This window comes from Roseospira navarrensis (assembly GCF_009601025.1).
GTDB classification, from domain to species: Bacteria; Pseudomonadota; Alphaproteobacteria; order Rhodospirillales; family Rhodospirillaceae; genus Rhodospira; species Rhodospira navarrensis.
Genome location: NZ_WIVE01000023.1, coordinates 1 through 57,671, shown reverse-complemented (window position 1 = coordinate 57,671; position 57,671 = coordinate 1). Strand labels below are relative to the sequence as shown.

The window sequence follows — 57,671 nt, the reverse complement described above, 5'->3', positions numbered from 1 at the left end:
GGTCGGCCGGCTGGTGGACGACGCCCTGTCCGGCTGCGATGACGGGGCGCTGTTCCTGGAATACCGCCAGTCGGAGAGCTACGCCCTCGACGACGGCCGCATCCGCAGCGCCACCTTCGACACCGCTCAGGGCTTCGGCCTGCACGCCGAACAGGGCGAGACGGTCGGCTTCGCCCATGCCACGCTGCTGGACGATGAGGCGATCGCGCGCGCGGCGGAGACCGTGAAGGCGGTCCGCACGGGCGCGGGCGGCACGCTGGCGCTGCCGCCGCAGCGGACGAACCGCCACCTGTACACCGATGACAACCCCATCGACGGCCTGGGCATGGACCGCAAGGTGGCGATCCTGTCGGCCATCGATGCCTATGCCCGCGCCAAGGATCCCCGCATCGCCCAGGTGATGGCGAGCCTGACGGCCTCGTGGCAGGCGGTCTACATCCTGCGCCCCGGCGGCGAGGCGGTGGCGGACATCCGCCCCCTGGTGCGCATGAATGTGGCCGTGGTCACCAAGCAGGGCGAGCGCATGGAAAGCGGCAGCTACGGGTGCGGCGGGCGCATGGGCTACGACTCCTTCGTCACCGAGGAGCGCTGGCAGGCGGCCGTGGACGAGGCCCTGCGGCAGGCCCTGGTCAACCTGGAGAGCATCGACGCCCCCGCCGGCACCATGCCCGTTGTGCTGGGGGCGGGCTGGCCCGGCGTCATGCTGCACGAGGCCGTCGGCCACGGTCTGGAAGGCGACTTCAACCGCAAGAAGACCTCGGCCTTCTGCGGCCGGTTGGGCGAGCGGGTGGCGGCCCCCGGCGTGACCGTGGTGGACGACGGCACCTTGCCGGATCGGCGCGGCTCGCTGTCGGTGGATGACGAGGGCACGCCCAGCGGGCGCACGGTGCTGATCGAGGACGGCATCCTCAAGGGCTACATGCAGGACCGCATGAACGCGCGCCTGATGGGGGTCGCGCCCACCGGCAACGGGCGGCGGGAATCCCATGCCCACCCGGTGCTGCCGCGCATGACCAACACGACCATGGAGGCCGGCGACAAGGACCCGGAGGAGATCATCCGCTCCGTCAAGAAGGGCCTGTATGCCGTCAACTTCGGCGGCGGGCAGGTGGACATCACCTCGGGCAAGTTCGTGTTCTCCGCCTCCGAGGCGTATCTGATCGAGGACGGCAAGGTGGGTCCTGCCGTCAAGGGCGCGACCCTGATCGGCCACGGACCGGAAGCGCTGACCCGGGTCTCCATGATCGGCAACGATCTGGCGCTGGATCCCGGCATCGGCACCTGCGGCAAGGACGGCCAGGGCGTGCCGGTCGGCGTGGGCCAGCCCACATTGCTGCTGGACCAGCTCACCGTCGGCGGCACCAACGCGGCCTAGGCTCGGGGGAGGGCTTCGCGATGCCTGACCGGCCGACCCTGACGGACGCCCGGCTGGAGGTGGCCGGCCGGGTGGCCAGCCTGACCCTGGACCGGGACGACGTGCGCAACGCACTGACCGGCACGGCGCTGATCGACGACATCTGCGCCGTGGCGGACTGGGCCAACCGCGCCGAGGACGTGTCCGTCCTGGTCCTGACTGGGGCGGGCAAGGCGTTCTCCGCCGGCGGCAACATCAAGGACATGGCGGACCGCGCCGGCGACTTCGGCGGCGACGTGGCCACCGTGGCCGACAAGTACCGGCGCGGCATTCAGCGCATTCCGTTGGCGCTGGAGCGGCTTGAGGTGCCGCTGATCGCGGCCATCGACGGGCCGGCCATCGGCGCCGGGTTCGACCTGGCGTGCATGGCGGATATCCGCATCGCATCCACCCGCGCCCGCTTCGGCGAAACCTTCCTGACCCTGGGGATCATCCCCGGGGACGGCGGCGCGTGGCTGCTGCAGCGGCTGGTGGGCTACCAGCGGGCGGCCGAACTGACCCTGACCGGGCGTGTCATCGACGCCGACGAGGCGCTGTCCCTGGGTCTCGTGCTGGAGGTAACCACGCCGGAGGAACTGCCTGACCGGGTGTCCGCGCTGGCCGACCGGATCGCGGCCCAGCCGCCCAAGGCCCTGCGGCTGACCAAGCGACTGCTCAAAACCGCGCGGCGGATGGAGCTGCCGGACTTCCTGGACCTGTGCGCCTGCTTCCAGGGCCAATGCCACAACGAGCCGGAGCACACGGCCGCCGTCGAGGCCATGCTGGCCCGCATGGGGCGCTGACCCATCCCGGTCGCCGCCCTGCTCGCACACGATGAAAGAGAGGGCGTCGGATCACGCCCGCAGCATTGCGGCTTCCCGCTCCGCCTGTTCGCGGCGGGTTTCCAGGCCGGCGTGCCCGAACAACTGGGCGGCGTGCTGCAGCAGCTTGAGCGCCCGCTTGGGCGCGGCCCGCGCCTCCAGCCGGCCGGCCTCCAGCAGGGCTTCGGCCTCGCCGGCGAGATGGCCGCATTCCCCGCTCAGGCGCGCGGACAGGGTGAACGCCTGCCGCGCGTCCTCCAGCGCCCCCATGGCGGCCAGCACGCGGCCGATGGTCATGCGCGTCGTGGCTTCGTCCAGATGGTCGCCGTTCATGGCGTACAGGTCCGCCGCCCGTTCCAGGGCATCGTGCGCCGCATCCAGGCGTCCCGTCTCGCGCAGCACCTCGGCCATCGCGGACAGCGCCGTGGCTTCGTGAAGACCCCGACCGGCCTCGGCGTAGAGGCGGCGGGCGTGGCCCAGGCTTTCCAGCGCGCGGTCGCTGCGGCGCTCATCCAGGTCCAGGCGCCCGATCTGCATGTAGGCGCGGCCCTCCGCGCACAGGTTGCCGGCGCCCTGCGCCCGCTCCAGCGCGGCGTCCGCATGCTTGCGGGCCCGGCGGGTGTTGCCCTCCAGGTGGAAGGCCTCGGACGCCATGACCTCGGCGGCGGCCCGATCGCTGTCGTCGGCGTCGTCCGTGAACAGGGCCAGCGCCTCCAGCAGGGCATCGCGGGCGCGGGCGGTGTGGCCCTGCGCCAGTTCCAGTTCGCCGAGGCGGACCATCGCCGTGGCCTCGCCATCGCGGTCGCCCGCCTTGTGAAAGAAGACCCTGGCCCGACCGAACCCCTCCAAAGCCTGTTGGAATTCCGCCCGCATCACATGCCGTTCGGCTTCAAGCATGATCTGTTCGGCTTGGGGGATCGCAGTCATGGGGGCCCTCCCGCGTGTCCTCGGGGCACACCGTGTCCCGTCTGGTCCGAGTCCGTGCTCGGGGCTGGCGTCGTCGCATCGAACCGCTTTGATGATGACGACTTTCTGACATCACTGTAGAACGGAGGGCACGGCGGAACAACGAAAACCGGGCTGCCGCCCCGGGGCCCGGCGGGGCGCGGGCGGGGTCGGTCCGGCCGGATCGAGGGGCATGGATTGATGGCGTCTCCGCAACCCCTGAGCCTGCATGCCGAGGCGGTGCGGCCCGAGTGGCTGGACTACAACGGGCACATGAACCTCGCCTACTACAGCCTGGTCTGTGACCACGCCACCGATGCGGTCATGGACTGGCTGGACCTGGGGCGGGCCTACCGGGAGCGGACGGGTGGGTCCATCTTCGCCGTCGAGGCCCATTTGAGCTACGACCGCGAACTGATCGCCGGCGACGCCATGCGCGTGGAGAGCCTGCTGCTGGAGGGCGGCGCGCGCAAGCTGCGCCTGTTCCACCGTCTGCTGCACGATCCGAGCGGCGAGCAGGCGGCCACCAACGAGGTCCTGCTGTTGCACGTGGACCTGTCGAGCCGGCGGGTGGTGCCCTGGCCGGACGACGGCCTGGCGCGGATCAAGGCGCTGGAGGCGGCGCATGCGGCCCTGCCGCGTCCGCCCGAGGTCGGCCGCCGTGTGGGGGCGCCGCGATCCCGGTGAACCGCCCGGGCGGGCGGCGCGTACAGCCCCTTCCGTCGTGGCTCGTTTGGTTCTACGGTATCCGCATCATGTGCATCAGAGATTTCAGGGACATGCTGTCACTCAGTGTCCGGAGTTCGGGGCTGCCGCTGCTCGTGCTGGCGGCCCTGGCCGTGTTCGCCGGTCCCGCCGGGGCCGCCTGTACCGATGTGGCGCAGCCCGGCGTGGAATGGCGCCGCTGCTATCACGATGGGCGCAACCTGACCGGGGCCGACCTGTCGGGGGCCACGCTCCGGGACACCTCGTTCCAGCGGGCCAGGCTTGCCGGGGCCAACCTCACCAACGCCAACGGGTTCCGCACCCGCTTCGTCAGCGCCGACATGCAGGGCGCCGACCTGACCGGGGCCGAGATGAGCGAGGCCGATTTCACCAAGGCCGACCTCTCCGGGGCCATCCTGCGCGACGCCGATTTCCGGCGCGCGCGGTTCTTCCGCGCCATCCTGCGCGGGGCCGACCTGACCGGGGCCGACCTTGAGATGGCCGACCTGCTGCACGCCGATCTGTCCGGGGCCACCTGGATCGATGGCGAGCGCGTCTGCGGGGACGGATCCATCGGCCTGTGTGAGTAGAGGGCCCTCCTCGACCGGACAGGGCTGACCAGGGCTCGTCCGTGGAGATGTGGATACCCATTCTGAAAACATCCGCATGACTTCTCACATAAGAGACGGGTTCCTTTGGGTGTGATACATATGGTTGATTGAAATCGACCGAACCCAATCGATCCATGCTTTTCCCCACCTGACGAAATGGTGTAATTGTAGAGCGCACCGGAAACCATGCGGCTTTGATGCGTCCTCGTCTGTTCTCGGGCGCAACGGGGTGGGATCAGGGCAGAGGGGCGCCCTTGGTTGACCTGCGGTGGGCAGGCCGGCAGCGGGTGGTTCGGGCGGATATGCCGCGCCAGGGCCGCCGGGTTCGGGTTCGGGCCTGCCCCGCGACATGGATTAATGACGCGATATGATTGAATATTCTGAGACCATGAGCGAAGCGCAGGAAACTGCGCGCAAGGCCATGGACTCCATGCGGCAATACGGTGTCGTTCCCTCGCCGCAGAACTTCTTGGTGTGGTATTTGCACCATTCCCAGCGCATGCCGGATCTGAGCCGGGAGATTGACCGGCTGATCGCGCTCGGCTCGGATTTCAATCAGGTTCTGGTCCAGACCCTGCACGACCGCTTCATCTCGCAGACCGAGGAGCGCAAGGCGCTCGCCGCGGCGGGCACCCATATCGAGAACACGCTTGAACAGTTGATCGCCATGTTCAACCGGGCCAACAAGGGCACGGAGCATTACGGCCAGACGCTGAAGGGCCTGTCCGACAAGGTGGAAGGCGCGACCGGCGAGACCCTGCATGGCATCGTCGCGACCGTGGTGGCCGAGACGCAGAAGATGATCCGGCTCAACCAAAAGATGGGCACGGAATTGAGCCAGTCGTCGGAGGAAATCAGCAAGCTGCGCCAGGACCTGGACCGGGTCCGCTCGGAAGCGCGGACCGACGGCCTGACCGGCATTTCCAACCGCAAGGTGTTTGATACGGTGCTGCGCGAGGCGACCGAGGCGGCTGTCCGCAACTCCCAGCATCTGTGCCTGATGATGCTCGACATCGATCTGTTCAAGCGCTTCAACGACACCCACGGCCACCAGATGGGCGATCAGATCCTGAAGCTGGTGGCGCGCACCCTGCAGAACTGCGTCCGTTCGGAAGACACCGTGTCGCGCTACGGCGGCGAGGAGTTCGCGGCCATCCTGCCGGCGACGCCCCTGCAGGAAGCCGTTGCGGTGGCCGAGCGGATCCGCATGACCGTCGCCAACAAGCGCATCACCAACCGGCGCTCCGGCAAGGAGCTGGGGCGCATCACGCTGTCGATCGGCGTGGCCGAGTACGCCATCGGGGAATCGGTCAACGATCTGGTCCAGCGCGCCGACCGCGCCCTGTACATGGGCAAGCGCCTGGGGCGCAATCAGGTGGTCTCTCAGGCCGAACTCGACCACGCGCATCGTTGACGCCCGCCGTGGCCGGGTGACAGGCTGACTCGCCCCATCCGCCACCCGGACGCCCCCCTTTCATGCCCAGATCCCGCCCTCCGTCCGCGCCCCGCGTGCACCGTCTCGTCGGGCGGATCACGCGGCTGGTCGTGGCCCGCCTGCTGCGCATGGGGCCACGTGTGCTGGCCAACAACGCCGTGGTCATCACGTCGCTGCTGGCCCTGTGCGTGGGGGTCATGACCGGCGGCGGGATCATCCTGTTCCGCGAGGGCATCGCGGCCATGCATCAGGTCACTTACGGCAGCGATGTGCACTGGCTGGCCAGCACGGCCGAGGCGCTGCCCTGGTGGGCGCTGTTATGGCCGCCGGTCGTTGGCGGTCTGGTGGTCGGGGTGTGGCATCACTGGACCATGCCGACCGGCCGGACGGAGACGGTCTCTCACGTCATCGAGGCGTCGGTGCTGCGCGGCGGGCGCATGCCGCTGGGGCGCGGGCTCGCCTGCATCGTCGGGGCGATGCTCTCGCTCGGCTGCGGCGCCTCCGTCGGGCGTGAGGGCCCGGCGGTGCATCTGGGCGCCACGCTGGGGGCTTGGCTGGCCCAGATCTCGCGGTTCGGTCGGGGGGCGTCGCGCACCCTGCTGGGCTGCGGGGCGGCGGCGGCGGTGGCGGCTTCGTTCAATGCGCCCATCGCCGGCGCGCTGTTCGCGCACGAGGTGGTCGTGGGGCACTACGCGGCCCAGGCGTTCGTGCCCGTGGTGATCGCCAGCTTGACCGGCACGGTGGTGTCGCGGCTGTGGTTCGGGACCGCCCCGGCGTTCTCGCTGCCGGACGACCTGACGCTGGTCAGTTTTCTGGAGTTCCCGGCGTTCGCCCTGCTTGGGGTGATCTGCGGCCTGCTGGCGGCGGCGTTCATGGTCTCGCTGATCGTCACCGACCTGACGGCGCGGCGCTCGGGCGTTCCGGGGTGGCTGCGTCCGGCCCTGGCGGGCCTGGTCCTGGGGGTGATCGCGCTGGAGTTCCCGGAGGTGCTCGGTGTCGGCTACGAGATCACCAACCGCGCGCTGTCGGGCGATCTGGTGCTGGACGCGGCGGTGGCCATCGCGGCCGCGAAGATCGTGGCGACGGTGATCTGTCTGGGCTGGGGTTTCGGCGGCGGCGTGTTCTCGCCCTCGCTGGCCATTGGCGGCATCGTCGGATGCGCCTTCGGCATCGCGGCGACGGCGCTCGGGCCGGTCGGCCTGTCCTCGGGGCACGGCGCCTATGCGGTGGTGGGGATGGGCGCGGTGGCGGCGGCCGTCCTGGGCGCGCCCATCTCCACCTGCCTCATCATCTTCGAGTTGACGGCGAACTACGCGCTGACCGTGGCCGTGATGATGGCCGTGGTGGTGGCCACCACGCTGTCGCGCGGGCTGACCGGGCATACCTCTCTGTTCCATTGGCAACTCGCGCGCCGGGGCCTCGACCTGGACACCGACCGCCGCAGCCAGCTTTTGCGGGAAAAGCGGGTGCGGGACCTGGCCCGCGCCGATCCGCCCACCGTCGCGCCCGACGCGCCGCCGTGGGCGGTGGCGGCCGCGTTCCGGGACCACGGCGGGGAAAAGCTGTTCGTGGTGGACGGCGCGGGCGTGCTGCTGGGGACCATCGCGCTGACCGAGGCGATGGCCGTTCTGATGGATGACGAGGCGCGGACCCGACGCACCGCGCTGGACGTCGCCCTGTCGCGGCCGCCGGTGCTGGCCCAGGCGGAAACCCTTGAAGAGGCCCTGGCCCTGATGGACTCCGTCCAGGAAGCCCAGGTGGCGGTGGTGCGGGATCGGTCCTCCATGGTGCTGGTGGGCGTGGTTCATGAGCGCGACCTGCTGCGGGCCTACGCTGAGGCGCTCGGCCGCCTGCGCGCCGAGGAGCGCGGCGACCCTGACCGGGTGTGACGGCGGGTGCGGATCGGCTCCCATTTTTTGATTGCTTGTTCAAACAAAAAATGGGAGGGTCCCGCCCATGGGACGCCCCAGCCTGAAAGACCAGCGGCGGCTTGATCTGATCCGCGCCTGTATCCAGTCGATCCACGAGGATGGGCCGGAAGCGGCCAGCCTTGCCCGCATCGCGCGCCGTGCCGGCCTGACCGCCGGCATCGTCGGGCACTACTTCGGCGACAAGGCGGAGCTGATCGAGGCCACCATGCGCCACATCGGGCGCGGCCTGGGGGCGGAGACCGCGCGCCGTCTGGCCGAGGCCGCCACCCCGCTGGATCGGTTGCACGCGGTCATCGACGCCAACCTGGGGCCGGAGCAGTTCCGGACCGACACCAGCGCCGTCTGGCTGGCGTTCTGGAGCTGGCTGAATCACAGCCCGCGTCTGGCGCGGCTACAGCGCATCAACAGCGCGCGGCTGCACAGCAATCTAAGGTATCCGCTGCGGGCGCTGCTGCCCGACGATCCCGAGGCCGTGACGCGCATCGCTCTGGGCCTGTCCACGATCATCGACGGCCTGTGGCTCCGCGCCGCGCTCGATCACGGCGGCATCGACCCCGCCGAAACCCGGGCGCTGGCCGTCCATTATCTCCATGCCGCTCTCAAGGAGGCCGAGGCTTCGCCATGACCGACCCGCTTCCCGATCCCCGCCCGCTGGTCATCGGCGGCGCGCTGCGCGACGCCACCTCGGGCGAGACCTTCGAGACCCTTGAACCGTTCTCCGGCGCGGTCATCGCCCGCGTCCAGGTGGCCAGCGCCGCCGATGTGGACGCGGCGGTCGCCGCCGCCGCCGAAGGACAACGCGCCTGGGCCGCCCTGTCCGGGGCGGCGCGGGGGGCCGTTCTGGCCCGCGCGGCCGATCTGATCCGCGCCCGCCGGGACGAGATCGCCCGCCTGGAAAGCCTGGACGGCGGCAAGCCCATTCAGGAGACCCCGGACGCCGACGTGGACTCCGGCGCCGACTGCCTGGCCTATTTCGCCGCGCTGGCGCCCACCATTGGCGGAGAGTCCCAGGATCTCGGGGGGCTTGGGGGCGGCCCCTGGTTCTACACCCGGCGCGAGCCGCTGGGCGTGGTGGGCGGCATCGGGGCCTGGAACTACCCGTTCCAGATCGCCTGCTGGAAGACCGCGCCCGCTCTCGCCGCCGGCAATGCGATGATCTTCAAGCCGGCCGAACAGACGCCCCTGTCGGCCTATATCCTGGCCGAGGTGCTGGCCGAGGCCGGCGTGCCGCCGGGCGTGTTCAACATCGTCCAGGGCGATGCCCGCGTGGGGCGGATGCTGACCGCGCACCCCGGCATCGCCAAGATCTCGTTCACCGGCGAGGTGAACACCGGCAAGGCCGTGATGGCCGACAGCGCCGCCACCCTGAAGACGCTGACCCTGGAACTGGGCGGCAAGTCCCCGCTGCTGGTGTTCGAGGACGCGGACCTGGACGATGCGGTTTCGGCGGCGATCCTGGCCAACTTCTATACCCAGGGGCAGATCTGCACCAACGGCACCCGCGTGTTCGTGCACCGGGACGTGCTGGATGCCTTCCTGTCCCGCCTGCTGCCGCGCGCCGAGGCGATCCGGCTGGGCAATCCCCTGGACCCCGAGACCCAGATGGGGCCGCTGATCTCGCCGGACCATCATGCCTCCGTGCTGGCCCACATCGACCGGGCCGTGGCGGACGGGGCGACCCTGCTGACCGGCGGCGGCCCGCCCACCGATCCGGCGCTGGCCGGCAAGCCGTTCGTCCGCCCGACCGTGTTCCTGGCCCATGACGACGCGCTGCCGCTCTGCCGCGAGGAGATCTTCGGCCCGGTCATGACCGTGCTGCCCTTCGCCGCGGAGGACGAGGCCCTGGCCCGCGCCAACGCCCTGCCGGTCGGACTGGCCGGCGGCGTCATGACCCGCGACCTGACCCGCGCCCACCGCGTGGCGGCCCGCCTGGAGGCCGGGGTCGTATGGATCAACACCTACAACGTCACCCCGATCGAGATGCCCTTCGGCGGCGTCAAGCAGTCCGGCCTGGGGCGCGAGAACGGCCGCGCCGCGCTGGAGCACGTCACCCGGATCAAGAGCGTCTATGTGGAACCCGGACCCGTGGAGGCCCCCTACTGATGGCAACGCCCGACCTGAAACCCAGCTATGACTACATCATCGTGGGGGCCGGCTCGGCGGGGTGCGTGCTGGCCCGCCGCCTGACCGAGGATCCGGATGTCTCCGTGCTGCTGATCGAGGCCGGCAAGCGCGACTGGAGCCTGTACATCCACATGCCCGCGACGTTCGCCTGGCCGCTGAAGACCGACACCTACAACTGGGCGTACAAGACCGAGCCCGAACCCCATGTGAACAACCGCCGCATGTACCAGCCGCGCGGCAAGGTGTGGGGCGGGTCCAGCTCGGTGAACGGCATGGTCTACATCCGGGGCCACGCCCTGGATTATGACCGCTGGGCGGAGGAGACCGGCGATCCGACCTGGGACTATGCCCACTGCCTGCCGTACTTCAAGGCGTGCGAGGACTTCCCGCAGGTCGGCCCGAACCCCTATCACGGGGTGGGCGGCCCGCTGAAAGTGACGCGCGGTACGCGCTGGACGCCGCTCTACGACGCCTTCATCGAGGCCGGCGTGCAGGCGGGCTACCGCCGCACCGACGACCTGAACGGCGAGAGCCAGGAGGGCTTCGGTCCCATGGACATGACGGTCGGCAAGGGCCGCCGGTCCTCGACCGCCGTGGGCTACCTGCGGCCGGCGCTGAAGCGGCCCAATCTGACGTTCGTGGACCGCACCCTTGTGGGGCGCGTCACGATGGAGAACGGCCGCGCCACCGGCGTGGTGCTCAAGGGACCGTCGGGCGAGCACGCGCCGCGCGCCGAACGCGAGGTGATCCTGTCCGGCGGGGCCTTCAACTCGCCGCATCTGCTGATGCTGTCGGGCATCGGCGATCCCGACGACCTGCGCGGCCACGGCATCGACGCGGTGGCGCCGCTGAAGGGTGTGGGGGCCAACCTGCAGGACCACCCCGAGGTCTATGTTCAGTACAAGTGCAAGACCAAACAGACGCTCTACGGCGTGCTCAAGCCCTGGAACCAAGCGTCCATCGGCCTGGAGTGGCTGACCAAGGGCACCGGCCCGGGGGCGACCAACCACTTCGAGGCCGGCGGCTTCATCCGCTCCGAACCCGGCGTGAAACACCCGAACCTGCAATACCACTTCCTGCCGGTGGCGGCCGCCTATGACGGCAGCGGCATGCAGTCCGTCCACGGCTATCAGGCCCACATCGGCCCGATGCGGCCGGAAAGCCGGGGCTGGGTCAAGCTGCGCTCCGCCGATCCCCGCGACAAGGCCCGGGTGCTGTTCAACTACTTCTCGACCGAGCGCGACCGCCGCGAGATGCGCGAATCCATCAAGCTGACGCGCGAGATCATGAACCAGTCCGCGTTCGCGCCCTTCAACGACGGCGAACTGGCGCCGGGGCCGGATGTGCGGACGGACGCCGAGATCGATGCGTGGGTGCGCGATCTTGTGGAAAGCGCGTATCATCCCTCCTGCACCTGCGCCATGGGGCCGGAGAGCGACCCGATGGCGGTCGTCTCCCCAGAGGGACGGGTGCACGGCGTGGACGGCTTGCGGGTCGTCGATGCCTCCATCATGCCCAGCGTCGTCTCGGGCAACCTGAACGCACCGACGATCATGCTGGCGGAGAAGCTGGCCGACGTGATCCGGGGCCGGGATCCGCTGCCGCCGCAGGCCGCGCCGGTCTCGCTGGTCGAGGGCTGGGAGACCCGGCAACGGTAACCGGCCGGGAGAACCGGCCGGCATCGCGACGCCGGCCCATCACGAAACATCGACGAACCAAGAGGGAGACAGCCATGACCCCCATCAGGACCACTCTTGCCGGCGCGGCCGCGCTGGGCGCGATGGCCGCCACCCCGGCGCTGGCCGAGGTGTCCGAGTCCTGCCGGTCCGTGAGTCTGGCCGAAGTGGGTTGGACCGACATCCAGGCCACCACGGGCGTGGCGACGACGGTGCTCGATGCGCTCGGCTACAGCACGGACGTGAACGTGACGAGCGTGCCGATCACCTTCGTCGGCCTGGAACAGGGCGACATCGACGTGTTCCTGGGCCTTTGGATGCCCTCCATGGCCGGCATGGTGACCGAGCGCCTGGAGAACGGCAGCGTCGAGCAGATCCGCGCCAACCTGCAAGGCGCGAAGTACACCCTGGTGGTGCCCCAGTACGCGGCCGATGCGGGGGTCACCGATATGGCCGACCTGGACGCCCACAAGGACAAGTTCGGCGGCAAGATCTACGGCATCGAGTCCGGCAACGACGGCAACCTGCTGATCCAGGACATGATCGACGCCGATGCCTTCGGCCTGGGCGACTGGGATCTGGTGGAAAGCTCCGAGGCCGGCATGCTGCTGCAGGCGGCCGGGGCGTTCGAGTCCGGCGAGTGGATCGCCTTCCTGGGCTGGGCGCCGCACCCGATGAACACCAAGATGGATCTGGTCTACCTGACCGGCGGCGACGATTACTTCGGGCCCAACCAGGGCGGCGCGACCGTGTACACGCTGACCCGCGCCGGGCTGTCGGAGGACTGCCCCAATCTGGGGTCCTTCCTGAACAACCTGGAATTCTCCGTCGAGATGGAGAACATCCTCATGGCCGCCATTCTGGACCACGGGGAATCCGCCGGGTCCGCCGCCACCAAGTTCCTGAAGGCCAACCCGGGCCTGCTGGATGCGTGGCTGGACGGCGTGACAACCGTCGAGGGCGAACCCGGCCTGCCGGCGGTCAAGGCCGAACTCGGGGTGGAGTGATCCCGACCCATCCGACCGGCCATGCAAGCGAGGGGCGTCCCGACGGGGCGCCCCTTCGCCGTTGTGAGGCGGGTCTGTCTTCGAGCCACAAGGCCGGGCGGGCGTTGGACTCCCGCCAGGACCCCGTTCATCCCTTTCGCATGGAGAAACGGTCCGGACGGGGCTGCAACCCCGTCCGTGCGGCGTGAGGATCACACCCCGCCGCCGCTCGCGCCGTCGCCGCCCTCGGAGACGGGCGCGCCGGCCGCCGCGTACAGGTCGGCGATGGCCCGGGCCACGTCGGTTTCGGCATCCAATAGCGCCTGACGGGTGTCGAGCAGGGTCCGTTCGGCATCCAGCACGTCCAGGAACCCCACCAGCCCCTGCGCATACAGGTCGCGGGCCTGCGCCACGGCGGCTTCGCTGGCGGCGGCGGCGGCCCGCAGATCGGCCGCGCGCTCGCGGGCGGCTTCGAGCGCGGCCAGGGCGGTTTCCACCTCCGCCACCGCATCCAGCAGGGTGGCCCGGTAGACGATCAGCGCCTCCTGGGCGCGGGCCTCGGCGGCGGCGATCTCCGCCCGCCGGGCACCGCCGTCGAACAGCGGAATGTCCAGGCTCGCGGCCAGGGTGCCGATCACCGAGCGCACCACGTCGCCGGTCCCGAGCCCGGCCGTGGACAGGCTGAGCGTGCCCGGCAGGGACAGGCGGGGATAGAGCGCGGCCTCCGCCACCCCGATCGCGGCGGTCGCGCGCGCAAGGTCCGCCTCGGCCGCCCGCACGTCCGGCCGGGCCCGCAGCAGGTCGCGCGGCAGCCCGATGTCCGGCCCACCCGCGAAGGCGGGCAGGGCGGCGGGTGCCGTTTCCGCCGCGTTGACCGTCTGCATGCCGCCCGTCAGCACGCCCAGCGCCGCCGTGGCCTCCGCCATGCCGGCCCGCAGCGGGCCGCGCCGCGCCCGGGTCGAGGCCACCTGTGCTTCGGCGCGGCTGACATCCAGGGCGGCGGCGAGCCCGGCGGCGTAGCGCCGCCGCACCAGCCCCAGCGTTTGGGCCTGCAGGTCCATCGAGGCCGTGACAAGGTCCAGGCTGGCCCGGTCGCGGGCGAGATCCAGATAGCGGCGCACCACGTCGGCGGCGACCTGTCGGCGCAGGTCGTCGCGCAGCAGGGCGCGGCGGCGGGCTTCGGCCTCGGCCGCCTCGACGGCGCGGCGCTGGCCGCCGAACAGGTCCGGCGTCCAGCCGAAGGACAGCCCGGCGTCGGCCGACCCGGAGAGGGTGTCTTCGTCCCGTGACGGATCGCGGGCCAGCGCGGCGTCGGCCCCGGCGCCGGCGTTGGCATCCAGCGAGGGAGACAGGGCGGCGTCTTCGGCCCCGACCTGGGCGCGGGCCTCCTTCAGGCGGGCGCGGGCGGCGGCGATATCCAGGTTGCCGGCGAGCGCCCGAGCCACGAGCGCGTTCAGGGCCGGATCGCCGAAGCCGCGCCACCAGCGGGCATGGTCCGCCGCCCCCGCCGGCAGGGCGAGCGGGGTCCGGTAGGCCGCCGGGGTCTCCAGCGCGGGGGCCTCGTAGTCCGGCCCGACGGTGGCGAGGCAGCCGGTCAGCAGCAGGGCGGCGGGCAGGGTGAGCCAGGGGGTGGGTCTCATTCGGGCCGGACCTCCTCGCCGCGATCGGGGATGGTGGCGGCGTGGGCCAGCTCGGTCTCCAGGCGCGCGCCCTCGGCCGCGCGGGGCTTCACCAGCCGGGCGAGGCCCAGATAGGCGAGCGGCGTCAGGTACAACGTGATGACCGCCGCCAGTCCCAGGCCGCCGAACACCACCCAGCCGATGGCGCTACGGGCCTCGGCCCCCGGGCCGGTGCTCAGGATCAAGGGCAGCCCGCCCAGCACGGTGGACACCATGGTCATGACGATGGGCCGCAGCCGCACCGACGCCGCCGTGGTTACCGCGTCGCGCACCGACAGGCCCCGGTCGCGCAACTGGTCGGCGAACTCCACCAGCAGGATGCCGTTCTTGGCCATCAGGCCGATGAGCATGACGAACCCGATCTGGGAATAGATGTTGAGCGAGGTGCCGGTCAGGGACAGGGCCATGACGGCGGCGGCGAGCCCGAACGGCACCGTGGTCATGACCACCAGGGCGGAGACGACGCTCTCGAACTGGGCCGACAGCACCAGGAACACGACCAGCAGGGCCAGGGCATAGGTCAGGGCGACATCGCGGCCGGTCTCCTCCAGCGCCTCCGCCTCGCCCACGGGAATCAGTTCCACGTCGGCGGGCAGCACGTCGTCCGCCAGGGCGCGGATCTCGGCCAGCGCATCGGCGAGGGGAACGCCCGGCGCAATCGCGGCATCCATGTCGATGGAGCGGCGCTGTCCGCGTCGGTCCAGCTCGGCCGGCACGCCCTCTTCCCGCAGGTCGATCAGGCCGGACAGGGGGATCAGGGCGCCGCTCTCGGCGCGCACATGCAGGTTGGCGAGATCGCCCGGGTCGTTAATGGCCCCCGTGCGGGACTCCAGCACGATGGGGATCGACTCGTCGTTCAGGCTCAGATCGGCGATGGTGGTGCCGTCGATCATGGCGCGCAGGGTGTCGGCCAGCGCATCGAGGGGGATGCCCAGGTCGGAGGCGGCCCGTCGGTCGAGCCGGATCGACAGTTCGGGCTGGGTCGGCTGGTAGGAGATGTCCGGGTCCGACAGCGTCTCGGCCCGATCCTCGATGGCGGCGGCGAGCGCCTTCGCGGCCTCGTACAGGTCGCCGTAGTCGTTGCCGATCAGGGCCACGTCCAGACCGCCGCGCTGGCCGCGCAGGCCCAGCGAGTTGGACCCGAAGACTCCGGCCCGCACGCCGGTCAGGTCGGACAGCGGCCCCCGCAGGTCGCTCATGATGGCCTGCTGGCTGCGGGTGCGCTCCGACCAGGGGGCGAGGGGGGCGATCACGAACACTCTGTTCGGGTCCCAGCGGCCCACGATGGTCAGGGCGTCGCGGATCTCGCCGGACTCGATGAACGGGGCCAGGATGGCCTCGATCCGGTCCGCCTGCCGGGCGGTATAGGACAGGTTGGCTCCGTCCGGCCCGCTGGCGGAGATGAACAGCACGCCCCGGTCTTCGGTGGGCATCAACCGGCGGTCCAGGTCCTGGTAGAGCACCCAGCCCAGCCCCCCGAACACCGCCACCAGCGCGAGAACGGGCAGGGGGGCGGCCAGCACCCAGCCCAGGGTGCGCTCGTACAGGTGGGCCAAGGCGCGGCCCGGCCGCGCCAGCAGGCGGCGACCCTGGCCGGGTTTGGCGTCCGGCAGGCGGGCGGCCAGCGCGGGCACCAGCGACAGCGCCACGAACGACGAGATGGCGACCGCGATGGCGAGGACGTAGCCGAACTCCTCGAATAGCCGGCCGGTCATGCCGGGCAGGAACGAGATCGGCACGAACACGGACACCAGCGTGGCCGTCGTCGCCACCACGGCGAAGAACACCTGACGCGTGCCCAGCACGGCGGCGGCGCGCCGGCCCAGCCCCTGGGCCTTGCGGCGCTGCACGTTCTCCAGCACGACAATGGAATCGTCCACGATCATCCCGGTCGCCAGCACCAGCGCGAGCAGGGTCAGGATGTTGATGGAGAACCCCAGCAGCCAGATGGCCGAGACCGTGCCCACCAGCGCGATGGGGATGCTGACGGCCGGGATCAGGGTGGTCCGGAACGAGCCCATGAACACCCACAACGTCAGGACCACGATGGCCACGGCCAGGGCGAGGGTCGTCAGCACCTCCCGCACCGAGCCCTTGATGAACACCGCGTCGTCCGACGTCACCTGGATCGATACGGTGTCCATGCGGGCGTTCAGCCGCTCCACCGCCGCCCGCACCCCGTCCGAAATGGCGATGGTGTTGGACCGGGCCTGCCGGATGATGCCCAGGCCGATCACCTGCCGGCCGTTGAGCCGGAAGACGCTGGTGGCTTCCTCCGGCCCGAACCACACCTCGGCCACATTGCCGACGCGCACGCCGTCCCGGATGACCAGGGCTTCGATGTCGCCGGGACTCGTCACCCGGGCGTCGGCGCGCACGATCAGGTCCATGTCGGCGGACCTGAAGCTGCCGGCGGGCACATCCAGGGGGGCCGTGCGCAGCACCGCCGCCACATCGGTGACGGACAGGCCGTGCGCGGCCAGCCGCAGGGGATCGACCACCACGCGCAATTCGCGCGCCCGGTCGCCGTAGACGGACACGTCCGCCACCCCCGGCACGGACACCAGGGCGGGCACCACATCGGTTTCGACCACGCGGGTCAGCGCCGCTTCGCCCAACATGTCGCTGGACACGGCGAGCCGCAGGACCGGCTGCGCGTCGGCATCGGCCTTGACCACCGTGACGCGCTCCACGCCCTCCGGCACCTGGCGCTCCACCCGGCTGACGGCCTCCCGGACGTCGGCGGCGGCCGCCTCCAGATCCGCCCCGGGTTGGAACTCGGCGCGGATGCGGAAGTTGCCCTCCTCGCTGGAGGAGCGCAGGGCGCGCAGCCCGGACACCCGGGCCACTGCGGCCTCGACCACCGAGGTCACCTCGGCGTCCATGGTCTCCGGCGCGGCGCCGGGGAACTCGCCGTTGACCGAGACGATGGGCCGGTCCACGTCGGGCAGTTCCCGGACCTCCACGCCCAGGATGGCGGCGATCCCGGCCACGGCGATGAGCAGGTTGAGCACCAGCACCAGCAGCGGGCGGCGGATCGCCAGCGAGGGCAGGTCGGCGCGGGTGGCGGCAGCGTCCGGGGGCGGGGTCATGGCGGGCGTCCGGCGCTAGCTGCCGGGAGCGGCGGCGGCCGCCCGTGGCGGGTCGGCCAGGGTGACGGCGATGCCGGGGCGCATGCGCTGGATGCCCTCGACCACCACCGGCTCGCCGTCCTCCAGATTGCCTTCGACCAGGGTCACCCCCTCCTGGCGCTGCACGATGCGGACCGGCTCCCGGTCCGCCGTGCCGCCGCGCACCACCCAGACGAAGGGGCCTTCGGCGCCCCATTGCACGGCGATTTCCGGCACGCGGGGGCGGGCGGGCCCGGTCAGGTCCAGGGCGACGGCGAAGCTCATGCCCGGCCGCAGGCGGTCGTCCGCGTTGCCGACCCGGGCGCGCAGGGGAACCGTGCGGGTGGCCGGATCCACGCGGCTGCCGATGTCCACCAGCCGGCCGGTCAGGGGCGTCTTGTCGGGACCCCACGGCGTGACTTCCACCGGCTGGTCCACCGAGACCCGGCCCAGCACCGTTTCCGGCAGGGTGAAGCGCACCAGCAGGGCGCGGCGGTCGTCCAGGGTGGTGATGGGTTGGTCCGGGGTCACGCGGTCGCCCACGTCCACGTCGGACAGGCCCACATGCCCGACGAAGGGCGCGGTCACGGTCCGGTCGGCAAGGGCCACCTCGGCTTCGCGCCGGGCGATGCGGGCGGCCTCCAGGGCGGTCCGGGCCTCGTCCACGGTGGAGTCCGGCACGGCGCCCCGTCCCGCCGTCTGGTAGCGCTTCAGCAGGGTCTCGGCTTCGTCCACGCGGGCTTCGGCCAGGTCGAGCGCCAGCCGCTCCCGCCGCGCGTCCAGCTCCAGCAGGACGTCGCCGGCCGCCACGTGCTGGTCGGCCCGGAAGCGCAGGGCCACGACCTCGCCCGCCGCCGCCGGATGCAGGGTGGCCGAGCGGATCGCGGCGCCGGTGCCCACGGCGTCCAGGCGCGTGGTCTCGGGCGCGAGCACCACCGGCTCGACCACCACGCGGGGGCCGGCCGCCGCCCGCCCCATGCCGGACGGGCGGCCGTCGCCGCCAGCCGTTCCCGAGGGACCGGCGGTCTGGTAGGCGAGGGCGGCGCCGCCCAGAACAGCGGCGGCCACGACGGCTTGCAACGCGATGTGCATTCCTCAGGTCCCAATCCCCAGGTCCCGATATGATTCGGCCCGGTCCCGGTGAGGTGTCTGCGGGCCGGGCGACAGGAGCGGTGTGACGCCCGGAGGACCCTGCGGCGTGATGGCGGGACGACCTGCCGCATCGGTGTCTCGTCCCTGAAAGATAGGGGGTCGATCCGGTCGGGTCGAGGGCCGGACCATCGACCGCCTCTCGCACGATATTGTAGTATTCGCAAGACAAACATCGGCACGGATGAGGTGTCGCTTCAAAAACCGCCGCATCCAGGCGTCCCTGGGGTGGAATTCATCCGGCTTCGTGGCATTGTATGGGCGCATGGTCCCAGGTGTTTGGCGGCGCGGGTTGGCGCGATGATGACGGCGGGTCGGCGCGTCGGCCGGGGTCGTTTTTGTGGGGTTCGACGACGGTCTGGAACACCGCCCGTGCCGCCCTGTCCGCCCCTGCGATGCCGCGGCAAAGCATGCCGTGGCACGCGGTCCCCGCCGGTCCAGGCGAGACGGACGGGATGAAATCTGACCGGCACGGTGTCTTGCGAAGCGCCGCGTTCGTCCGTCCGGTTTGCTTATGCCTTTGTTTACGGGTTCGGTTTACGACCACTGCGGGCCTCGGGAGAGGGGATACCGGCGGCGCATACCTGACCAGGACGGTGGGCCGATTCGCCGGGCGTTCCCGACCTGGAGCATATGGACCAACGGGTCGGGTCAACCGCCCGGTTCCGATCCGCGAAAACACGATGATGACCGCCAACAGCACAGCCCTCCCACGCGAGGCCCGTTCATGACCGTGACCGATCACACCGCGAAGGACCCCTACCCGGGCGCGATCGGCGAGGATGAGTCGGGCCGGCGCGGGCGGTCTCTCCGGTTCAAGCTTCTGGCGAGAATCGTCCCCGTTCTGTTCCTGGTCCTCCTGTCCCTGTTCGCGGTGCTGGAGTGGCGGACGTACCAGGAGGCGAACGAAGACCTGCGCCAGCGCCTTGACACGTTGGTGAAAACCGCGGCCCCGGTCCTGGCCAGTCCGCTCTGGCACTACGATGACGCGCAAGTCAACCTGCTGGTCCGCGCCATGGGGCAGCATCCGGACATGCTGGCCATGCGGGTGCTGGGATCCCATCAGGAGACATGGACGGCGATTGGCGATGTGGACGGGCTCGACCCAGCGGACCCGCTGTATCGGGCCGTGCCCATCCTGTTCAAGCATCGGGGGACGTTCTCCGATATCGGAACGCTTCAGGTCGTGTTCGATGATCGCCGGGTGATCGAGGCCGTGCAGCGCGCCTTCGTGACGGACCTCATCAGCACCATGGTCAGCCTGCTGGCGCTCATCATCCTGGTGGAGATCACGACCCGACGTCTGATCTTCGCGCCGCTGGAGCGCCTGCACCGGGCGATGGTGATGACCTTCGGACCCGGCAAGATCCGGTTCGTGCCGCAGACCTCCGATGACGAACTCGGCGAGCTCACGAGCGCCTTCAATGCGATGGAAATGCGCCGGGTGGCCCTGGAGCGGGTGCGCACACGCCTGATCGACCTCGGCATCCGCATGGGCGCGGAGCGCAATCCCGAACAGCTTCTGGAAACCATCCTGAACGCGGCGACCGAGCTTTGCCACGCGGACGGCGGGACGCTCCACCTGCTGGATGAGGAAAAAGACCGCCTGGAGTTCGCCGTCCTGAGCATCAACAGTCTGGGCGTCCGGCTCGATCGGTTCGACGACAACGCATCGCTGTTCCCATCGCTGCCGTTGCATCATCCGGACGGCGCGCCCAATCACGGCAAGCTGTCCTGCCACGTCGCTTTGACGGGTGCGGTCGTCAGTCTGGAAGATGCCTACGACGTCAAGGCCTTCGAGTTCCGGAACACGCGCGCGTTTGACGCGGCCTACGGCTATCGCACCAAGTCCGTCGTGGTCCTGCCCCTGCGCAATCGAAGGGGGGATGTCATCGGTGTCCTGAAGCTCATCAACGCCCGGGACTCGCAGACCGGCCAGGCCGTCCCCTTCCATTCGGACGACATTTCCATCGCCGAATCACTCTCGGCCCAGGCCGGGATCGCGCTGGAAAACCAGATGCTGCTGGATGCGCAGCGGCGGCTATTGAACTCGTTCATCGAGGTGATCGCCAGCGCCATCGACGCCAAGTCGCCCTACACCGGCGGGCACTGCTCGCGCGTTCCGGAACTCACCCGGATGCTCACCGAGGCGGCCTGTGCCGATACCGATCGGTTCGGGGATTTCGACCTGACCGAGGACGAGTGGTACGAACTGCACATCGCAAGCTGGCTGCACGACTGCGGCAAGGTCACCAGCCCGGAATACGTGGTGGACAAGGCCACCAAGCTGGAAACCATCTACAACCGCATTCACGAGATCCGGACCCGCTTCGAGGTGCTGTGGCGGGATGCCGAGATCGCCGAATGCCGCGCGCTGCTGGCCGGGGCCGATCCGGCGGCGGCGGCCGCGACCCGGGAGCGGACCCAGGCCGACCTGTTGGAAGAGTTCGCTTTCGTCGCCGCCTGCAACGTGGGCAGCGAGTTCCTCGACGACGCGAGCATCGAGCGCCTGCGGCGGATCGGCGCGCGTCCGTGGACGCGCCATTTCGACGACCGGCTGGGGTTGTCCCACGGCGAGTCCGACCGCATCGATGGGATTCCCGGCCGGCCGCTACCCGCCGAGGAACGGCTGCTGGACGACAAGCCGGAACACATCGTGCCCTGGCCCAACAACACGCCGCCGATCCGCGAGAACGATCCGCGCGGCTTCACGCTGATCGCGCCGGAGGTCCAGTTCAATTATGGCGAGTTGCACAATCTATCGGTCCGGCGCGGCACGCTGACCGAAGAGGAGCGGTTCCGCGTCAACGACCACATCGTGCAGACCATCATCATGCTGGAAAGCCTGCCGCTGCCCCGTCATCTGCGGCGGGTGCCGGAATACGCCGGCGGCCATCACGAAAAGATGGACGGCACCGGCTATCCAAGGGGCCTCAAGGCCGGCACCATGTCGATCCCGGCGCGGATCATGGCCATCGCGGACGTGTTCGAGGCCCTGACCGCCGCCGACCGACCCTACAAGAAGCCCAAGACCGTCTCGGAGGCGCTGGCCATCATGCAGACCATGCGCGACGAGAACCACATCGACCCCGACCTGTTCGACCTGTTCCTGCGCTCGGGCGTCTGGCGGGACTACGCTGATCGGTTCCTGCTGCCGCACCAGGTCGACATCATGACCGAGGCCCGCGCCGAGTCTCGCTAGCGGGGCGCCGGTTCAGGACCGGGGCGGCGCGGGGGTGGGCCGGGGGCGCGCTTGATGCGCGCGGCAAGACCGACCCGAGGTCTGAGCGCACATCGGACCGCTTTTTTGGGTCATCAAGGATTTCCGGGGCACCGGAGGGTTCAGCACGGCGAGATGTTCCGCGCGGTCCTGGCACTCTCTCTGGCATTGCGTGTCAAGCCCTAACCCCCTCCCGTCCTCCCCCATGAATGGGGGAGGACTCCCGGTCCACCACACGCCTGCCGGACTCCCTCCCCATGGAATGGGGAGGGTTGGGGAGGGTTGGGGAGGGTGGGGAGGGGTTGTCTCGGGTGGTCGCGACGGTCAGCAACCACCCGCCCCCGGTTTTCCGTGAAGACCTTTTTTTCGCGAAGACCGCCCCCTTCTGATTCGTGGGATGGACTGAACCCGCCTTTGTGGCATGGTAACCTGAGGCGAGCCCAAAGGACGCAGGGCCGTGCGTGGCTGAGGACGTGATGCGATGCCGACCGGATGTCAGGCTTCCGCTGACCGCTCACCGTTCGGGGAGCAGACCGCCGGCCCCTCGGATCGGACGGGGCGCGTCCGCGTCGCGCGCCGCGCCGGAGCGCTGCTGACCCTGATGATCGCACTGTGGCCCGCCGTCGTGCTGGCGCAGACCCGGAGCGCATCGCCCGGTGACCCGGTCGCCGAGCCCCTGACCCTGCTGGTGTTCGAGCGGCCGCCGTACTACCTCCCCGACGGCACGGGCGGCTTCACCGGCCTGGTCGCCGGGCCCGTCGCCGAGGCGATGGCGCGCGCCGGCATCCCCGTTCGCTGGAAGACCCTGCAGCCGAATGGTCATCTCAGGACCGTGGCCACCGACAGCGGACCCGTGTGCGCCGTCGGCTGGTACCGTTCAGAGCGGCGGGAGCACCTCGGTCTGTTCAGCGACCCGATCTACCGCGAACCGTCCCAGGTCGTGCTGGCCCGGACCGACAACGACCGCGTCCTGTCGCAGGAGTCCCTGCAGGACCTGTTCGCGGATTCGGGGGTCCGGCTCGGCACCAAGTTGGGATACTCCTACGGCCCGCGCATCGACGGCATGATCGAGACCCTGCGGCCGCCCCAGTCCACGGTGTCGCAGGACGACACCGGGCTGGTCCGGATGCTGCTGGGGCGGCGGTTCGACTACATGCTGACCGGGCGCGCGGAGGCGGAAGACCTGATCGACCGCTTCGGCGCGGCGGGCCAGGACCTGATCGCGCTCACGTTCGAGGACAGCCCGCAGGGCAACGCCCGCCATCTGGTCTGCAGCCGCTCCGTCGGCGCGGACACCATGGCCCGTTTCAATGCCGCGCTCGCCGACATCGGCCGGGGGACCCCATGACCCCCGCCATGGCTTATGGCCTGCCCGAGCACGCAGGCGCGCACTCTCTTCGGACCCGGTTGCTGGCCATCTACGTGCCGGTCCTTGTGGTGCTGTCGGTGGGTCTGTTCGCCGTGCTGGAGTGGCGCGCCCACAGTCAGGCCATGGCCGCGCTGGAGCAGCGCATGGAAACCTTCGTCGCCACCAGCGCGCCGGTCCTGGCGACCCCCATGTGGGCGTTTGACGATTCGCTGGTGCGCTCGCTGGTCTCGGTGATGGGCCAGCACCCGGACCTGGCGGCGATCCGGGTCCGCGATCCGTCCGGGCGGGTGGTCGCCGCCGCCGGCGCCATGGCGGCGCTGGAGTCGTCCGGCGGGCGCTTCGTGCGCGAGGCGCCGCTCATCAAGCAGGAGATCGACGGGGCGACCACCGTCGGCACCATGGCCCTGGCCTTCGATGAAAGCCGCGTGCTGGCGGCGCTGTGGCGCAGTCTGGCGACGGATGCAATCATCATCGCGGTGGTGATGGGCGCGCTGGTGGTGCTGGTGTCCGTGACCACCGGACGGCTGATCTTCCGGCCGCTGTCCCACCTGCACCGGGCATTGACCGCCGAGGTCGCCCCCGGTGAGGTGCGGCATGTGTCCGAACCCGCGTCGGACGAACTGGGCGAGGTGATCGCGGCGTTCAACGCCCTGGAAAACCGCCGGGCCGCGCTGGAGGAGTCGCGCACGCGGCTCATCACCATGGGCATTCAATTGGGGGCCGAGCGCAATCCCCGCCGGCTGGTGGAATCCGTGCTGCAGGTGGCCAGTGACCTGTGCCATGCGGACGGCGGAACGGTCTATCTGCTCGATCGCGATGCCGGCCAGTTGGAGTTCGCCATCGTCCTGAACCGCAGCCTGAAGATCCATCTGGGCGGTGAGGGCGGGCCGGACATCCCGTTTGCGCCGCTGCCGCTGCACGGGCCGGACGGGCGACCCAACAGCGCCAACGTGGCCGTGCACGCGGCGCTGACGGGGCAGGTGGTCAACGTGCCCGACGTCTACGACAACACGGCGTTCGATTTCGCGGGGCCGCGCGCCTTCGACGCCACCCACGGCTATCGGACCACGTCGCTGCTGGCCGTGCCGCTGAGCGACCGACAGGGCGAGATCATCGGCGTGCTGCAGCTCATCAACGCCAGCGATGCCGAACGGACCACCGTGAAGGCGTTCGACGGCCCCACCGAGTCCATCGCCCGCGCCCTGGCCGCCCAGGCCGGCGTGGCGCTGGAGAACCAGCTTCTGCTGGAAGCGCAGCGCCGCTTGCTCGACTCCTTCATCGAGCTGATGGCCGGGGCCATCGACGCCAAGTCGCCCTATACCGGCGGGCACTGCTCGCGCGTGCCGGACCTGACTCGCATGCTGACAGAGGCGGCCTGTGCCGACACGGACCGATTCCAGGCTTTCGACCTGACCGAGGACGAGTGGTACGAACTGCACATCGCAAGCTGGCTGCATGACTGCGGCAAGGTCACCAGCCCCGAATACGTGGTGGACAAGGCCACCAAGCTGGAAACCATCTACAACCGCATTCACGAGATCCGCACCCGGTTCGAGGTGCTGTGGCGGGACGCCCGGATCGAAGAGCTGCTGGCGGTGCAGGACGGGGCCGATCCGGCGGCGGCGGCCGAGACCCGGGAGCGGACCCAGGCCGATCTGGTGGAGGACTTCGCCTTCGTCGCCACCTGCAACGTCGGCGGCGAGTTCCTCGACGACGCGAGCATCGAGCGCCTGCGGCGGATCGGCGCGCGTCCGTGGACGCGCCATTTCGACGATCGGCTGGGCCTGTCCGTGGCGGAGGCGGAGCGGCTGCGCGCCTTCCCCGCGCCGCCGCTGCCGGTGGAGGACCGCCTGCTGTCCGACAAGCCGGAACAGGTCGTGCCCTGGCCGGACAACACCCCGCCGATCCGCGAGAACGATCCGCGCGGCTTCACGCTGCTGGCGCCCCGGCACCAGTTCAACCTGGGCGAACTGTACAATCTGTCGATCCGGCGCGGCACGCTGACCGAGGAGGAACGCTTCAAGGTCAACGACCACATCGTGCAGACCATCATCATGCTGGAAAGCCTGCCGCTGCCGCCGCACCTCCGCCGGGTGCCGGAATACGCCGGCGGCCATCACGAGAAGATGGACGGCACCGGGTATCCGCGCGGCCTGAAGGCCGGAACGATGTCGATCCCGGCGCGGATCATGGCCATCGCCGATGTGTTCGAGGCCCTGACCGCCGCCGACCGGCCGTACAAGAAGCCCAAAACGGTCTCCGAGGCGCTGCGGATCATGAGTTTCATGCGCAACGACAACCATATCGACCCCGATCTGTTCGACCTGTTCCTGCGCTCCGGCGTGTGGCGGGACTACGCTCATCGGTTCCTGGACCCCGAGCAGATCGACGCCGTGGACATCGCGGCCTATCAGCGGGCGTCGTAGCCGACCGGCCGACCCAGCGGGAGCCGAACGGACATGCGGCAGCGGACACGAAAGGACGGCGACGGGACCACCCGGGCCGGGGTCAGGTCCCGGGGTCGGCGCGGCGGGCGCCTGCTGCGGCGCTCGGCGCTGGTGGCCCTGCGTCTGCGCCGCCTGCACATCCCGCTGGTGGTCAACCTGTTCACCATCATGGCGGCCCTGACGGTCGCGGTCGTGCTGGCGCTCAGTCTGTTCACCGCCTGGCAGGGCCGCGCGGTGGCCGAGGCGACCGGCCGGGCGCTGTCGCGGGAGTTGACCGCCAAGGTGGCCCACCGCATCGAGACTCTGTTCTCGCCGGCCGCCGCGCTCACCACGCTCTCGTCGTCGCTGCCCGACATCGCCCAGCCGCCGGACCTGCTGGTCCATCCCATGGGGTGGTTCCTGATGCGGGCGCTGGAGACGTATCCGACGCTGTATTCCGGGTTCATCGGGTTCGACGACGGGCGGTTCTATCAGATCATCGCCGTGCCCGACCGGCCCCGCTCGGCCGAGGAGGAGGCGCGCCGCGCCACCGCCGTCCGCCTGACCCACGGCGCGCCGCCCGACACCCGGTTCATCCACCGGGCCGTCGTGCAGGGCGCGGGGGTGGGGGAGCGCATCCAGGTCTGGACGTTCCTTGACCGGGACCGCGTGCTGCTGGGCTCACAGGTGCAGGCGACGGCGGCCTATGACCCCACGGTCCGGCCCTGGTACCGCCTGGCCCGGGGTCAGGGCGGCACGGTGATGACCGACATCTACACCTTCCACAGTCTGGGCCTGCCCGGCGTCACCCTGGCGCGGGCGTTCGACGGCGATGTGCCGGGCGTGTTCGGGATCGACCTGACGCTGGCCTCGATCGCGGACTTCGTCGCCGCGCAGACCCTGTCGCCGAACGGGCGTCTGCTGGTGGGGACGGCGGACGGGCAGGTGATCGCCTATCGGGGGCCGGACGGGCTGCGCACCGGGGCCGAGTCCGTGCGCGGGCAGCCGCTGCGGCTGGAGGACCTGCGCGATCCCTCGATCATCCGCGCGATGTTCGCCCCGGCTGCCGGGGGCGATGTCCAGGTGGTGCCCCGGATCGACAGCGGCGAACCGATCCTGGTGCGGCGGCTGCGCGTCTCCATGCCGGTGGCCCGGGATATCGTGGTGGCGATGGCCGCGCCGCTGTCGGACTACACCGGGCCGGTGGACACGATGGTGCGCAATAGTCTGCTCTTCGCCCTGCTGGTGGCGCTGGTGGGGATTCCGGCCACCTGGGTCGTGGCCCGGCGCATGTCCGGGGCCCTGGCGGTGTTGGCCGAGGACGCCGGGCGCATCCGCACCCTGGACCTGGACCGCGAGGTGCGCGTGCGCACCATCGTGCGCGAGATCCATGATCTCGCCATCGCTCAGCGGACCATGAAGGAATCGCTGCGCACGTTCGGGCTGTACGTCCCCCGCGATCTGGTGCGGCGCATCATGGCGTCGGGCGGCTCGGCCGCGCCGGGCGGGCAGCGGCGCGAACTGTCTCTGCTGTTCACCGACATCGAGGGCTTCACCACCCTTTCGGAGCGCACGCCGGCCGAGGACCTGATGGTGCGGACCTCGGCGTACTTCGAGGAGATCACCGCCGCCGTGAACGCCCAGGCCGGGATCGTGGACAAGTTCATCGGCGACGCCGTCATGGCCCTGTGGAACGCGCCGGAGCCGGTCGCGGATCATGTGGTTCGGGCCTGCCTCGCCGCGCTGGACGCGCACCAGCGGGTCACGCGGTTCAATGCCGGGTTGGCGGACCGGGGCCTGCCGCCGTTCCCCACCCGCTTCGGGCTGCATGTGGGCGAGGCGGTCGTGGGCAACGTCGGATCATCCACGCGTATGGACTATTCGGCCATCGGCGCGGCGGTCAACATGGCGTCGCGGATCGAGGGTCTGAACAAGGTCTACGGGACGCGCATCCTGGTGTCGGAGGCGGTGGCCGAGCGCGTCGCCGGCCGCTTCGTGCTGCGCGAGATGGACCGGGTCCAGCCCAAGGGGGCGCTCCAGGCCGTGCGGGTGTTCGACCTGGTCGGCGCGCATCCGGAGCACGCGACCGTCCTCGGTGCGGCCGATGCGGTGGTGGCGGGGCCGGAGGCGCTGTCCTTCGCCACCCGCTGGAACGCGGCGCAGGACCTGCTGCGCCGCCAGCGCGACTGGGCCGGGGCCGCAGACGCCTTCGCTGTGCTGGCCCAGGCGCGTCCGGACGATCCGGCGGCGGCGCAGATGCAGGCGCTGGCGGCGCGGCTGGCCTCGGACCCGGACGCCGCCCGTGAGTGGTCCGACATCCGCCGCATGGAGGCTAAGTGATGGTCGGTCGTCGCTCCATCCTCCGGCTGGGCCTTGCCGGGGCCGCCGCCGCCCTTGGGGCCGGCCGGGCCGGCGCGCAGAGTGGCGGCGCGCCCGTGCCGGGCGCCGTGCTGGACGACCTGGAGCGGATGCAGGCCGACCCGCCGCTTCAGGGCGTCCAGCTACGGGTGTGGACCACGGAGACCGGCGCGGACCGGCTTGCGGTGATCCGCTACCTTCTGGATGTGCAGGCCACCCTGGCCGGGGAACCGCAGATCGTGTTCGAGACGGTGCGGGAAACCGAGCTGGTGGACCGGATGCGGCGCACGCACGCACCGGCCAGCCGCGTGCCGGTGCCGCATGTGGTCAACACCGGCGCGGACGGGCTGATGGCGCTGGATGCGCTTGGCCTGCTCAGTCCGGCGGAGGCTGGGCGTGTGCTGGATGATCTGGGCCACGGCCGGATACTGGCCGGAGCCCTGGCGGCGGTGCGCCGGGCCGACGGGCGGCCGGCCGCGCTGCCGTTCCACGGCTGGCCGCAGATGATCTGGACCCGCGCCGACTGGCTGCGCGACGAGCTGGACCGGGAGCCGCCGCGCACCGTGGACGAACTGCGGCGGGCGGCGCACGGGCTGCACGACCCGGCGCAGGGGCGGCGGGGCGTGATCCTGGGCACGGCCGGCGATTTCTACACCCAGCAGTGTTTCCTGATGATCGCTCGGGCCTTCGGGGCCGCGATCCTGGCCCCTCCGTCCAGTCCCGAGGACATCCATCCGGTGCTGGCGCTGGACACCCGCACGATGATCGCTGCGCTGGAGGCGTATGCCGACCTCGCCCGGGCCGCCGGGCCGGGCCGGCTGACCTGGCGGGCGCGGGATTACTACCTGCAGGGCAAGGCGGGGATGCTGTTCTATTCCACCTTCCTGATGGACGATCTCGCGATTCCGTCGGTCGCGCGGAACTCGCTGACCGATGGGCATTTCCCGGATCTGGCGGGGGCCGCGTTCGATCCCCGCCTGGTGCATGAGACCGCGCCCGTCGGAACCCTGACGGCGGGCGGGGGCCGGGGGGCGGGCCCGGCGGGTGCGGTGGGGGCCTTCACCTCGATCAACGGGCTCGGTCTGACGGGCGCCGGCGGTCCGGGGGAACGGGCCGCCGCGCGTCGGCTGGCGCGCTTTCTGTTCCGGCCGGATGCCTATGTCTCGTGGCTGCACATGGCGCCCGGCGGCATGATTCCCGTGGTGCGGGGCGTTCTGGAGTCCGACGCCTTTCTTCGCGACCGCCTGGGCGTGTTCCAGGCCTTCGGGCGCGAGACGGTGCGCCGGTTCGGCGAGGCGCTGACGGTGCCGTCCACGTTCTCGACCGTCGGTGTCGGCGGGACCGCCCATGCCGACCCGCGCGCCGCGCTGCTGTACGCGGACGGCGTGGTCGGGCGCATGGTGGTGCGGGTGCTCGACGGGGACGACAGCCCCGCGACGGCCGCGCGCCGGGCCCAGATGGACGCGCTCGGTGTGCTCAAACAGCGCCAGGGGCGCTAGCACCCTCATCCCACGCGGTGTCCGCCACGGCCTGCCGGTCGGTGGCGACACCCGGTAGCGTGAACGTGAACGTGGAGCCCGTCTCGCCGTCCGACTCCACCGTCAGGTCGCCGCCATGGCGATCCACGATGCGCTTGCACAGGGCCAGCCCGATGCCCGTCCCCTCGAACTCGGCCGGCCCGTGCAGCCGCTGGAACACGCCGAAGATGCGACCGTGATACTGCGGTGCGATGCCGATGCCGTTGTCCGTGACCGCCACGCGCCAGCGGGGGCCTTCCGCGTGAACCTGGATGCGGACCTCGGGCGGGATGCCGGGCCGGGTGTACTTCAGGGCGTTGGCGATCAGGTTCTGGAACAGGGTCGTGACCTGCGAGGGGTCCACGGTGACCGTCGGCCGGGTCTCGGGCAGGATCACCCGCGCCCCGCTCTCGGCGATCGGTCCGCGCAGGAGGGCGAGGGCGTTCTCCACCACGCGCTCCAACGCGACCGGCTCCATCTGCTGGCCCTGCGTCGTGACCCGCGAAAAGTCCAGCAGGCCGTGGATCTGCTGGCTCAGACGCTTGGCGCCCTCGATGGAATAGGTGATGAACTCGGTCGCGTCGGCATCGAGCGAGCCGCCGTAACGCTGGCGCAGCAGGCCGAGGAAGCTGGAGATGGTCCGCAGCGGGGCCTGCAGGTCATGCGAGGCGGCGTAGGCGAACTGCTCCAGGTCCTCGTTGGAGCGGCGCAGGTCCTGGTTCATGGCTTCCAGGCGCCGGGTGCGCTCCGCCACCGCCTGTTCCAGGCGGGCGTGGCTGGTGCGCAGCACGGCCAGCCGCTGGGTGTCGCTGCGGTGCTTCAGCCACAGGGCCAGCGCCAGACCCAGCAGCAGCACGGTGATGGTGGCGGCGCCGATGGCCTCCCGCAAGAGGGTCTGGGGGACCCGGAAGAAGTCCAGGATCTGGGCCTCCGGCGTGGACAGGCCGATGGTCCAGGTGTCGTCGTGCACCCGCACGGACGTCCAGGCGGCGAACTCGCGGCCCTTCTCGGGCAGCCAGACATACCAGGTGGTGCCGGTGCTGGCGGTCTCCACGCCCTCGATCAGGGCGTCATAGTGGCGAGCGCCGTGTTCGACCTGCATGGCGAAGATCTCGGCCATGCTCTTGCCCAAATACTGTCGCGGAAAGTCTTCGCTTTCGTCAAAGATCACATAGCCCTGGTTGTAGATCCAGGCGTCGCCGTCCTTGCCGAGCTGGATGGGGTCGATGAACTGGCGGAAGACCTCCTGCTCGGCGTCGTGGACGGACAGGCCATCGACGTCGATCCGGTGCGTCATCCAGGCTTCTGTCGCCCGGGCGGCGCCATCGACGATCTCGGCCTCCAGCGCCAGCCAGGAGTCCAGGGCCACGGCGCGCCGGTGCATGTGGCGGTCATGCACGTGCAGCCAAAGCCCGGCGAGCAGACCGACCAGCAGGATGGCAAGCCCCAGCGCCAAGCCCCGGACGCGCCGCGGCGACCGGGCTCCTGCCGCCTCTTCCGCGCCCGGTTGCGTCATCGTTCGCCGTTCATCCCGTGCCCCCGTCGGTGCCGTGCCCCCGGCTTCGCAAGACCGCCCGATCCATGGTTGCGAGCCTGTCAGCACCTCCACTATGCCCGCGCGGTTCTGGCGAAACAAGACGACTCGGGACTCGCGTCACAGGTTCGGATGGGGCTCCGCGACATCGGCCTGAAGGCCGGGCAGCGTGAAGATGAAGGTGGAGCCGCCGGTCCCGTCCGAGTCCACGGTCAGTTCGCCGCCGTGGCGATCCACGATGCGCTTGCACACGGCCAGCCCGATGCCCGTGCCCTCGAACTCGGCCGGCCCGTGCAGCCGCTGGAACACCCCGAAGATGCGGCCGTGATACTCGGGCGCGATGCCGATGCCGTTGTCCGCGACCGCCACCCGCCAGCGGGGGCCCTCGGGGGTCACGCTGATACGGACCTCGGGGGGCGTGTCGGGCCTGGCGTACTTCAGGGCGTTGGCGATCAGATTCTGGAACACGAGCGCCAACTGGTCGGCGTCGGCGATCACCGTGGGCAGGGTCTCGGGCCGTTCGATGCGCGCCCCGGTGTCCGCGATCGGCCCGCGCAGGTGGGCGAGGGCCACCGACACCGGGCGATCCAGCGCAACCGGCGTCATGGACTGCGGGGTGGTCGTGATGCGGGAGAAGTCCAGGAGGCCGTGGACCTGTTGGCTCAGCCGCTTGGCCCCCTCGATGGAATAGTCGATGAACTCGGCGGCGTCGGCGTCGAGCGAGGCGCCGTAGCGCTGTCGCAGCAGCCCCAGGAAGCTGGAGATGGTTCGCAGCGGCGCCTGGAGATCGTGCGAGGCGGCGTAGGCGAACTGCTCCAGGTCCTCGTTGGAGCGGCGCAGCCGGTCCTCCATGGCCTTGCGGCTGGTGATGTCCTCCTTGACCGCGAGCAGGCCGCAGAACTGGTTCCGGTCGTCGAAAATGGGACCGATGGAGACGGACTCCCAGAGCGGCGAACCGTCCCGGCGTCGGTTGGCCACTTCGCCGGACCATGTGGCGCCCGCGCGCACCCTCTCCAGAATATCGTCCGGCGGGCGGGTGCCGCCTTGCATGTCCTCCGTCTGGCAGAACAGGACCGGACGGCCGAGGACCTCGTCCATGGCATAGCCCGTGACCCGGCAGAAGTGGCGGTTGGCGTATTCGATGCGGCCGTCCGCGTCGGCGATCACGATGCTGGCGGGGCTCTGCTCGACGGCCTGCGAGAGCTTCTTCAGGCGCGCCTCGCGGTCCTTGCGCTCGGTGATGTCGATCGCGATGTTGCCCGTGCCGGCCAGACGTCCCGCGCGGTCGAAGATGGGGCTCTTGCGGGTCAGGACCGTGCGCACCGTCCCGTTGGGATGCACGACGGGTTCCTCGCGTTCGATGACGCTGCCCCGGGGCAGCGACTGCGCCTTGCGGTCGTCCACCATGTAGGTGCGCACCGGCTCGGACTCGGGGGAGACGCCGAAGATCTCGGCGTCGGTCTTGCCCAGCATGTCGGCGATGCTGGTGTTGCCGCTGGCGCGCACGAAGGCCTGGTTGGTGGCGACGACCCGCAGGTCCAGGTCCTTGACCACGAAAATGTCGTCGCTGTGATCGACCACCGTGGCCAGGGCGTCGCGGATGGTCTCGTCGCGCTTGCGGTCGGTGATGTCGTGCAGGAACCCGTGCCAGAGCACCGAGCCGTCGGCTTCCCGTTCGGGAACGGCTCGGGCCGCGATCCAGGTTTCGGGCCGATCCGGGCGGCGCAGGCGGTAGTCCAGCGCCCAGGGGGCGAGGGACCGGAACGACTGCTCCATCGACTCCCGCAGGCGCGGCAGATCCTCCGGGTGGACCGTGTTGAAGGCCACGCGGGCATCGCGGCGGATCGCCTCGGTCGGGACGCCGAAGATCTCCTGCATGCCCTGGCTGACATAGGGATAGCTGCCGGTGCCGTCCGGGCCCCGCCGGTACTGGAAGAACACGCCCGGCGCGGTGCGGGCGATCTTGTCCAGGCGCGCCTGAAGCTCGCACTCCGCCGTGACATCGTAGTTGACGCCGACCATCACCGGGGCCCCGTCGCCCGGTGCGGTCCGGCGTTCCGCCAGGGACCGGACGTGCCGCACGGTCCCGTCGGGTCGGCGGATGCGGAACACCGTGTCGAAGGTGGCGCCATCGTGCCGGGTCCGCTCGGTGGCTTCGAGCAGCCGGGCCAGGTCCTCCGGGTGGACCCGGTCGCTCCAGTCCTCCGCCCGGCCCTGGAATGTGTCCGGGTCCACGCCGTAAAGCGCGAACATGCTCGGGTTCCAGATGAGCGCGCCCGTCCGCAGGTTCCATTCCCAGATCCCGATGTCGGCCGCCCGGATGGCCCGGGTCAGGCGACAGTCCGGGCAGGCGCCGTTCCGTTCAGAGGTGGCGCGGGGGGATATCTCCGTCAGGGTCAGGATCATCCGGGCCGACGGATCGGTGCCGTCGGCGAGCGGTGTCAGGCTGATGGTCCCGAGGGTCGGGCCGTGCTCGGGCTGGTCCGGACGCCACAAGGGCCGCTCGGTCAGGACCAGCGGCGTCCCGTCCGCGAGGCTGCGGCGGACCTTGTCCGTGGTGTGGGGGTCGGCCAACATCTCGTCCACGGACCGGCCCGCCCAGGTCGCGCCGGAACGTCCGCGCCGCCGCGCCAGGGCCTCGTTGCCCCAGACCACCGTGCCGTCGCGGTCCAGGCAGGCCATGGGAACGGGGGAGCGCCCGAAGAGCCGGTCGAGGCTCGGCGTGTCCAGGGTCGTGTCCTGGCGGAGCCGCGCGCGATCCTCCGGGGGCCGGCTTGCCGCCTCGCCCTCGGGGGACGCTTCTTCTTTTTCGCGTTCACCCATCTGCCCTGCTCCCGGCGGCCCCGGTTTCCGTCGCGGGCCGCGCCGAACGGGTCCGGCTCCGGGCGGATCGGGTGCACGCCGGTTTGTCCCCGCACCGTCCGTCAGTCCAGCGGACCCGCGGGCCCGTTCAAACCGCAATGCTCATACGAGTGAGCAGGCCAGTCAATATAACGAGAGACGCATACAGGGCTCCGAACTCGGATGACAGGGGGTCATGGGTCGTGTCACCCCCCGAGATCCTTCGCCGCCGATGGCGGCTCAATCATCATAGGGATCGCCCTCCATCATGGTGCCGGAGAGGCTCTTCGGATCCGTCACGTCGCCGACCCCTTGGTCGCCTTGGTGTCTTGGTGGTCAATCCTATTGCCGGAGACGGCCGCTCCGGTTCAGAAAATGTGTCAACGTGATAGCCCCCGACAGGGGAGGGCCGTTCGGGCTGCACCCGACGAAAGGTCCAGGGACGCCCCATCGCGCCAATTTTCCGTGATGACCCAAAAAAAACGGAAACCGGGGGCGCCGCCCCCGGACCCGTATGACCATCCGGCCTGTGAACACGGTCCTTGGCCGGACGGACCAAGGTTGCCGCCAGGGCCGAACCCCACGATCAGTCCTTCATGCTGTCGACCTGCTTCTCGGCCTCTTCCTTGGCGATGCCATACCGTTCCTGGATCTTGCCGACCAGGATGTCGCGGTCGCCCTTGACCTCCGCCAAGTCGTCGTCGGTGAGCTTGCCCCACTGCTTGCGGACATTGCCCTTGAACTGGGTCCAGTTGCCTTTGAGTTCGTCCTTGTTCATGACTCGTCTCCTGTTCTGATCACAGGCGAGGGGTTCCGGACGGCATGGGCTGGTCCCACCGCCGAACGCCCTCGCATTCTGTGTGAACAACGAAACGACCCGGGTTCGCGTTCCCGGCGGAGATGGCGTTGCGTCGGCCCGATCCCCATGGTCGGCCGAGGGCGCGGGAGGCGCCGGGCCTCTACTCGACCGTCACGAAGTCGATGTCCGGCAGGGCGGCGTCCGCGCCGTCCGCCAGAATGGCCGCCGCCACCTTGCGCCAGGTCTTGATGTCCTGATGCACGCGGCCGTCGGCCCCGAACAGGTCCGCCGCGACCTGATCGAGCGCCGCGACCCCCTGACCGTGGAGGGCCTGGACGTCCGCATGATCCGGCTCCAGGCGCGCGGCCTCGGTCGCCGCCGACAGCAGCAGGATGCGGGCCCGCTCCCAGCCGGTCACCGGCACCTGGCCCTCAGCCACCACATCCCGCAGCGCGGACCAGTCGGCGGCGGCGCCAGCGAGCAGGGACGCGCGGTCGGGCTCGCCGGGAACCAGGGCGGCCTCGTGCCGCAGCCGGGCGCGGATGTAGCGAAAGCCGGGATCGGCCAGACCGGCGTTCTCGGCCGCCGCCACGGCGGCGTCCAGCGCCCCCAGGGCGATCCGGCGCAGGGTGCGCAGTTCCTCCATGGTCGGCTTGCGCCGGAACAGGGCGCCGTCCGGCTGGCGCGGGCGCTCGTACGCCTGAAAGGCGGCCACGTAGTGCCGCATGGCGGTCAGCGCGCCCGGCGAGACGGTGCTTGCCACATGCTGTCCCACGGGGGTCACGCCCAGGCCCTCCCAGTCGAGGGCGAAGCCGGCCAGCGGCGTATGCGGTCCAGGCGTGCAGGCGTCGTCCGACCCCACCGTCAGCCAGAACTGATCGGACGGCGCGGCCCGGTCCGGGCTGGCGCGCATGATGCTGCTCGCCAGGCTGTAGGCCTTGCAGATGGTCCGCCCGAAGCCGCGCGTCGCGTCGCTGGCGTCCGCGTCGCCGTGGTCGGCGAGCATGGCGAGCGCCCGTTCGGTGTCCAGACCGCCGGCCGAGACGGCCTCGGACAGCAGCCCGTCCGCGCGGCGCATCCGGGCCCGGGTTTCCTGCCACTTGCCCACGGTCTTGGTGAAGTGGGCATCGCCCAGGAAGTCGTGCCGTTCGCGCAGGGCCTCGGCCAGGAAGTGATTGGTCTGCACCAGCCGGTCGCTCGCGGCGCTGGGCTCGACACGATGGACGTAGGTGTCGGCGAAGGGGCGGCCGGGGCCGACCCGGGTCTCCTCGCTGCCGTTCAACTCGATGCGAAGGGCCTGACCGGAGGGCGCGTGGCTGACCACGATGGTCCAGGAGGCGAAGTGCCGCCGGTCGCGGGCGATGTCCACCGCCTCGTCCAGGGTGCGCGCCTCGCGCAGGATGCGCTGCTGCACGTAGGGCGCCACATCATGGCGGCCCCGCCCGTCGCCGACCGTGAAATTGACCGTGGACATCTGGTGCAGCGAGACCGCGATCCCGGCCTCGTTCATGCCGTTGATGCCGCCCGGATAGATCAGGCCGGCCGTGCCGGCGGCGGCGTAGCGCAGATAGGCCGGGTTCGCGGGGCGTTCGTCGATCAGGCTGAGCACCGGATGCCGGTTCCAACTGAAAAAGGCGCCGTCGAAGTTGCGCGCGTGCAGGCCGCGCCCGTCGGCGGTCAGGTCGGGCGCGGCCCACAGGCCGGTGCATCCCATGCCGGCCCGACGCCGTCCCGGGCCGGGTCCACGGTCGAGCCACTCGGTCAGCGGCACGTCGTCGAACGCGCCGCCCGCCCCGGCATCGGCGTAGGACCGGCCCCAAGCCGTGGTCATCCACGCCTGCGTGACGTAGTTCCGCCAGTGCGCGTAGGCTTCGCTCCGGGAGCGGTAAGACCGCAGGTGCTCGAACCCGGTTGCGATGTTGCCGGTGTCGATGGCGACACAGGCATGCTCGACGGCGGTGGCATCGAACAGCGGCGCGGTGAGGCCGGCGAAGCAGCCGCGCGCCAGCGCTTCCACGCCGCGCCGGAAGTCGTCACTGCACGACTGCAGGACGTCCCGGCTGAGGCGGTTGAAAAATGCGCCCTGGATGCGGTCCACGGTGCCGGTACCGAGGCCCTGGCTCGCGTCCACATCGTGGCTGATGGTGGCGAGGATTTCCGGAAACACCCCGTCCTCGATCCGGGCCGCGAGCAGAAGGCCGTGATCGAAGCAGATGTCGGGAAAGGCGCCGCGCTGGCGGAGCACGGACAGGCGGCGGCCTTCCACCTCCCAGACATCAAGGCGGCTGTCGGCGCGGCACCCGTCCGGTGTCGGCACCGTTTCCACATGGCGCAAGGGCATGAGACCTCCCAGAAAACGGTGCGTCGGGATCGTGAGGTAAGGTGGGGTGGGGACGGCGGGGACTAGCCGACCCTGTAGGTCTGTTTGCGGCCGGTGATGGGAGTGCGGCCGTCGATGCGGTCGTCCTCGCTGCCGGCCAGCACGGCCAGCACGTCGCGCCGGACCACCGCGTTGTTGCGGTAGTACTGGTGGCCGGTCGGGTCGGTGCCCCAGTCCACGGCGGCGGCGCAGTTGATGTTGATGAACTTGGGCGGCAGGGGGTCCAGGTCGCGCGGCCCGGAGGCCCCCAGGCGGTCCGGGTTCATCTTGGTCCAGTCGCTGACCACGAGGGCCAGATCCTGCGCGTTGTAGTAGGTGGTGACCCGCCGGGCCAGACCCTCCAGCGGGGCCAGCTTGGCGTCGGTGGTCAGGGCGTCGTTGTCGGCGTCGGCGGCCATCAACAGCACCTCGTCGAACAGCCGGGGCAACTGGTCGCCGACGAAGGCCCGCATGCCCTGCACCGCGTGCCGCAGGGCGAAGTTGCCCATCGAGTGCGCCATCAGGTGGACGCGCTGGCCGCAGAACTGCGCGCGTTGCAGATCGCGGACGAAATCGGCGGCCTTCAGGATGCCGCGCCCCATGGCGGTGCCGCTGGCCTCGGCGTCCTTGCGGTCGGAGCGGTAGGACTTGACCGGCGTCTTGCGGCCGTCCGACGGCCATGTGAACACGACCCAGTTCATGGGCTTGCCGTTGGCGCCGTACCAGCGCTTCAGCTCGGCGGTGCGGCGCAGGGCCTCGCGGAAGGTGAAGTCGAAGCCGTGGACGTACACCATGGTGTCGCGCTCGTGCTTGGCCATCTTGTGCCACAGATGCTCGAACACGGCCCGGCTGCCCAGGACCTGACGGGACGGCGGCCGGTTGGACAGCCGCTCGGTCGCGGTGGCCACGGTGATCTCGCCGTCTGGGTCCTCCGGCACCTCGGCCCAGCCGAAGCGCAGTTCGTCCAGGCCCTCGGGGCTGAACGTGGCGCCGAAGTCGGTGGGGTTCTGCTTGCGATTGGGATTGCGGTTGGTCGCGAAAAAGACGGCCGTCATATGATCGCCCCCCTTCGTCAGGGCCGGCCGGGAGACCCCCCACGCCCGCCCCTCCGTGATCCAGCCTGCATGATAGTGGAGGTCCGCCACGTCTGCCAAGACCGCTGGCGGGGTGCCGGCTCATGGACACGGGACTGTACGTGCCCGGATTTGCAAGGGGTTTAAGGCCCGTGCTCAAGATCCTTCAGCCGCTTCGCGGCTTCAGGATGACATCCTGTAATTCAAGGTTGTCATCCCGAGCGAGCGAAGCGAGACGAGGGATCTCGGGAGGCGTCCTTTGACGGCGCCGAAACGATCGTCGTTGCTGCGGACTCGCGTCAAGACCGCTGGCGGGGCTGCGACCCGGACGCCGAAGCGGGTTCAGCCCTCGGCCAGACGCGCCTTGACCGCCAGGAGATCGCGCCAGGCCAGCCGCTTCGCCTCCGCATTGCGCAGCAGGTAGGCGGGGTGGAACGTGGGCATGGCGGGCACGTCCGGGGCGTCTCCGGGCGTGCGGTGTGTGCGCCAGTGGCCGCGCAGGCGGGTGATGCCCTCGGTCGTGCCGATCAGCGTGGACGCCGCCAGCCCGCCGACCAGCAGCAGCGCCCGGGGCGCGATCAGGGCCACGTGGCGTTCGATAAAGGGGGTGCAGGTGGCCACCTCGGCCGGCGTCGGCTTGCGGTTTCCCGGCGGGCGCCATGGCACCACGTTGGTGATGTAGGCGGTGCTGCGGTCGAACCCGATGGAGGCCAGCATCTCGTCCAGCAGGCGGCCGGAGACACCGCAGAACGGCCGGCCCTGCCGGTCCTCGTCGGCGCCCGGGGCTTCGCCGACGACCATCAGGGCGGCATCGGCCGCCCCCTCGCCGAACACGGTGGTCGTGGCGGTCACCTTCAGGGCGCAGCCGTCGAAGGCTTCCAGCGCCGCGCGCAGGGCGTCGAGGGTCTCCGCACGGCCCGCCACGGCGGCGGCGCTCTCGCGGGCGGCCGCGGCGGCCGGCGCGGCGGGGTCGGCGGCGCTGCCCTCGGCGGCGCGGGGCACGGCCGGGGGGGGGTGGGGAGGCGTGCGCGGGCGGGGCGCGTCCCGTGGCTGCGCACGGGCGGCGGCGGCCCGCGCGGCATCGGCCGCGAAGCGGTCCACCGGCGTCTCGCCGACGCACTCGTCCACACCGGCCACCTCGTACCAGCGCAGCACGGCCAGGTCGTCCAGGGGCGCGAAGGGGGCCGGGGTGTCGGTCACGGCGGCGACGACCTTCTGGAAATCAAGCTAGAAATCAAGGTTCGCATAGTGCGGCGCGGGGCGCAGGCCCGGTTCCTGATCGGCCAGCAGCGAGCGGAAGCACGGCCGGCATTTCAGCAGCATGTACCATTCCTTGGCGGCCGGGTGGTCCTCCCATGGCACGTCGCCAGCGTAATCCACCAAAGACAGGTGGGCGCCCGCCATCAGGTCCGCCAGGGTCGGACGGGGGCCTGTCAGGAAGCGGTTCGACTGCGTCAGCCAGGCGATGTAGTCGAGATGGATATGGATGTTGGTCCGGCCCGCCCGCAGCGCCCGCGAATCGGGCGCGCCACCGCCCATGATCCGGTTGAGCAGCTTTTCCCCCGCCAGCGGCTCCGTGACGTCGCGGCGGAACACCTCGCCGAACCAGGCGGTCAGGCGGCGCACCTCGGCGCGGGACAGGGGATCCGCGCCCAGCAGCGGCGGGTCCGTGTGGACCTCGTCCAGGTATTCCCCGACCGCATAGGCCCCGGCGACCACGGACCCGTCGGGCTCCATCAGCACAGGCACCTCGCCCGAAGGGTTGAGCGCCAGGAAGGATTCGTCGCGCTGCCAGGGCGTGACCACCCGCAGTTCCGCGTCCAGGCCCTTCTCGCCGAGAACCAGTCGGGCGAGTCGGGCGCCCGGATACAGCCAGTGATGATACAGTGTGCGCATGCGCGGGAGTGTACGAAGCACACGGGCCGGTGACCAGCGGGTTTCGGCGGATCGTCGCTCAGCCCGACGCCGAGCCGGGCAGGCGCAGGCGTGTGCGGGGCAGGTGGGCCACCGCTTCCGTGCCCTGTCCAAGGGTGCTGCGCAGCGTCAGCGCGCCGCCGTGCGCCTCGACCAGACCCGAAGCCACGGCGAGTCCCAGGCCGACCCCCTCGTCCGAGGAAATCCCGCTGGGTCTGTCGCGCTCGAACGGTTTCATGATGACCGCCAGCCGGTCCTGGGGAATGCCCGGACCGTTGTCCTGGACATAGAGATCGAGGCCGTCGGGGCCCTCGCGCAGGCCGACCCGGACCCAGCCGCCGCGCTGGGTGAACTTGATGGCGTTGGTCACAAGATTGAGCAGCACCTGCGCGAGCCGCCGGCGATCCGCCACCAGACGCGGCACCGGAACCGGCAGGGCATCCACCGACAGATCAATGGCGCGGCTGCGGGCGCGGACCTCCATCATCTGCACCAGATCGTACAGCAGCGCCTCGGGATCCACGATGTCCTCGCACAGGATCAGCCGGTGCGCGGACAGGGCGCTCAGGTCCAGGATCTCGTCCACGATGCCCAGCAGGTACCGCCCGCTTTGATGGATGTCCCGGGCGTAGTCGGCATAGACCGCCGGCATCCCGGCGCCGAGCGCATCCTCGTGCATGATCTCGGAAAAGCCGATCACGGCGTTCAGGGGCGTGCGGATCTCGTGGCTCATGTTGGCCACGAACTCGTCCTTGCGGCGATCGGCGGCCTCGGCCGCGACCATGGCCGTTTCGAGCGCGGTGGCCATGCGTCCCATATGCCGGGTGCCCAGCAGAACGATGACCGCGACCACCAGCGAGGCGCTGCCCCAAAGCCACGCCTGCTGAATCGTGCTTGCGAACAGCACATTCCGGTCGAGCCCCACGGCCAGCACCAGGGGCAGGGACTCCAGGACGCTGTAGCGCACCAGCCGCACCGTGCCATCCACGGGCGAGGTGCCCCAGTAGGTCCCGGAGGGTGCGGTTCGAACATGCGCCCGGATCAGGGCGGCATCGCCGAGGGGGGCTCCCATCGGCACGGCGTCGGCGGGCCATCGGGCCTGCACCGTCCCGTCGGTGCCGGTCAGCAGGATGGCCATGCCGGGAAAGTTCTGCCCAAGGTCCGCGAACAGATCGTTGAGGTAGGCAATTGAAATCGAGGCCACGAGCACGCCGGTCAGCGTGCCGTCCGCCGCGCGGAGGGCATGGGAGACGGGAAACGCCCAGTCGCCGTCCACCCGACTGCGGATCGGACGGGACACGACGGTGTCCCGCGTCGGGTCAATCAAAAGCTGTTTGAAGTACTCCCGATCGCTGACATCAAGCCCGATGGCGGAGTGCCCGGGTCGGCTGTCCGCCACCACGACGCCGTCCGGATTGAGCAGGATCAGCGCCCGTACGAAGGGCAGCGGCGAGGCGATCGGTTCGAGGTCACGGGACACCGGCCCCGGCACGCCCGTGGTCCAGAGCCGCTGATGTCCCAGGATCGCCAGGGTGTCGTCCATGGTGCCCAGGGTCGCGGCCAGATGCTGGGACAGGGCCATCTGCACGGATTCGAGCGTCCGCCGCCCGGCATCCCGCTCGGCGCGCCACGCCTGCAGCACACCGACACCGCCAAAGGCCAGGGAAGCGGCAACACCAAAGACAGCGGCCACGCGCACCAGAGGGCGGACGCCGCGGGCCAGAATGCCGCGTTCCGGTCGAGGTCGTCGTTCCGAAGCATGGGCCGCGGGTGAGCCGCCGTCTCGAATCATACCGAAAACAACCTCTGCGCAATTCCGCGCAAACTTATCACGCCTTCGGAATGTGCGGAACAGGGAACCGGCTATTGCCCGATGAGTGCGCTGGGCCTTTCGTCGCGATCGCAATCGGCCCATCTTGTCCGGACACGGACGGGACGCGCCATGTGTCGCCACTGTTGGAGCAGGGAGGCCGGGACTCATGCTATCCGAAACACGGGGCCCTTCCGGGGCCGACCGCTTTCCCATCGCCCATCCCGGCCGCCACTGGGTGGCGCTGGAGGACGGCCGCGTGGAATGCCTCATCTGCCCGCGTCACTGCCGCGTGCCGGAGGGACAGCGCGGGCTGTGCTTCGTGCGCGGCGTGCAGGACGGGGCAATGGTGCTGACGACCTACGGCCGGTCGTCCGGGTTCTGCGTCGATCCCATCGAGAAGAAGCCGCTCAACCACTTTCTGCCGGGGACCCCGGTGCTGTCCTTCGGCACCGCCGGGTGCAACCTGACCTGCAAGTTCTGTCAGAACTGGGAGATCAGCAAGGCGCGGGCATGGGAGCGCCTGAACGCCAACGCGCCGCCGGCCCGCATCGTGGCGGCGGCCGAGGATCTGGGCTGCCGGTCGGTGGCGTTCACCTACAACGATCCGGTCATCTTCCTGGAATACGCCGCCGATACGGCCCGGCTCTGCCGCGAGCGGGACCTGAAGGCCGTGGCGGTCACCGCCGGGTACATCACGCCCGAGGCCCGCGCCGACTTCTTCCGTCATATGGACGCCGCCAACGTGGACTTGAAGGCCTTCACCGAGGGCTTCTATCACCAGCTCTCCACCGCCCATCTGGCGCCGGTCCTGGACACCCTGCGCTATCTGGTGCACGAGACGGACGTCTGGGTGGAGATCACGACCCTGCTGATTCCCACGAAGAACGACAGCGACACCGAACTGAAGGCCCTGAGCGACTGGATCGCCGAAACCCTCGGGCCGGACGTGCCGCTGCACTTCTCGGCGTTCCACCCCGACCACAAGATGCGCGACCTGCCCCCGACCCCGCCGGCCACGCTGCGCCGGGCGCGCGAGATTGCCCGGGCGGCCGGACTGCATCACGTCTACACCGGCAACGTGCACGACGCGGACGGCGGCAGCACCTATTGCGCCGGTTGCGGCACGCGGGTGATCGAGCGGGACTGGTACGAGCTGGGGGCATGGCGCCTGGACGACACGGGGCATTGCCTGTCGTGCGGCACCCGTCTGGCCGGCGTGTTCGAGGGGCCGCCCGGCACGTGGGGCCGACGCCGCCAGCCCGTCCGGCTTTAACCGTCCGGCGCCACGAGCGCGGCCCGGGCGAGACGGGTCATGGCGTGCCGATAGTCCGCCTGCGACCAGCCGCACGGGCCCGTCAGATGCGCCCAGTTGGGCACCGAAAGCAGGGTCCACAGCAGGTCGGTGGCCGCCTCGGGTGACAGCCCGGGGGCCAGATCGCCGTCCCGGGCGAGCGCATCCACTGCCGCCGCGCAGCCCTCGCGCACCGCCGCCATGCGATCGGCCCAGGCCCGCCGGGCCTCGGCGTCCGCCTCCTGCATCGCCATCAGGGCGCGGGCCACGCCCTGGATCTCGGGGATGTAGGCCCCCCACGCCTCGACGAAGGCATCCAGCCGGGCGCGGCCGGTCTCAGCCGTTCGGCTGGGGACCAGACGGGCATCGATATCCTTGACCGCGTCGATATGCCGGGTCGTGGCGATCAGCAGATCCGCCCGATTGGGAAAGTGCATGTACAGCGCCTGACGGCTGATCCCGGCGGCGCGGGCGATGTCGGCCATTCGGGCGGGGCCGTCGCGGGATTCCAGCAGGCCCCAGGCGGCGTCGAGAATCCGAGTGCGGGTGTCGGTCTTTTCGCTTGACATGATGTAAAGATCACCGCTATGGACACAGTGTCAAGTTTACACCGTGTCAAGCGGCCCGTCGCGGCCCCGAGAATGGAACGCATCATGACCCAGACCCACGCCCACACCCCGTCATCCGAGCCCCGCGCCGTTCTCGTGGTCGGCGCCACCGGCCGCGTCGGCCGCCAGACCGTCGCCCGCCTGCTGGACGCGGGCCACCGCGTCACGGCCTTCGCCCGCCAGCCGGAGACCCTGGACCAGCAGCATCCGCGCCTGTCCCGCATCGCCGGCGACGCCCGCGACCCGGCGGCCGTCGGCGCCGCCATGCCCGGCCACGACGCGGTTGTGGTCACGCTGGGCGCGGGGGCGTCCCGCACCAGCGACGTGCGCTCGCGCGGGACCGCCGCCGTCATCGCGGCCATGACGGCCCACGGTGTGCCCCGACTCGTCTGCCAGTCCACGCTCGGGGCGCATGAGAGCCGGGGCAACCTGAACTTCCTGTGGAAGCGGATCCTGTTCGGGCTGCTGCTGCGTCCGGTGCTGCTGGAGCATCAGCGGCAGGAAGATCTGGTGCGCGCCAGCGGCCTGGACTGGACCATCGTGCGGCCCAGCGCCTTCACGGACGGACCGGCGATCGGCGGGTTCCGCGAGAATTTCGCGCCGGATGAACGCCGCCTGACCCTGAAGATCGCGGTGGCGGACATCGCGGCGTTTCTGGTGCGCCAGGTGTCGGACCCGCGCTATCGTCACCGTGCCGTTGGCATCTCGCATTGACCGGCCCGGCTCCCCCCCACCAGGACCAACAGGACCCCCGCCCGATGACCGACGAGACCCTCACCATCCGGCGGGCCGAGTCCCGCGACCTTGACGCCATCATCCGGCTGCTGGCCGATGATGCGCTGGGGCAGGCGCGCGAAACGGTGGCTCCGCCCCTGCCCGAGGCGTATCGCGCGGCCTTCGCGGCCATCGACCGGGACCCCCATCAGCATCTGGTCGTGGCCGAGCGGGACGGGGTGGTGGTCGGGACGCTCCAGATCACCCTGATCCCGGGCCTGTCGCACCGGGGGACGTGGCGCGGCCAGATCGAGGCCGTGCGCATCGCCCGCGACCTGCGGGGCGCGGGCCTGGGGCGGCGGCTGATGGACTGGGCCGTCGCGCACTGCCGGGACCAGGGGTGCCGGCTGGTGCAACTGACCTCCGACGCCACCCGGACCGACGCCCATCGGTTCTACGAGTCCCTGGGGTTCCGGCCCACCCATGTCGGCTTCAAGCAGCCGATGTGATCCGAACGGGCGCGAAAACGGAAAAAGGCAGGTCCTGGTGGGGACCTGCCTTTTCCTGAAGTGGCGGAGGGCCAGGGAGTCGAACCCTGTCACCCGGTTTCCCAGGTGTACGGATTAGCAATCCGCTGCATTACCGTCCTGCCCGCCCTCCGTGGGCGCGCCCGCCGGGGCGTGACGGAGCGGTTGGCGCCGCTCCATGTGACGGGCGTTTTACACGGCTCCCCCGCCGGGCGTCAACGCCAGCCGCGCGGGGATGTTTCGCCGCGACCCCCGCGATCTGGAGTCCGGGCGTGCGCCTGTCAACCCGGGGCGACCCCAAGGCGCTCATGGCCGGCCTGCAACGCCCGCGCCAGCAGGCGGAAATCGGACTCCCGCGCCGCCCCCGGCCGCCACGCCAGAACCAGCGTGCGCGCCGTTCCCGTGGCGTCCAGCTCTCGGATCACCACGCCGCCTTCCGGCAGAACCTCGCGGGCCACGGCCATGCGCGGCAACAGGGTGAGCCCCAGGCCCGCCGCCACCATCTGGGTGAGCATGACCAGGCTCGTGGCCTGGAACGCCTCGTTGGAGCGCGAGCGCGACAGGTGGCACGCCGCCAGCGCGTGGTCGCGCAGACAGTGGCCGTCCTCCAGCATGAGCAGCGGCTGATCCGTCAGGTCCGATTCGTGCACCCGGTCCTGTTCGGCGAGCGGATGGTCGGCGGGCAGGGCCAGGACCACGTCCTCCTCGCCGAACGGGGTGGAGATCATGCCGCGCAGGTCAAAGGGCGTGGCGACCACGATGGCATCCAGCCGTCCGGTGGCCAGCGCCTCCAGCAGCGCGTCGGTCAGATCCTCCCGCAGGTAGAGCCGCAGGTCGGGATAGTCCCGCCGCAAGCCGGGCAGCACGCCGGGCATCAGGTAGGGGCCGATGGTCGGTATCACCCCCAGCCGCAACAGGCCGCTCAGGGGCGCGGCGCGGGCGGCGGCCGCGTCCACCAGGGCTTCGGTGTCGGCCAGCACGCGGGTGGCCCGGGCGACGATCTCTTCCCCCACCGGCGTCATGACCACGCGGCGGCGGGTCTGGCGCTCGATCAGGGTGACGCCGAGCAGGGACTCCAACTCGCGAATCCCGGCGGAAAGGGTGGACTGGGTGACGTGGCAGCGCTCCGCCGCCTGACCGAAGTGCAGCGTTTCGGCGACGGTCACGAGGTAGAGCAACTGACGGGGCGTGGGCAGCGCGCGCATGGACAGGGCCGGTCTCGGGGCGGAGGAGGATACCTTGCCCCACTCTAGCACGCCGCGCCGTCAGAACAGCAGGCCGGCGAGCCCGGCGCCGGCCAGCACCACCAGCCAGGGCGGCAGCCTCCAGATCTGCAGCGCCAGGAAGGCCGCCAGCCCCAGGGCGACGTGTTCGGGCGCGGCGACGGCTCCCGTCAGCACCGGATCGTAGAACGCGGCCAGCAGCAGCCCGACGACCGCTGCGTTGATCCCGGTCAGGGCGGCGCGGGCGGTGGGGGACTGCCGCAGCGCGCCCCAGAAGGGCAGGGCGCCGAACAGCAGCAGGGCGGCGGGCACGAAGATCGCCACCGTGGCCAGCAGGGCGAGCCCCAGGCTCGCCGGCACGGTCCCGCCGGCGGCCGCGCCCAGGTAGGACGACAGTGTGAACAGCGGCCCCGGCACCGCCTGCGCGAGGCCGTAGCCAGCAAGGAAGCTCTCCCGGTCCACGAGGCCGGTCGGCACCACTTCGGCCTGCAGCAGCGGCAGCACCACATGCCCGCCGCCGAACACCAGCGATCCCGCGCGCACCATGCCGTCGGCGAGCCGCACCGCGTCCGCCTGGGTGGCCAGGGCCAGCACGGGCAGCAGCAGCAGCAGCGCGGCCAGCGTGCCCAGGCAGAGCAGCCCCGTGCGTCGGCTGATCCCGATATGCAGGGGATCGGCGGACTCGGTCGGCGTGCCACGGAACAGCACCCAGCCCGCCAGGGCCCCGACGGCGATCGGCAGCACCTGACCGAGCACCAGCGGCAGCCCGGCCAGCGGCCAGACCACCACCAGCGCCGCCGAGGCCAGGGCCAGGGTGGCGCGCGGCCGGTCCGGCGCGAGGGACTTCGCCATGCCCCAGACGGCCTGAGCGACCACGGCGGCGGCCACGATCTTCAGCCCGCGCAGCCAGCCGGTCTCGCCGCCGGGGTCCAGGGCCGCCACACCCAGCGCCGCCAGCGCCAGCGCCAGCGCCGACGGCAGCGTGAACCCGGCCCACGCGGCCAGCGCACCCGGCAGGCCCGCCCGGTGCAGGCCCAGGCCCAGCCCCACCTGACTGCTCGCCGGCCCCGGCAGGAACTGGCATAGCGCGACAAGATCGGCATAGGCCGCATCGGTCAGCCATTTCCGGCGCTCCACCAGTTCGGCCCGGAAATAGCCGAGGTGCGCCACCGGCCCGCCGAAGCTGGTCAGACCGAGGCGCAGGAAGACCAGAAAGACGGTCCAGGCCGAGGCATCGGGCGCGGCGGTGGCGGCGGGCGGTCGGCTCTCAGCGGGCTCGGCCATGGCGGGCGCGCTCCTGGTCGGGGTGGTGTCGGCCGCTCAGCAAACCGGGACGGGGCGGGTCCGACAAGTGAAGTCCGAATGAAAGGCTCGACATTTCGCGCCCGCGAAATATTATGGCGCGCACCTGACCGCATCGGTCACGAAATGGACCGACTCCGCCGGGGTCTGCCCTTGCTCGTGTGCCGGAAACGCGGTACCAAAAACCAACTGCCTCACTCAAGCGCTATGCGCGAAGGGCCCCGCAAAACAAAACCTCAAAGGGATTGCGCGGGGCCCGATTTTCGATCCAACGGATGAGAGGACGGTCATGGCTCGCAAGAAGATCGCTCTGGTTGGCGCCGGCAACATTGGCGGCACCCTGGCGCATCTCGTCGCCCTGAAGGAACTGGGCGATGTGGTGCTGTTCGACATTGCCGAAGGCGTGCCCCAGGGCAAGGCGCTGGACATCGCCCAGTCCAACCCCGTCGAGGGTGTGGACGCCACCATGGCCGGCGGCAACGACTACAGCGTGATCGCCGGCGCCGATGTCGTGATCGTGACCGCCGGCGTGCCGCGCAAGCCCGGCATGTCCCGCGACGATCTGATCGGCACCAACGCCAAGGTCATGGCCGCCGTCGGCGAGGGCATCAAGACGCACTGCCCGGACGCCTTCGTCATCTGCATCACCAACCCGCTGGACGCCATGGTCTGGGTGCTGCGCGAGCTGTCGGGCCTGCCCCACACCAAGGTCGTCGGCATGGCCGGCGTGCTGGACAGCGCGCGCTTCCGCACCTTCCTGGCGGAAGAGTTCGACGTCTCCGTGCAGGACGTCTCGGCCTTCGTGCTGGGCGGCCACGGCGACACCATGGTGCCGCTGACCCGCTACTCCACGGTGGCCGGCATCCCGCTGCCGGATCTGGTCAAGATGGGCTGGACCACCCAGGAGAAGCTGGACGAGATCGTCACCCGCACCCGCAACGGCGGCGCCGAGATCGTCGGCCTGCTGAAGACCGGCTCGGCGTTCTATGCCCCGGCGGCCTCGGCGATCGCCATGGCCGAGGCCTACCTGAAGGACCAGAAGCGCGTGCTGCCCTGCGCGGCCTGGTGCGACGGCGTGTTCGGCCTGGACGGTCTGTACGTGGGCGTGCCCGTAGTGATCGGCGCGAACGGCGTGGAAAAGGTCGTCGAGATCGAGATGAACGCCGACGAGCAGGCGATGTTCGACACGTCCGTCGAGGCCGTGCGCGGGCTCGTCGCCGCGTCGCGCGAACTGATGCCGAAGTAATCGGCTTTTTGGTCAGGAACGGGGAATCCACCCATGAACATTCATGAGTATCAGGCCAAGCAGGTGCTGGCGAAATTCGGCGTGCCGGTGCTGAAGGGCGGCGTGGCCTACACGCCTGAAGAGGCCGAGCAGGTCGCGCGCAACCTCGAAGGGCCGGTCTTTGTGGTCAAGAGCCAGATCCACGCCGGCGGCCGCGGCAAGGGCAAGTTCAAGGAGTCCGAGGCCGGCGAGGCGGGCGGCGTGCGCGTCGTCAAGTCGGTGGACGCGGTGCGCGAGAACGCCTCGCAGATGCTGGGCAACACGCTGGTCACGCACCAGTCCGGCCCCGAGGGCAAGCAGGTCAAGCGCGTCTATATCGAGGCCGGCTGCGACATCAAGCGCGAGCTGTACCTGTCCATGCTGGTGGACCGCGCGACCAGCCGCGTGACCATCATGGCCTCGACCGAAGGCGGAGTGGAGATCGAAGAGGTCGCCGCCAAGACCCCCGAGAAGATCATCCTGCAGGACATCGACCCGGCCACCGGCATCATGCCGTTCCACTGCCGCAAGGTGGCGTTCGGGCTGGGCCTTGAGGGCGCTCAGGTGAAGAGCGCGACCAAGATGCTGATGGCGCTGTACAAGGCGTTCCAGGAGACCGACGCCTCCATGCTGGAGATCAACCCGCTGGTGGTCACCGGCGACGGCGAGGTGATCCCGCTCGACGCCAAGATGAACTTCGATTCCAACGCGCTGTACCGGCGGCCCGACATCTCCGAGATGCGCGACGAGGACGAGGAAGACCCGGCCGAGCTGGAGGCGCAGAAGCACGACCTCAACTACATCAAGCTGGACGGCGCCATCGGGTGCATGGTCAACGGCGCGGGCCTGGCCATGGCGACCATGGACATCATCAAGCTGTACGGCGCCGAGCCGGCCAACTTCCTCGACGTGGGCGGCGGCGCCACCAAGGAGCGCGTGACCACCGCGTTCAAGATCATCCTGTCCGACCCGAACGTGGAAGGCATCCTCATCAACATCTTCGGCGGCATCATGCGCTGTGACGTCATCGCCGAAGGTGTGATCGCGGCCGCCAAGGAGGTCAGCCTCAACGTGCCCCTGGTGGTGCGCCTGGAGGGCACCAACGTGGAACTGGGCAAGAAAATCATGGCGGACTCGGGGCTTCCGATCATCGCCGCCGACAACCTTGCAGACGCCGCCGACAAGGTGGTCAAGGCCGTGAAGGAGGCGCAGTAATGGCGGTTCTCGTCAACAAGGACACCAAGGTCATCTGCCAGGGCTTCACCGGCAGCCAGGGGACCTTCCACTCGGAACAGGCCGTCGCCTACGGGACCAAGATGGTCGGCGGCGTGACCCCGGGCAAGGGCGGCACCAAGCACCTGGACCTGCCGGTGTTCGACACCGTCGCCGAGGCCAAGGACAAGACGGACTGCAACGCCTCGGTGATCTACGTGCCGCCGCCGTTCGCCGCCGATGCCATCCTGGAGGCCGTGGATGCCGAGCTTGACCTGGTGGTCTGCATCACCGAGGGCATTCCCGTCCTGGACATGGTCAAGGTCAAGCGCGCCCTGGTGAACTCGAAGACCCGCCTGGTCGGGCCCAACTGCCCCGGCGTCATCACCCCGGACGAGTGCAAGATCGGCATCATGCCGGGCCACATCCACAAGCGCGGCAAGATCGGCGTGGTCTCGCGCTCCGGCACGCTGACCTACGAGGCGGTGGCGCAGACCACGGCCACCGGCCTGGGCCAGACCACCTGCATCGGCATCGGCGGTGACCCGGTCAACGGCACCAACTTCATCGACTGCCTGGACATGTTCCTGGGCGACGACGAGACCGAGGGCATGATCATGATCGGCGAGATTGGCGGCTCGGCCGAGGAAGAGGCCGCCGAGTTCATCGCCAAGTCCAAGGTCAAGAAGCCGATGGTGGGCTTCATCGCGGGCCGCACCGCGCCTCCGGGCAAGCGCATGGGCCATGCCGGCGCCATCATCAGCGGCGGCAAGGGTACGGCGGACGCCAAGATGGAGGCCATGCGCTCGGCCGGCATCCTGGTTGCCGACAGCCCGGCCGCCCTGGGCGAGACCATGCTGAAGGCGATGAAGGGCTGACTTTTGTTTATCGGCCATGAAACGGACTCGTCCGTTTCATGGCCTCCGCCGCTTCCGATACGTCATGACGTGTCGGAAGCGGTAAGGTGCGAGGCGGGTCGCTGTCAGGATACGCGAACGGGGGTCGGGCGTCATGCCCGGCCCCCGTCGTCGTTCCGGGCCGATCCGCCTTGTCCCTTGATGGTCTCCAGCGCCGCCAGCGCGCGCGTGCGGGCCGCCTTGTGGTCCACGATGGGCGCGGGATAGGTCTCGCCCAGGCGCACGCCGGCCGCGCGCAGGACCGCGCCGGAGGCCTCCCACGGCTTGTGCAGCACGCGGTCCGGCAGGCCGGCCAGTTCCGGCACCCAGCGCCGGACGTAGCGGCCGTCGGCGTCGAACTTCTCCCCCTGAAGCACCGGATTGAACACCCGGAAATAGGGCGCGGCATCGGCCCCGCAGCCGGCGACCCACTGCCATGAGCACGGATTGTTGGCCGGGCAGGCATCCACCAGCGTGTCCCAGAACCAGCGCTCGCCGGCGCGCCAGTCGACCAGCAGATCCTTGACCAGGAACGAGCCCACGATCATGCGCGCCCGGTTGTGCATCCAGCCGGTGTGCCAGAGCTGGCGCAGGGCGGCATCCACGACGGGATAGCCGGTGCGGCCCTGTTCCCAGGCGCGCAGGCCCTCCGGATCGTCCCGCCAGGGGAACTGCGCGAACGCGCCCTGCAACGGCACCTCGTGCATGGCCGGGTGCTGGTGAAGCAGGTGGTGGCAGAACTCGCGCCAGCCCACCTCGCGCAGAAAGGACTCCGCGCCGGGATCGTGCGGCCGGTCGCGCACGGCATGCCAGATGGTGCGCGGCCCCACCTCGCCGAAGCGCAGGTAGGGCGACAGACCGGAGGTGGCGTCCCGACCCAGCGCGTTGCGGCCCTCGGCGTAGCCAGAAGCCGGGCCGTCCAGGAAGCCCTCCAGCACGGCGCGGCCCGCCTCTTCGCCCGGCACCCAGGTGGCGCGCAGGCCGCCGGCCCAGTCCGGCCGCGTGGGCAGCAGGCCCCAGTCGCCGAGCGCATCGCTCTCCGGCCAGGCGTCGTGGGCCGGGAGGTGGTCGGGCGCGGGCTGAGGGCGCGGCGGCGGGTCCAGCGTCTGAAGGTGCTTCCAGAACGGCGTGAACACCCGGAACGGCTGGCCCTGACGGTTGACGACGGTTTCCGGCTCGTACAACAGCGCGCCGCCGAACCGGCGCGGGGTCAGGCCCTGAGCCTTCAGCGCATCGGCCAGGGCGGTTTCGTCCGTGCCCGCCATGCGCGTCCAGAGCACCGTGTCGGCCCCGGTCTCCCGGGCCACGTCCGCCAGCACCGCCGTGACCGGCCCCCGCCGCAGGACGAGACGGGACCCCAGGGCCTCCAGGTCGCGGGCCAGCGCACCCAGCGAACCGTGCAGCCACCACCGGGCCGCCCCGCCCAGGGGGCGGGCGTCGGGCGCCTCGCCGTCCAGGATGTACACCGGCACCACCGGGCGCCCGGTGGCGACGGCGGCGGACAGGGCAGGGTGATCGGATAGCCGCAGATCACGGCGGAACCAGAGCAGCACGGGCGCGGGCATGAGAGGGTCCATCACTTCGGGGAGCAAACCAGGACAATACGGCGCGCAGCAGCACCTGGATCGTGAAGGCCATACTCGCCCCCAAAAACGCAAGCGGTTTCCACCATGCGAAAACGCCCGTTCGCAGCGCATGGGCGGTCCCATATGTCGGGCCAGCCGCGACCGCGCGGCGCGAACACCCAAACAACCCGTAAAGGAGGTGGCCCATGTCGGCCTATGTGAACAGGGGGGACCTGCGCGTCGCGAAGGTGCTGGACCGCTTCGTGACGGAGGAGGTGCTGCCCGGGCTCGGCCTGGACGCGGACCACCTGTGGACATCGCTGGCCCGCATCCTGGAGGACCTGACGCCGCGCAACCGCGCCCTGCTGGAGGAGCGCGCGCGCCTGCAAACGCGCATCGACGACTGGCACCGGGACCGGGCCGGCCGGCCGCACGACGCGACGGCGTACAGGGCGTTCCTGAAGGAGATCGGATACCTGAAGCCGGATCCGAAGCCGGAGGACGCCCGGGTGACCACAGAGCACGTGGACCCGGAAATCGCCCATGTGGCCGGGCCTCAGCTCGTGGTGCCGGTGATGAACGCGCGCTTCGCCCTGAACGCCGCCAACGCCCGCTGGGGCAGCCTGTACGACGCGCTCTACGGCACCGACGCGCTGCCCGAGGCACCGGCGGCCTCGGGCGGCGGGTACGATCCCGTGCGCGGCGCGGCGGTGATCGCCGAAGCCCGCCGCCGCCTGGACGCGGCGGTGCCGCTGGCCCGGGGCTCCCATGCCGACGCCACCGCCTATGCCGTCCGGGACGGCGCGCTGGCCGTGACCCTGGCGGACGGCGCCACGACCGGGTGTGCGGACCCGGATGCCCTGGTCGGCTACACCGGCGATGCGGCCGCGCCCGGCAGTGTCCTCCTGCGCCGGCACGGCCTGCACATCGAGATCGTGCTGGACCGCAGCCACCCCATCGGGTCCACCGATGCCGCCGGCGTGGCCGACGTGATCCTGGAATCCGCCGTCACCACCATTCAGGACTGCGAGGACAGCATCGCCGCCGTGGACGCCGAGGACAAGGTGGCCGCCTACCGCAACTGGCTGGGGCTGATGACGGGCACGCTCTCGGCCTCGTTCCAAAAGGGGGGGCAGACCCTGGAGCGCCGCCTGAACCCGGACCGGGTGTTCACCCGCGCCGACGGGTCGGGCGAGATCACGCTGCCCGGCCGCGCGCTCATGCTGGTGCGCAACGTGGGCCACCTGATGACCAGCGACGCGGTGCTGTTGCCGGATGGGTCGGAGGCGCCGGAAGGCATCCTGGATGCCCTGTTCACCAGCCTGATCGCGCTGCACGACCTGAAGCGCACGGGCACGGTGTGCAACAGCCGCATGGGCTCGGTCTACATCGTCAAGCCGAAGATGCATGGCCCGGACGAGGTCGCCTTCGCCGACACCCTGTTCGCCCGCGTCGAGGAGGCGCTGGGCCTGGAGCGCAACACCCTGAAGATGGGCATCATGGACGAGGAGCGGCGGACCACCGTGAACCTGCCGGCCTGCATCGCGGCGGCGCGGGCGCGCGTGGTGTTCATCAACACCGGCTTCCTGGACCGCACCGGCGATGAAATCCATACGTCGATGGAGGCGGGCCCCATGATCCGCAAGGCGGACATGAAGGCGACGGCCTGGATCCAGGCCTACGAGGACCGCAACGTGGATGTGGGCCTTGCCCTGGGCCTGCCCGGCCGCGCCCAGATTGGCAAGGGCATGTGGGCCATGCCGGACCGCATGGGCGACATGCTGGCGGCCAAGATCGGCCACCCCATGGCGGGCGCGAACACCGCCTGGGTGCCGTCGCCCACCGCCGCCACGCTGCACGCGCTGCATTATCACGCCGTGGATGTGATGGCGCGTCAGGCCGAGGTGTCCACGCGGCCGCGCGCCCCCTTGGACGACATCCTGACGATCCCCCTGGCGGGTGGCGTGAACTGGTCGGAGGCGGAAATCCGCCAGGAGCTGGAGAACAACTGCCAGGGCATCCTGGGCTATGTGGTGCGCTGGATCGACCAGGGCATCGGCTGTTCCAAGGTGCCGGACATCAACGACATCGGCCTGATGGAGGACCGCGCGACCCTGCGCATCTCCAGCCAGCACATCGCCAACTGGCTGCACCACGGGGTGTGTTCGCACGATCAGGTCATGGAGGTCATGCGCCGCATGGCCGCCGTGGTGGACCGCCAGAACGCGGGCGATCCGGACTACCGCCCGATGGCCGAGGACTTCGACGGCAGCGTGGCGTTCCAGGCCGCCTGCGATCTGGTATTCGAGGGCACCCGCCAGCCCAGCGGCTATACCGAACCCGTCCTGCACCGCCGCCGCCGCGAGGCCAAGGCCCGCTATGCCGCCTCGACCGTCTGAGCAACCAAGAGGATGATCTCCATGTTTGAACACGCCCTGTCCCTGTCGGTGGCCGACGCCATCGCCGATGCCACCCTGGAGAAGGGCCGCGCCGAGGGCTTCCAGCCGCTGACCGTCGCGGTGCTGGACGATGGCGGCCGCCTGAAGGTGCTGAAGCGCGCCGACGGCTCCAGCGTGCTGCGGCCGGAGATCGCCATGGGCAAGGCCTTCGGCGCTCTCTCCCTGGGCATGGGCGGCCGCGAACTGGCGCGCCGCTCGCAGAAGATGCCCGGGTTCATGAACGCGCTGTCCGATCTGGCCGGCGGTCTGGCCGTGCCCGTGCCGGGCGGCGTGCTGGTGAAATCGGCCGAGGGCCGCATCCTGGGCGCGGTCGGCGTCACCGGCGACCTGTCGGACAACGACGAGATCTGCGCCGTCCACGCCATCCAGGCGGCGGGACTGGTGGCCGACACGGGCGATCCCGCGTAGGGCACGACCCCGTAGGGCGGGTTCGCGCTGAAGGCGCAACCCGCCGGAGGCGGGGCCGTGGCTGGCGGATTGCCCCGCGTGGCGAAACGACTCCACCCTACGCGAGCCCCTTTCAGCACCATAAGCCTGCTCTCCTCCCCCCGCCGGGGGGAGGTTGGGAGGGGGGGCGCGGTGATATGCGCACGCGTGGCGGCTTCCGCGTCAACCCCACCCCGACCCTCCCCTATCCAGGGGAGGGAGTCTGATCCGCGCCGACCACCGGGACATACAGCATCTCGGGCACGGGCGTGCTGCCGTGGCGGTGTCTCTCTGCCTCCCGAGATCCCTCGCCGCCGTTGGCGGCTCGGGATGACAAGAACAATGGGTCGCCTCCGCCCTACGCGCTCCGCCCGTCCAGGAACGCCGCGACCCGGGGCAGGGCGCGCAGGCCGTCCATGTCGGCGTCGGTGGGCAACTGGGGGCGGTCGCGCTCGGCGTTGACCATGCACAGGAAGCCCATGGGCGCGTCGCCCTCGGTGCGGAACTGGTGCCAGGTCATGGGCGGGATGGAGACCAGATCCATGGCCTCGACGCGCCGAACCTCCTCGCCCACGAGGCACAGGGCGGCGCCGGTCAGGATCATGACGCCGTGGGCGTGCTCGTGCCGCTCCAGGGTCGTATGCCCGCCGGGGGCGACCTCGAAATAGCGTAACTCGCCGGCCAGCCAGGGTTCGGAGAACAGGATCTGCCGGGAGACGGCCTTGAAGGGGGCTTCGCCCTCCTCCTTGTAGGCCATGAGGTCCACCGCCTCCCACCGCTGGGGCGCGGTCTGGCGGCGCACGTGTGGCGTCGGCGCGCGGGGCGTGTCGTCTCGCATGGGTCGGACCCTTCCCTATTCGGCGACGGCGGCAGCGGAGGCGGCCGGGGCCTGGGTGCTGAGCGCCGCCACATGGTCCTGGAACGCGCGGGTCTCCTCGACCAGCGTGTCCTTGGCCAGCAGCAGGCCGCCGCCGATCAACAGCATGACATCGCGCCCGTAGCACGCGATCATCTCCGGCACCCGGTCCAGGGTCATGCCGCCGGCCGGCACCGGCATGGCCGGCTTCAGGCCGTCCCACGGGCGGGTGGCGCGCTGCCCAAGCTCCATGCACAGCTCGCGCGTGAAGGCGAAGCGACCGCCATGGTTGGTGTAGACCAGCGCGTCCCCGCCCAGCAGGCGGAACAGCGTGCCGTGCAGGAAGCGGGGATCGATGCGGGATGCGCCCGTCATGGTCGGGTGCGTGAAGAACGCCATGTCCGGGTTCTCGCGCACCAGCGTCTGCATGGCCGGGAACCCGCAGATCATCGGCTGAATCATCAGGCAGTCCAGGCCCTCGTCGCGGGCGATGCGGGCCTGATCGCGCAACTGGTCGAGGCCGCCGGTCAGGCTGGGGATGTAGCGGGTGTAGCCGCCGGTCTCCTCGCGCGCCTTGCGCACGGCGGCGGCGACGGCGGGCATCCGCTCGGCATAGGGCGCATAGCGCTGGTTGGCGAGGCCGTGATCGTCCTTGATGAAGTCCAGACCGCCCAGCGCGAAGCGATAGGCCAGATCGGCCAGCCCCGGCACCGGCAGGCCCTGCGGCTTCAGCGCCGAGCAGGTCAGGGCGCGGTCGGGCGCGTTGACGCGGGCGCGCAGCCCGGCGATGCCGTGGCGGGGGCCGCCGAACGTCTCCAGGATCTCCGGCGGAAACGCGGCATCCGCCAGCACGGTGTCCGGCTGGATCGAGGTGTTGCCGTAGATCATGTTGATGAGCTGGCCGGCGTCGTCACCGACGGTCTCGGCCGCGAGACCGATGGTGACCCGGTACAGGCCGGGCGACATCTCCTCGATGTCCTGCACCTGGCCCACGATCTCGTCCATTACGCGCGGGTCGGTGATGGCGGGCAGCGGCATTTCCACCGACTGCTCGACGGCGATGCCCTGGGCGCGGGACTCGATGGTGTCGGCGTCGGCGGTGACGTGATAGGTGCAGACGATGCGGCGGGTCATGCCGGGGCTCCGGTCTTTGCTCAGCGGGAACGAGGGTGCGGCCCTTCATATACAGCCGGCGCCCGCCCGCGCAAGGACGCCGGCGCCCGAAGCAGGGCAACGGGTTCAGGTTACCATGACGGCCTGTTCCGCGCCGCCTGAGCAGGCCTCTCGAGATCCCTCGTCTCGCTTCGCTCACTCGGGATGACACACTAAAATTATAGGATGTCATCAACTCAGTTTGTGGCGGGTTCGGGCTGAGGCCGGAGGACCGCGTTTGCGATGGTGACGAGCTTTCTGGCAACGGCGAGGAGTGCGCCTTTTGGTGTCTTTTTGTTTCCGATAAGCCGTTCGTAGAAGGCCTTGAGGTCGGGGTTGTATCGCACGGCGGAGAGCGCGGCCATGAAGAGCTTGGATCGCAAGGCGC

Annotated in this window: 41 protein-coding genes, 1 tRNA gene and 1 pseudogene (1 of these 43 running past the window's edge); 23 read left to right on the top strand and 20 right to left on the bottom strand. The window is 70.4% G+C overall.

The features are described from left to right. Both tldD and GHC57_RS09050 read left to right on the top strand, forming a co-directional pair. Positions 1-1,375, top strand: the 3' portion of a protein-coding gene (gene tldD, locus GHC57_RS09055; protein WP_153343364.1) for a metalloprotease TldD. The gene continues 62 nt to the left of window position 1, outside the view; 1,375 of the gene's 1,437 nt are visible here — the last part of the coding sequence; its start codon lies off the left edge, out of view; its stop codon occupies positions 1,373-1,375. A gap of 20 nt (positions 1,376-1,395) precedes the next feature. Then, positions 1,396-2,196, top strand: a complete 801-nt coding sequence (locus tag GHC57_RS09050) for an enoyl-CoA hydratase-related protein (RefSeq protein ID WP_153343362.1) — start codon at positions 1,396-1,398, stop codon at positions 2,194-2,196. Between the two features lie 51 nt (positions 2,197-2,247). Here the strand turns inward: GHC57_RS09050 and GHC57_RS09045 are convergent, their stop codons facing one another. Further along, positions 2,248-3,141 carry a tetratricopeptide repeat protein gene (locus GHC57_RS09045; protein WP_153343360.1) on the bottom strand — a complete coding sequence of 298 codons (894 nt, stop codon included), beginning with the start codon at positions 3,139-3,141 and terminating at the stop codon, positions 2,248-2,250. A gap of 219 nt (positions 3,142-3,360) precedes the next feature. On the opposite strand from GHC57_RS09045, the gene GHC57_RS09040 reads away from it, so the two are divergent. The 8 genes from GHC57_RS09040 to choX all read left to right on the top strand — a co-directional run bounded on the left by GHC57_RS09040 (position 3,361) and on the right by choX (position 12,648). Next, complete coding sequence (locus tag GHC57_RS09040; protein WP_153343358.1) at positions 3,361-3,846, top strand: thioesterase family protein; 486 nt, start codon at positions 3,361-3,363, stop codon at positions 3,844-3,846. 92 nt (positions 3,847-3,938) lie between these two features. After that, entirely contained in the window at positions 3,939-4,454 is a 516-nt protein-coding gene (locus tag GHC57_RS09035; protein ID WP_153343356.1) for a pentapeptide repeat-containing protein, read from the top strand. 388 nt (positions 4,455-4,842) lie between these two features. Further along, complete coding sequence (locus GHC57_RS09030; RefSeq protein WP_153343354.1) at positions 4,843-5,889, top strand: GGDEF domain-containing protein; 1,047 nt, start codon at positions 4,843-4,845, stop codon at positions 5,887-5,889. Between the two features lie 62 nt (positions 5,890-5,951). After that, positions 5,952-7,799 (top strand): chloride channel protein, encoded by a 1,848-nt coding sequence (locus GHC57_RS09025; protein ID WP_246152226.1) that lies wholly within the window; start codon positions 5,952-5,954, stop codon positions 7,797-7,799. A 67-nt stretch (positions 7,800-7,866) separates the two neighbouring features. Next, positions 7,867-8,466 carry a choline-binding transcriptional repressor BetI gene (betI, locus tag GHC57_RS19920; protein WP_153343352.1) on the top strand — a complete coding sequence of 200 codons (600 nt, stop codon included), beginning with the start codon at positions 7,867-7,869 and terminating at the stop codon, positions 8,464-8,466. Next, positions 8,463-9,944: a betaine-aldehyde dehydrogenase gene (gene betB, locus GHC57_RS09015; RefSeq protein ID WP_153343351.1), complete on the top strand. Its 1,482-nt coding sequence runs from the start codon at positions 8,463-8,465 to the stop codon at positions 9,942-9,944. The genes betI and betB overlap by 4 nt, the downstream gene beginning before the upstream one ends. Continuing rightward, the gene (gene betA, locus GHC57_RS09010; protein ID WP_153343349.1) at positions 9,944-11,623 is read left to right on the top strand and encodes a choline dehydrogenase; all 1,680 of its coding nucleotides are present in this window, start codon (positions 9,944-9,946) and stop codon (positions 11,621-11,623) included. The genes betB and betA overlap by 1 nt, the downstream gene beginning before the upstream one ends. A 74-nt stretch (positions 11,624-11,697) precedes the next feature. Further along, the gene (gene choX / locus GHC57_RS09005) at positions 11,698-12,648 is read left to right on the top strand and encodes a choline ABC transporter substrate-binding protein (protein ID WP_153343347.1); all 951 of its coding nucleotides are present in this window, start codon (positions 11,698-11,700) and stop codon (positions 12,646-12,648) included. A 191-nt stretch (positions 12,649-12,839) separates the two neighbouring features. On the opposite strand, the gene GHC57_RS09000 is transcribed toward choX, so the two are convergent. The 3 genes from GHC57_RS09000 to GHC57_RS08990 are packed head-to-tail and all read right to left on the bottom strand — an operon-like array spanning position 12,840 to position 18,508. Continuing rightward, entirely contained in the window at positions 12,840-14,267 is a 1,428-nt protein-coding gene (locus GHC57_RS09000; protein ID WP_153343345.1) for an efflux transporter outer membrane subunit, read from the bottom strand. Further along, positions 14,264-17,398: an efflux RND transporter permease subunit gene (locus GHC57_RS08995; protein WP_153343344.1), complete on the bottom strand. Its 3,135-nt coding sequence runs from the start codon at positions 17,396-17,398 to the stop codon at positions 14,264-14,266. Before GHC57_RS08995 ends, GHC57_RS09000 begins: the two co-directional genes overlap by 4 nt. Positions 17,399-17,413: 15 nt before the next feature. Continuing rightward, complete coding sequence (locus tag GHC57_RS08990) at positions 17,414-18,508, bottom strand: efflux RND transporter periplasmic adaptor subunit (RefSeq protein WP_153343342.1); 1,095 nt, start codon at positions 18,506-18,508, stop codon at positions 17,414-17,416. Positions 18,509-19,292: 784 nt separating this feature from the next. Here GHC57_RS08990 and GHC57_RS08985 point away from each other — a divergent pair. The 5 genes from GHC57_RS08985 (at position 19,293) to GHC57_RS08965 (ending at position 29,437) form a co-directional block, all read left to right on the top strand. Then, a complete protein-coding gene (locus tag GHC57_RS08985) occupies positions 19,293-21,767 on the top strand; it encodes an HD domain-containing phosphohydrolase (protein ID WP_246152225.1) in 2,475 nt (824 codons plus the stop codon). Positions 21,768-22,386: 619 nt separating this feature from the next. Then, on the top strand, positions 22,387-23,133 hold the full coding sequence (locus GHC57_RS08980; protein WP_170294779.1) for a substrate-binding periplasmic protein: 747 nt from the start codon (positions 22,387-22,389) through the stop codon (positions 23,131-23,133). After that, positions 23,130-25,580, top strand: a complete 2,451-nt coding sequence (locus tag GHC57_RS08975; RefSeq protein WP_153343339.1) for an HD family phosphohydrolase — start codon at positions 23,130-23,132, stop codon at positions 25,578-25,580. Before GHC57_RS08980 ends, GHC57_RS08975 begins: the two co-directional genes overlap by 4 nt. Positions 25,581-25,613: 33 nt before the next feature. Next, on the top strand, positions 25,614-27,920 hold the full coding sequence (locus GHC57_RS08970) for an adenylate/guanylate cyclase domain-containing protein (RefSeq protein WP_153343338.1): 2,307 nt from the start codon (positions 25,614-25,616) through the stop codon (positions 27,918-27,920). Further along, on the top strand, positions 27,920-29,437 hold the full coding sequence (locus GHC57_RS08965) for a type 2 periplasmic-binding domain-containing protein (RefSeq protein ID WP_153343336.1): 1,518 nt from the start codon (positions 27,920-27,922) through the stop codon (positions 29,435-29,437). Before GHC57_RS08970 ends, GHC57_RS08965 begins: the two co-directional genes overlap by 1 nt. Here GHC57_RS08965 and GHC57_RS08960 read toward each other — a convergent pair. From GHC57_RS08960 to GHC57_RS08925, 8 genes are all read right to left on the bottom strand, one after another. Continuing rightward, the gene (locus GHC57_RS08960) at positions 29,415-30,911 is read right to left on the bottom strand and encodes a sensor histidine kinase (RefSeq protein WP_170294778.1); all 1,497 of its coding nucleotides are present in this window, start codon (positions 30,909-30,911) and stop codon (positions 29,415-29,417) included. The two genes, GHC57_RS08965 and GHC57_RS08960, sit on opposite strands and share 23 nt — an antisense overlap. Positions 30,912-31,109: 198 nt before the next feature. Then, complete coding sequence (locus GHC57_RS08955; RefSeq protein ID WP_153343333.1) at positions 31,110-33,812, bottom strand: PAS domain S-box protein; 2,703 nt, start codon at positions 33,810-33,812, stop codon at positions 31,110-31,112. A gap of 604 nt (positions 33,813-34,416) precedes the next feature. After that, a complete protein-coding gene (locus tag GHC57_RS08950) occupies positions 34,417-34,608 on the bottom strand; it encodes a CsbD family protein (RefSeq protein ID WP_153343332.1) in 192 nt (63 codons plus the stop codon). 181 nt (positions 34,609-34,789) lie between these two features. Further along, a complete protein-coding gene (locus tag GHC57_RS08945) occupies positions 34,790-36,970 on the bottom strand; it encodes a C45 family autoproteolytic acyltransferase/hydrolase (protein WP_153343330.1) in 2,181 nt (726 codons plus the stop codon). 62 nt (positions 36,971-37,032) lie between these two features. Then, positions 37,033-38,043: an alpha/beta hydrolase gene (locus GHC57_RS08940; RefSeq protein WP_153343329.1), complete on the bottom strand. Its 1,011-nt coding sequence runs from the start codon at positions 38,041-38,043 to the stop codon at positions 37,033-37,035. Between the two features lie 360 nt (positions 38,044-38,403). Then, positions 38,404-39,261, bottom strand: a complete 858-nt coding sequence (locus GHC57_RS08935; protein WP_170294777.1) for a uracil-DNA glycosylase family protein — start codon at positions 39,259-39,261, stop codon at positions 38,404-38,406. A gap of 27 nt (positions 39,262-39,288) precedes the next feature. Continuing rightward, the gene (locus GHC57_RS08930; RefSeq protein WP_153343327.1) at positions 39,289-39,957 is read right to left on the bottom strand and encodes a glutathione S-transferase family protein; all 669 of its coding nucleotides are present in this window, start codon (positions 39,955-39,957) and stop codon (positions 39,289-39,291) included. Between the two features lie 58 nt (positions 39,958-40,015). Continuing rightward, positions 40,016-41,617, bottom strand: coding sequence for an ATP-binding protein (locus GHC57_RS08925; protein WP_170294776.1), 1,602 nt, complete (start codon positions 41,615-41,617; stop codon positions 40,016-40,018). Positions 41,618-41,954: 337 nt separating this feature from the next. Here GHC57_RS08925 and amrS point away from each other — a divergent pair, with 337 nt between their 5' ends. Beyond that, the gene (gene amrS / locus GHC57_RS08920) at positions 41,955-43,061 is read left to right on the top strand and encodes an AmmeMemoRadiSam system radical SAM enzyme (RefSeq protein ID WP_153343323.1); all 1,107 of its coding nucleotides are present in this window, start codon (positions 41,955-41,957) and stop codon (positions 43,059-43,061) included. On the opposite strand, the gene GHC57_RS08915 is transcribed toward amrS, so the two are convergent. Further along, positions 43,058-43,648 carry a TetR/AcrR family transcriptional regulator gene (locus tag GHC57_RS08915; RefSeq protein WP_153343321.1) on the bottom strand — a complete coding sequence of 197 codons (591 nt, stop codon included), beginning with the start codon at positions 43,646-43,648 and terminating at the stop codon, positions 43,058-43,060. The genes amrS and GHC57_RS08915 overlap by 4 nt on opposite strands. 84 nt (positions 43,649-43,732) lie before the next feature. Between GHC57_RS08915 and GHC57_RS08910 the strand changes: the two genes are divergently transcribed. Together GHC57_RS08910 and GHC57_RS08905 are read left to right on the top strand one after the other, a co-directional pair. Continuing rightward, complete coding sequence (locus GHC57_RS08910) at positions 43,733-44,401, top strand: NAD(P)-dependent oxidoreductase (protein ID WP_153343319.1); 669 nt, start codon at positions 43,733-43,735, stop codon at positions 44,399-44,401. 44 nt (positions 44,402-44,445) lie between these two features. After that, a complete protein-coding gene (locus GHC57_RS08905; protein WP_153343317.1) occupies positions 44,446-44,910 on the top strand; it encodes a GNAT family N-acetyltransferase in 465 nt (154 codons plus the stop codon). A 61-nt stretch (positions 44,911-44,971) separates the two neighbouring features. Here GHC57_RS08905 and GHC57_RS08900 read toward each other — a convergent pair. The 3 genes from GHC57_RS08900 to chrA all read right to left on the bottom strand — a co-directional run bounded on the left by GHC57_RS08900 (position 44,972) and on the right by chrA (position 47,435). Next, positions 44,972-45,061, bottom strand: a tRNA-Ser gene (locus GHC57_RS08900). Between the two features lie 148 nt (positions 45,062-45,209). Then, positions 45,210-46,133, bottom strand: a complete 924-nt coding sequence (locus GHC57_RS08895) for a hydrogen peroxide-inducible genes activator (protein ID WP_153343315.1) — start codon at positions 46,131-46,133, stop codon at positions 45,210-45,212. A 60-nt stretch (positions 46,134-46,193) separates the two neighbouring features. After that, positions 46,194-47,435, bottom strand: coding sequence for a chromate efflux transporter (gene chrA, locus GHC57_RS08890; protein WP_153343313.1), 1,242 nt, complete (start codon positions 47,433-47,435; stop codon positions 46,194-46,196). Between the two features lie 307 nt (positions 47,436-47,742). Here chrA and mdh point away from each other — a divergent pair, with 307 nt between their 5' ends. Genes mdh through sucD form a run of 3 tightly spaced genes read left to right on the top strand, consistent with a single transcriptional unit; the run spans position 47,743 to position 50,807 of the window. Further along, positions 47,743-48,699: a malate dehydrogenase gene (mdh, locus tag GHC57_RS08885; protein WP_153343311.1), complete on the top strand. Its 957-nt coding sequence runs from the start codon at positions 47,743-47,745 to the stop codon at positions 48,697-48,699. A gap of 33 nt (positions 48,700-48,732) precedes the next feature. Then, entirely contained in the window at positions 48,733-49,932 is a 1,200-nt protein-coding gene (sucC, locus tag GHC57_RS08880) for an ADP-forming succinate--CoA ligase subunit beta (protein ID WP_153343309.1), read from the top strand. After that, a complete protein-coding gene (sucD, locus tag GHC57_RS08875; RefSeq protein WP_153343307.1) occupies positions 49,932-50,807 on the top strand; it encodes a succinate--CoA ligase subunit alpha in 876 nt (291 codons plus the stop codon). The genes sucC and sucD overlap by 1 nt, the downstream gene beginning before the upstream one ends. A gap of 131 nt (positions 50,808-50,938) precedes the next feature. Here sucD and GHC57_RS08870 read toward each other — a convergent pair whose 3' ends face one another. Beyond that, the gene (locus tag GHC57_RS08870) at positions 50,939-52,390 is read right to left on the bottom strand and encodes a cryptochrome/photolyase family protein (protein WP_153343305.1); all 1,452 of its coding nucleotides are present in this window, start codon (positions 52,388-52,390) and stop codon (positions 50,939-50,941) included. A 206-nt stretch (positions 52,391-52,596) separates the two neighbouring features. Between GHC57_RS08870 and GHC57_RS08865 the strand changes: the two genes are divergently transcribed. Both GHC57_RS08865 and GHC57_RS08860 read left to right on the top strand, forming a co-directional pair. Next, positions 52,597-54,789, top strand: coding sequence for a malate synthase G (locus GHC57_RS08865; RefSeq protein ID WP_153343303.1), 2,193 nt, complete (start codon positions 52,597-52,599; stop codon positions 54,787-54,789). Between the two features lie 21 nt (positions 54,790-54,810). Next, positions 54,811-55,257, top strand: a complete 447-nt coding sequence (locus GHC57_RS08860; protein WP_153343301.1) for a GlcG/HbpS family heme-binding protein — start codon at positions 54,811-54,813, stop codon at positions 55,255-55,257. Positions 55,258-55,633: 376 nt separating this feature from the next. Here GHC57_RS08860 and GHC57_RS08855 read toward each other — a convergent pair whose 3' ends face one another. The 3 genes and pseudogenes from GHC57_RS08855 to GHC57_RS19530 form a co-directional block, all read right to left on the bottom strand. Then, entirely contained in the window at positions 55,634-56,113 is a 480-nt protein-coding gene (locus tag GHC57_RS08855) for a cupin domain-containing protein (RefSeq protein WP_153343299.1), read from the bottom strand. Positions 56,114-56,128: 15 nt separating this feature from the next. Continuing rightward, positions 56,129-57,265, bottom strand: coding sequence for a RuBisCO large subunit C-terminal-like domain-containing protein (locus tag GHC57_RS08850; RefSeq protein ID WP_153343297.1), 1,137 nt, complete (start codon positions 57,263-57,265; stop codon positions 56,129-56,131). A gap of 215 nt (positions 57,266-57,480) precedes the next feature. Then, positions 57,481-57,671 (bottom strand): annotated as a pseudogene (locus GHC57_RS19530) (IS110-like element ISEc32 family transposase); the annotation flags it as partial.

Excerpts from the sequence above, each read along its gene's own strand:
- betI (WP_153343352.1), top strand. The coding sequence starts at position 7,867 with ATGGGACGCCCCAGCCTGAAAGACCAGCGGCGGCTTGATCTGATCCGC.
- betB (WP_153343351.1), top strand. The coding sequence starts at position 8,463 with ATGACCGACCCGCTTCCCGATCCCCGCCCGCTGGTCATCGGCGGCGCG.
- GHC57_RS08950 (WP_153343332.1), bottom strand. The coding sequence starts at position 34,608 with ATGAACAAGGACGAACTCAAAGGCAACTGGACCCAGTTCAAGGGCAAT.
- GHC57_RS08870 (WP_153343305.1), bottom strand. The coding sequence starts at position 52,390 with ATGCCCGCGCCCGTGCTGCTCTGGTTCCGCCGTGATCTGCGGCTATCC.
- GHC57_RS08970 (WP_153343338.1), top strand. The coding sequence starts at position 25,614 with ATGCGGCAGCGGACACGAAAGGACGGCGACGGGACCACCCGGGCCGGG.
- GHC57_RS08865 (WP_153343303.1), top strand. The coding sequence starts at position 52,597 with ATGTCGGCCTATGTGAACAGGGGGGACCTGCGCGTCGCGAAGGTGCTG.
- amrS (WP_153343323.1), top strand. The coding sequence starts at position 41,955 with ATGCTATCCGAAACACGGGGCCCTTCCGGGGCCGACCGCTTTCCCATC.
- GHC57_RS09035 (WP_153343356.1), top strand. The coding sequence starts at position 3,939 with ATGCTGTCACTCAGTGTCCGGAGTTCGGGGCTGCCGCTGCTCGTGCTG.
- GHC57_RS08910 (WP_153343319.1), top strand. The coding sequence starts at position 43,733 with ATGACCCAGACCCACGCCCACACCCCGTCATCCGAGCCCCGCGCCGTT.
- choX (WP_153343347.1), top strand. The coding sequence starts at position 11,698 with ATGACCCCCATCAGGACCACTCTTGCCGGCGCGGCCGCGCTGGGCGCG.
- GHC57_RS08855 (WP_153343299.1), bottom strand. The coding sequence starts at position 56,113 with ATGCGAGACGACACGCCCCGCGCGCCGACGCCACACGTGCGCCGCCAG.
- GHC57_RS08905 (WP_153343317.1), top strand. The coding sequence starts at position 44,446 with ATGACCGACGAGACCCTCACCATCCGGCGGGCCGAGTCCCGCGACCTT.
- GHC57_RS08955 (WP_153343333.1), bottom strand. The coding sequence starts at position 33,812 with ATGGGTGAACGCGAAAAAGAAGAAGCGTCCCCCGAGGGCGAGGCGGCA.
- GHC57_RS08915 (WP_153343321.1), bottom strand. The coding sequence starts at position 43,648 with ATGTCAAGCGAAAAGACCGACACCCGCACTCGGATTCTCGACGCCGCC.
- GHC57_RS09000 (WP_153343345.1), bottom strand. The coding sequence starts at position 14,267 with ATGAGACCCACCCCCTGGCTCACCCTGCCCGCCGCCCTGCTGCTGACC.
- GHC57_RS09030 (WP_153343354.1), top strand. The coding sequence starts at position 4,843 with ATGATTGAATATTCTGAGACCATGAGCGAAGCGCAGGAAACTGCGCGC.
- GHC57_RS08995 (WP_153343344.1), bottom strand. The coding sequence starts at position 17,398 with ATGACCCCGCCCCCGGACGCTGCCGCCACCCGCGCCGACCTGCCCTCG.
- mdh (WP_153343311.1), top strand. The coding sequence starts at position 47,743 with ATGGCTCGCAAGAAGATCGCTCTGGTTGGCGCCGGCAACATTGGCGGC.
- sucD (WP_153343307.1), top strand. The coding sequence starts at position 49,932 with ATGGCGGTTCTCGTCAACAAGGACACCAAGGTCATCTGCCAGGGCTTC.
- GHC57_RS09025 (WP_246152226.1), top strand. The coding sequence starts at position 5,952 with ATGCCCAGATCCCGCCCTCCGTCCGCGCCCCGCGTGCACCGTCTCGTC.
- GHC57_RS08860 (WP_153343301.1), top strand. The coding sequence starts at position 54,811 with ATGTTTGAACACGCCCTGTCCCTGTCGGTGGCCGACGCCATCGCCGAT.
- betA (WP_153343349.1), top strand. The coding sequence starts at position 9,944 with ATGGCAACGCCCGACCTGAAACCCAGCTATGACTACATCATCGTGGGG.
- chrA (WP_153343313.1), bottom strand. The coding sequence starts at position 47,435 with ATGGCCGAGCCCGCTGAGAGCCGACCGCCCGCCGCCACCGCCGCGCCC.
- GHC57_RS08980 (WP_170294779.1), top strand. The coding sequence starts at position 22,387 with ATGATCGCACTGTGGCCCGCCGTCGTGCTGGCGCAGACCCGGAGCGCA.
- GHC57_RS08990 (WP_153343342.1), bottom strand. The coding sequence starts at position 18,508 with ATGCACATCGCGTTGCAAGCCGTCGTGGCCGCCGCTGTTCTGGGCGGC.
- GHC57_RS08985 (WP_246152225.1), top strand. The coding sequence starts at position 19,293 with ATGACCGTGACCGATCACACCGCGAAGGACCCCTACCCGGGCGCGATC.
- GHC57_RS09045 (WP_153343360.1), bottom strand. The coding sequence starts at position 3,141 with ATGACTGCGATCCCCCAAGCCGAACAGATCATGCTTGAAGCCGAACGG.
- sucC (WP_153343309.1), top strand. The coding sequence starts at position 48,733 with ATGAACATTCATGAGTATCAGGCCAAGCAGGTGCTGGCGAAATTCGGC.
- GHC57_RS08940 (WP_153343329.1), bottom strand. The coding sequence starts at position 38,043 with ATGACGGCCGTCTTTTTCGCGACCAACCGCAATCCCAATCGCAAGCAG.
- GHC57_RS08965 (WP_153343336.1), top strand. The coding sequence starts at position 27,920 with ATGGTCGGTCGTCGCTCCATCCTCCGGCTGGGCCTTGCCGGGGCCGCC.
- GHC57_RS08850 (WP_153343297.1), bottom strand. The coding sequence starts at position 57,265 with ATGACCCGCCGCATCGTCTGCACCTATCACGTCACCGCCGACGCCGAC.
- GHC57_RS08930 (WP_153343327.1), bottom strand. The coding sequence starts at position 39,957 with ATGCGCACACTGTATCATCACTGGCTGTATCCGGGCGCCCGACTCGCC.
- GHC57_RS09050 (WP_153343362.1), top strand. The coding sequence starts at position 1,396 with ATGCCTGACCGGCCGACCCTGACGGACGCCCGGCTGGAGGTGGCCGGC.
- GHC57_RS08975 (WP_153343339.1), top strand. The coding sequence starts at position 23,130 with ATGACCCCCGCCATGGCTTATGGCCTGCCCGAGCACGCAGGCGCGCAC.
- GHC57_RS08945 (WP_153343330.1), bottom strand. The coding sequence starts at position 36,970 with ATGCCCTTGCGCCATGTGGAAACGGTGCCGACACCGGACGGGTGCCGC.
- GHC57_RS09040 (WP_153343358.1), top strand. The coding sequence starts at position 3,361 with ATGGCGTCTCCGCAACCCCTGAGCCTGCATGCCGAGGCGGTGCGGCCC.
- GHC57_RS08895 (WP_153343315.1), bottom strand. The coding sequence starts at position 46,133 with ATGCGCGCGCTGCCCACGCCCCGTCAGTTGCTCTACCTCGTGACCGTC.